59 protein-coding genes, 2 tRNA genes and 1 other RNA gene (1 of these 62 running past the window's edge) are annotated in these 54,923 nt (G+C 70.4%); 31 read left to right on the top strand and 31 right to left on the bottom strand.

The window, feature by feature from the left end; genetic code table 11:
- The 4 genes from AB0F81_RS00310 to AB0F81_RS00295 form a co-directional block, all read left to right on the top strand.
- On the top strand, positions 1-299 hold the 3' end of the coding sequence (locus tag AB0F81_RS00310; RefSeq protein WP_360188599.1) for a dihydrodipicolinate synthase family protein. Its footprint begins 844 nt before the window's first position; 299 of the gene's 1,143 nt are visible here — the last part of the coding sequence; its start codon lies off the left edge, out of view; the stop codon is at positions 297-299.
- Positions 296-1,087: a sugar phosphate isomerase/epimerase family protein gene (locus AB0F81_RS00305; protein WP_360188596.1), complete on the top strand. Its 792-nt coding sequence runs from the start codon at positions 296-298 to the stop codon at positions 1,085-1,087. Before AB0F81_RS00310 ends, AB0F81_RS00305 begins: the two co-directional genes overlap by 4 nt.
- Before the next feature lie 142 nt (positions 1,088-1,229).
- Positions 1,230-2,111, top strand: a complete 882-nt coding sequence (locus AB0F81_RS00300) for a hypothetical protein (RefSeq protein WP_360188593.1) — start codon at positions 1,230-1,232, stop codon at positions 2,109-2,111.
- A 61-nt stretch (positions 2,112-2,172) separates the two neighbouring features.
- Complete coding sequence (locus tag AB0F81_RS00295) at positions 2,173-3,465, top strand: calcium-binding protein (protein WP_360188590.1); 1,293 nt, start codon at positions 2,173-2,175, stop codon at positions 3,463-3,465.
- Here the strand turns inward: AB0F81_RS00295 and AB0F81_RS00290 are convergent.
- Entirely contained in the window at positions 3,462-3,794 is a 333-nt protein-coding gene (locus AB0F81_RS00290) for a metalloregulator ArsR/SmtB family transcription factor (protein WP_360188587.1), read from the bottom strand. The genes AB0F81_RS00295 and AB0F81_RS00290 overlap by 4 nt on opposite strands.
- A 221-nt stretch (positions 3,795-4,015) precedes the next feature.
- On the opposite strand from AB0F81_RS00290, the gene AB0F81_RS00285 reads away from it, so the two are divergent.
- Positions 4,016-4,387 (top strand): hypothetical protein, encoded by a 372-nt coding sequence (locus AB0F81_RS00285; RefSeq protein WP_360188584.1) that lies wholly within the window; start codon positions 4,016-4,018, stop codon positions 4,385-4,387.
- Between the two features lie 41 nt (positions 4,388-4,428).
- A complete protein-coding gene (locus AB0F81_RS00280) occupies positions 4,429-5,148 on the top strand; it encodes a DUF2071 domain-containing protein (RefSeq protein WP_360188582.1) in 720 nt (239 codons plus the stop codon).
- Positions 5,149-5,488: 340 nt separating this feature from the next.
- Here the strand turns inward: AB0F81_RS00280 and AB0F81_RS00275 are convergent, their stop codons facing one another.
- Positions 5,489-6,127, bottom strand: a complete 639-nt coding sequence (locus AB0F81_RS00275; protein ID WP_360188579.1) for a maleylpyruvate isomerase family mycothiol-dependent enzyme — start codon at positions 6,125-6,127, stop codon at positions 5,489-5,491.
- 75 nt (positions 6,128-6,202) lie between these two features.
- On the opposite strand from AB0F81_RS00275, the gene AB0F81_RS00270 reads away from it, so the two are divergent.
- Positions 6,203-6,640 carry a MarR family transcriptional regulator gene (locus tag AB0F81_RS00270; protein WP_360188576.1) on the top strand — a complete coding sequence of 146 codons (438 nt, stop codon included), beginning with the start codon at positions 6,203-6,205 and terminating at the stop codon, positions 6,638-6,640.
- On the opposite strand, the gene AB0F81_RS00265 is transcribed toward AB0F81_RS00270, so the two are convergent.
- On the bottom strand, positions 6,621-7,208 hold the full coding sequence (locus tag AB0F81_RS00265; RefSeq protein ID WP_360189053.1) for a biotin transporter BioY: 588 nt from the start codon (positions 7,206-7,208) through the stop codon (positions 6,621-6,623). The genes AB0F81_RS00270 and AB0F81_RS00265 overlap by 20 nt on opposite strands.
- Before the next feature lie 130 nt (positions 7,209-7,338).
- The gene (locus AB0F81_RS00260) at positions 7,339-7,959 is read right to left on the bottom strand and encodes a DNA mismatch repair protein MutL (RefSeq protein ID WP_360188573.1); all 621 of its coding nucleotides are present in this window, start codon (positions 7,957-7,959) and stop codon (positions 7,339-7,341) included.
- A 36-nt stretch (positions 7,960-7,995) separates the two neighbouring features.
- Between AB0F81_RS00260 and AB0F81_RS00255 the strand changes: the two genes are divergently transcribed.
- The 8 genes from AB0F81_RS00255 (at position 7,996) to AB0F81_RS00220 (ending at position 15,387) form a co-directional block, all read left to right on the top strand.
- Positions 7,996-8,682, top strand: coding sequence for a response regulator transcription factor (locus AB0F81_RS00255; protein ID WP_360188570.1), 687 nt, complete (start codon positions 7,996-7,998; stop codon positions 8,680-8,682).
- Positions 8,679-9,998 carry a HAMP domain-containing sensor histidine kinase gene (locus tag AB0F81_RS00250; protein ID WP_360188567.1) on the top strand — a complete coding sequence of 440 codons (1,320 nt, stop codon included), beginning with the start codon at positions 8,679-8,681 and terminating at the stop codon, positions 9,996-9,998. The genes AB0F81_RS00255 and AB0F81_RS00250 overlap by 4 nt, the downstream gene beginning before the upstream one ends.
- A gap of 90 nt (positions 9,999-10,088) precedes the next feature.
- Positions 10,089-10,913, top strand: a complete 825-nt coding sequence (locus tag AB0F81_RS00245; protein ID WP_360188564.1) for a lytic polysaccharide monooxygenase — start codon at positions 10,089-10,091, stop codon at positions 10,911-10,913.
- Positions 10,910-11,524 (top strand): DUF305 domain-containing protein, encoded by a 615-nt coding sequence (locus AB0F81_RS00240; protein ID WP_360188561.1) that lies wholly within the window; start codon positions 10,910-10,912, stop codon positions 11,522-11,524. The genes AB0F81_RS00245 and AB0F81_RS00240 overlap by 4 nt, the downstream gene beginning before the upstream one ends.
- Before the next feature lie 64 nt (positions 11,525-11,588).
- The gene (locus AB0F81_RS00235; protein ID WP_360188558.1) at positions 11,589-12,689 is read left to right on the top strand and encodes a PQQ-binding-like beta-propeller repeat protein; all 1,101 of its coding nucleotides are present in this window, start codon (positions 11,589-11,591) and stop codon (positions 12,687-12,689) included.
- A 190-nt stretch (positions 12,690-12,879) separates the two neighbouring features.
- Positions 12,880-14,103 (top strand): MFS transporter, encoded by a 1,224-nt coding sequence (locus AB0F81_RS00230; protein WP_360188555.1) that lies wholly within the window; start codon positions 12,880-12,882, stop codon positions 14,101-14,103.
- Between the two features lie 112 nt (positions 14,104-14,215).
- Complete coding sequence (locus tag AB0F81_RS00225) at positions 14,216-14,449, top strand: hypothetical protein (RefSeq protein WP_360188552.1); 234 nt, start codon at positions 14,216-14,218, stop codon at positions 14,447-14,449.
- Positions 14,450-14,550: 101 nt separating this feature from the next.
- The gene (locus AB0F81_RS00220; protein WP_360188549.1) at positions 14,551-15,387 is read left to right on the top strand and encodes a phosphoribosylaminoimidazolesuccinocarboxamide synthase; all 837 of its coding nucleotides are present in this window, start codon (positions 14,551-14,553) and stop codon (positions 15,385-15,387) included.
- On the opposite strand, the gene AB0F81_RS00215 is transcribed toward AB0F81_RS00220, so the two are convergent.
- The gene (locus tag AB0F81_RS00215; protein ID WP_360188546.1) at positions 15,365-15,649 is read right to left on the bottom strand and encodes a hypothetical protein; all 285 of its coding nucleotides are present in this window, start codon (positions 15,647-15,649) and stop codon (positions 15,365-15,367) included. The genes AB0F81_RS00220 and AB0F81_RS00215 overlap by 23 nt on opposite strands.
- A 99-nt stretch (positions 15,650-15,748) precedes the next feature.
- Between AB0F81_RS00215 and AB0F81_RS00210 the strand changes: the two genes are divergently transcribed.
- On the top strand, positions 15,749-16,825 hold the full coding sequence (locus AB0F81_RS00210) for an LLM class flavin-dependent oxidoreductase (RefSeq protein WP_360188543.1): 1,077 nt from the start codon (positions 15,749-15,751) through the stop codon (positions 16,823-16,825).
- Complete coding sequence (locus AB0F81_RS00205) at positions 16,783-17,970, top strand: FAD-binding oxidoreductase (protein ID WP_360188540.1); 1,188 nt, start codon at positions 16,783-16,785, stop codon at positions 17,968-17,970. The genes AB0F81_RS00210 and AB0F81_RS00205 overlap by 43 nt, the downstream gene beginning before the upstream one ends.
- Positions 17,971-18,949: 979 nt before the next feature.
- Here the strand turns inward: AB0F81_RS00205 and AB0F81_RS00200 are convergent.
- Both AB0F81_RS00200 and AB0F81_RS00195 read right to left on the bottom strand, forming a co-directional pair.
- Positions 18,950-19,135, bottom strand: a complete 186-nt coding sequence (locus AB0F81_RS00200; RefSeq protein WP_360188537.1) for a hypothetical protein — start codon at positions 19,133-19,135, stop codon at positions 18,950-18,952.
- The gene (locus AB0F81_RS00195; protein ID WP_360188534.1) at positions 19,132-19,431 is read right to left on the bottom strand and encodes a hypothetical protein; all 300 of its coding nucleotides are present in this window, start codon (positions 19,429-19,431) and stop codon (positions 19,132-19,134) included. Before AB0F81_RS00195 ends, AB0F81_RS00200 begins: the two co-directional genes overlap by 4 nt.
- Positions 19,432-19,717: 286 nt before the next feature.
- Here AB0F81_RS00195 and AB0F81_RS00190 point away from each other — a divergent pair, with 286 nt between their 5' ends.
- Positions 19,718-20,608, top strand: a complete 891-nt coding sequence (locus AB0F81_RS00190; RefSeq protein WP_360188531.1) for a helix-turn-helix transcriptional regulator — start codon at positions 19,718-19,720, stop codon at positions 20,606-20,608.
- Between the two features lie 593 nt (positions 20,609-21,201).
- Here AB0F81_RS00190 and AB0F81_RS00185 read toward each other — a convergent pair.
- Positions 21,202-21,438, bottom strand: a complete 237-nt coding sequence (locus tag AB0F81_RS00185) for a DUF397 domain-containing protein (RefSeq protein WP_360188528.1) — start codon at positions 21,436-21,438, stop codon at positions 21,202-21,204.
- 628 nt (positions 21,439-22,066) lie between these two features.
- On the opposite strand from AB0F81_RS00185, the gene AB0F81_RS00180 reads away from it, so the two are divergent.
- Complete coding sequence (locus tag AB0F81_RS00180) at positions 22,067-22,315, top strand: hypothetical protein (RefSeq protein WP_360188525.1); 249 nt, start codon at positions 22,067-22,069, stop codon at positions 22,313-22,315.
- A gap of 508 nt (positions 22,316-22,823) precedes the next feature.
- On the opposite strand, the gene AB0F81_RS00175 is transcribed toward AB0F81_RS00180, so the two are convergent.
- The 4 genes from AB0F81_RS00175 to AB0F81_RS00160 form a co-directional block, all read right to left on the bottom strand.
- The gene (locus tag AB0F81_RS00175; protein WP_360188522.1) at positions 22,824-23,651 is read right to left on the bottom strand and encodes an SAM-dependent methyltransferase; all 828 of its coding nucleotides are present in this window, start codon (positions 23,649-23,651) and stop codon (positions 22,824-22,826) included.
- 115 nt (positions 23,652-23,766) lie between these two features.
- Positions 23,767-25,368 carry a diguanylate cyclase gene (locus AB0F81_RS00170; protein WP_360188519.1) on the bottom strand — a complete coding sequence of 534 codons (1,602 nt, stop codon included), beginning with the start codon at positions 25,366-25,368 and terminating at the stop codon, positions 23,767-23,769.
- 529 nt (positions 25,369-25,897) lie between these two features.
- Entirely contained in the window at positions 25,898-27,463 is a 1,566-nt protein-coding gene (locus AB0F81_RS00165) for an MDR family MFS transporter (RefSeq protein WP_360188516.1), read from the bottom strand.
- Positions 27,460-27,906: a MarR family transcriptional regulator gene (locus AB0F81_RS00160; protein WP_360188513.1), complete on the bottom strand. Its 447-nt coding sequence runs from the start codon at positions 27,904-27,906 to the stop codon at positions 27,460-27,462. The genes AB0F81_RS00165 and AB0F81_RS00160 overlap by 4 nt, the downstream gene beginning before the upstream one ends.
- Positions 27,907-28,010: 104 nt before the next feature.
- On the opposite strand from AB0F81_RS00160, the gene AB0F81_RS00155 reads away from it, so the two are divergent.
- Positions 28,011-28,613, top strand: coding sequence for a TetR family transcriptional regulator (locus tag AB0F81_RS00155; RefSeq protein WP_360188510.1), 603 nt, complete (start codon positions 28,011-28,013; stop codon positions 28,611-28,613).
- Positions 28,614-28,753: 140 nt separating this feature from the next.
- On the opposite strand, the gene AB0F81_RS00150 is transcribed toward AB0F81_RS00155, so the two are convergent.
- On the bottom strand, positions 28,754-29,311 hold the full coding sequence (locus AB0F81_RS00150; protein WP_360188507.1) for a helix-turn-helix domain-containing protein: 558 nt from the start codon (positions 29,309-29,311) through the stop codon (positions 28,754-28,756).
- 89 nt (positions 29,312-29,400) lie between these two features.
- Here AB0F81_RS00150 and AB0F81_RS00145 point away from each other — a divergent pair, with 89 nt between their 5' ends.
- The gene (locus AB0F81_RS00145) at positions 29,401-30,159 is read left to right on the top strand and encodes a dienelactone hydrolase family protein (RefSeq protein ID WP_360188504.1); all 759 of its coding nucleotides are present in this window, start codon (positions 29,401-29,403) and stop codon (positions 30,157-30,159) included.
- Here AB0F81_RS00145 and AB0F81_RS00140 read toward each other — a convergent pair.
- From AB0F81_RS00140 to AB0F81_RS00080, 13 genes are all read right to left on the bottom strand, one after another.
- Positions 30,152-30,583, bottom strand: a complete 432-nt coding sequence (locus AB0F81_RS00140; RefSeq protein ID WP_360188501.1) for a VOC family protein — start codon at positions 30,581-30,583, stop codon at positions 30,152-30,154. The genes AB0F81_RS00145 and AB0F81_RS00140 overlap by 8 nt on opposite strands.
- A gap of 37 nt (positions 30,584-30,620) precedes the next feature.
- Positions 30,621-30,971, bottom strand: coding sequence for a hypothetical protein (locus tag AB0F81_RS00135; protein WP_360188498.1), 351 nt, complete (start codon positions 30,969-30,971; stop codon positions 30,621-30,623).
- 5 nt (positions 30,972-30,976) lie between these two features.
- A complete protein-coding gene (locus tag AB0F81_RS00130; RefSeq protein WP_360188495.1) occupies positions 30,977-32,575 on the bottom strand; it encodes a polysaccharide deacetylase family protein in 1,599 nt (532 codons plus the stop codon).
- The gene (wecB, locus tag AB0F81_RS00125) at positions 32,575-33,756 is read right to left on the bottom strand and encodes a UDP-N-acetylglucosamine 2-epimerase (non-hydrolyzing) (RefSeq protein WP_360188492.1); all 1,182 of its coding nucleotides are present in this window, start codon (positions 33,754-33,756) and stop codon (positions 32,575-32,577) included. The genes AB0F81_RS00130 and wecB overlap by 1 nt, the downstream gene beginning before the upstream one ends.
- Before the next feature lie 41 nt (positions 33,757-33,797).
- On the bottom strand, positions 33,798-35,129 hold the full coding sequence (locus AB0F81_RS00120) for a glycosyltransferase family 2 protein (protein WP_360188489.1): 1,332 nt from the start codon (positions 35,127-35,129) through the stop codon (positions 33,798-33,800).
- Positions 35,130-35,481: 352 nt separating this feature from the next.
- Positions 35,482-36,459 (bottom strand): hypothetical protein, encoded by a 978-nt coding sequence (locus AB0F81_RS00115; RefSeq protein WP_360188486.1) that lies wholly within the window; start codon positions 36,457-36,459, stop codon positions 35,482-35,484.
- Between the two features lie 96 nt (positions 36,460-36,555).
- Complete coding sequence (locus tag AB0F81_RS00110; protein ID WP_360188483.1) at positions 36,556-37,182, bottom strand: ATP/GTP-binding protein; 627 nt, start codon at positions 37,180-37,182, stop codon at positions 36,556-36,558.
- Complete coding sequence (locus tag AB0F81_RS00105) at positions 37,160-37,621, bottom strand: DUF742 domain-containing protein (protein WP_360188480.1); 462 nt, start codon at positions 37,619-37,621, stop codon at positions 37,160-37,162. The genes AB0F81_RS00110 and AB0F81_RS00105 overlap by 23 nt, the downstream gene beginning before the upstream one ends.
- Positions 37,618-38,064 carry a roadblock/LC7 domain-containing protein gene (locus AB0F81_RS00100; RefSeq protein WP_014695083.1) on the bottom strand — a complete coding sequence of 149 codons (447 nt, stop codon included), beginning with the start codon at positions 38,062-38,064 and terminating at the stop codon, positions 37,618-37,620. Before AB0F81_RS00100 ends, AB0F81_RS00105 begins: the two co-directional genes overlap by 4 nt.
- Entirely contained in the window at positions 38,061-41,222 is a 3,162-nt protein-coding gene (locus tag AB0F81_RS00095; protein ID WP_360188475.1) for a nitrate- and nitrite sensing domain-containing protein, read from the bottom strand. The genes AB0F81_RS00100 and AB0F81_RS00095 overlap by 4 nt, the downstream gene beginning before the upstream one ends.
- Positions 41,209-42,318: a hypothetical protein gene (locus AB0F81_RS00090; RefSeq protein WP_360188472.1), complete on the bottom strand. Its 1,110-nt coding sequence runs from the start codon at positions 42,316-42,318 to the stop codon at positions 41,209-41,211. Before AB0F81_RS00090 ends, AB0F81_RS00095 begins: the two co-directional genes overlap by 14 nt.
- Positions 42,319-42,822: 504 nt before the next feature.
- A complete protein-coding gene (locus AB0F81_RS00085; RefSeq protein ID WP_360188469.1) occupies positions 42,823-44,493 on the bottom strand; it encodes a DUF885 domain-containing protein in 1,671 nt (556 codons plus the stop codon).
- A gap of 10 nt (positions 44,494-44,503) precedes the next feature.
- Entirely contained in the window at positions 44,504-45,571 is a 1,068-nt protein-coding gene (locus AB0F81_RS00080) for a PHP domain-containing protein (RefSeq protein ID WP_360188466.1), read from the bottom strand.
- A 31-nt stretch (positions 45,572-45,602) separates the two neighbouring features.
- Between AB0F81_RS00080 and mtnA the strand changes: the two genes are divergently transcribed.
- Positions 45,603-46,565, top strand: a complete 963-nt coding sequence (mtnA, locus tag AB0F81_RS00075) for an S-methyl-5-thioribose-1-phosphate isomerase (protein WP_360188463.1) — start codon at positions 45,603-45,605, stop codon at positions 46,563-46,565.
- Here mtnA and AB0F81_RS00070 read toward each other — a convergent pair.
- From AB0F81_RS00070 to AB0F81_RS00060, 3 genes are read right to left on the bottom strand one after another with little or no spacing between them, the layout of a single operon-like run.
- Positions 46,562-47,134 carry a DinB family protein gene (locus AB0F81_RS00070; protein ID WP_360188460.1) on the bottom strand — a complete coding sequence of 191 codons (573 nt, stop codon included), beginning with the start codon at positions 47,132-47,134 and terminating at the stop codon, positions 46,562-46,564. The two genes, mtnA and AB0F81_RS00070, sit on opposite strands and share 4 nt — an antisense overlap.
- Positions 47,135-47,173: 39 nt before the next feature.
- Positions 47,174-48,118: a prephenate dehydrogenase/arogenate dehydrogenase family protein gene (locus AB0F81_RS00065; protein ID WP_360188457.1), complete on the bottom strand. Its 945-nt coding sequence runs from the start codon at positions 48,116-48,118 to the stop codon at positions 47,174-47,176.
- Positions 48,115-48,855 (bottom strand): M23 family metallopeptidase, encoded by a 741-nt coding sequence (locus tag AB0F81_RS00060; RefSeq protein WP_360188454.1) that lies wholly within the window; start codon positions 48,853-48,855, stop codon positions 48,115-48,117. Before AB0F81_RS00060 ends, AB0F81_RS00065 begins: the two co-directional genes overlap by 4 nt.
- Positions 48,856-48,964: 109 nt before the next feature.
- On the opposite strand from AB0F81_RS00060, the gene AB0F81_RS00055 reads away from it, so the two are divergent.
- The 4 genes from AB0F81_RS00055 (at position 48,965) to AB0F81_RS00040 (ending at position 50,715) form a co-directional block, all read left to right on the top strand.
- Positions 48,965-49,366 (top strand): hypothetical protein, encoded by a 402-nt coding sequence (locus AB0F81_RS00055; protein ID WP_360188451.1) that lies wholly within the window; start codon positions 48,965-48,967, stop codon positions 49,364-49,366.
- Positions 49,367-49,454: 88 nt separating this feature from the next.
- Positions 49,455-49,658, top strand: a complete 204-nt coding sequence (locus AB0F81_RS00050; protein ID WP_360188448.1) for a hypothetical protein — start codon at positions 49,455-49,457, stop codon at positions 49,656-49,658.
- A gap of 107 nt (positions 49,659-49,765) precedes the next feature.
- On the top strand, positions 49,766-50,272 hold the full coding sequence (locus AB0F81_RS00045; protein ID WP_360188445.1) for a tRNA adenosine deaminase-associated protein: 507 nt from the start codon (positions 49,766-49,768) through the stop codon (positions 50,270-50,272).
- Positions 50,269-50,715, top strand: a complete 447-nt coding sequence (locus tag AB0F81_RS00040; RefSeq protein WP_360188442.1) for a nucleoside deaminase — start codon at positions 50,269-50,271, stop codon at positions 50,713-50,715. The genes AB0F81_RS00045 and AB0F81_RS00040 overlap by 4 nt, the downstream gene beginning before the upstream one ends.
- Before the next feature lie 156 nt (positions 50,716-50,871).
- Here AB0F81_RS00040 and deoD read toward each other — a convergent pair whose 3' ends face one another.
- On the bottom strand, positions 50,872-51,579 hold the full coding sequence (deoD, locus tag AB0F81_RS00035; protein ID WP_360188439.1) for a purine-nucleoside phosphorylase: 708 nt from the start codon (positions 51,577-51,579) through the stop codon (positions 50,872-50,874).
- A 115-nt stretch (positions 51,580-51,694) separates the two neighbouring features.
- Between deoD and AB0F81_RS00030 the strand changes: the two genes are divergently transcribed.
- From AB0F81_RS00030 to AB0F81_RS00020, 3 genes are all read left to right on the top strand, one after another.
- Positions 51,695-51,784: transfer RNA gene (locus AB0F81_RS00030), tRNA-Ser, on the top strand.
- Positions 51,785-52,136: 352 nt separating this feature from the next.
- A complete protein-coding gene (locus AB0F81_RS00025; protein ID WP_360188436.1) occupies positions 52,137-52,346 on the top strand; it encodes a hypothetical protein in 210 nt (69 codons plus the stop codon).
- A 207-nt stretch (positions 52,347-52,553) separates the two neighbouring features.
- Positions 52,554-52,895: an STAS domain-containing protein gene (locus AB0F81_RS00020; protein WP_360188433.1), complete on the top strand. Its 342-nt coding sequence runs from the start codon at positions 52,554-52,556 to the stop codon at positions 52,893-52,895.
- Between the two features lie 299 nt (positions 52,896-53,194).
- On the opposite strand, the gene AB0F81_RS00015 is transcribed toward AB0F81_RS00020, so the two are convergent.
- A tRNA-Ser gene (locus tag AB0F81_RS00015) sits at positions 53,195-53,282 on the bottom strand.
- A gap of 84 nt (positions 53,283-53,366) precedes the next feature.
- On the opposite strand from AB0F81_RS00015, the gene ffs reads away from it, so the two are divergent.
- Together ffs and AB0F81_RS00005 are read left to right on the top strand one after the other, a co-directional pair.
- Positions 53,367-53,463, top strand: an RNA gene (gene ffs, locus AB0F81_RS00010) — signal recognition particle sRNA small type.
- Positions 53,464-53,558: 95 nt separating this feature from the next.
- Positions 53,559-54,923 (top strand): DNA polymerase III subunit gamma and tau (locus tag AB0F81_RS00005; protein WP_360188430.1); only part of this gene is annotated, 1,365 nt, incomplete at its 3' end.

The raw sequence follows: 54,923 nt of genomic DNA, 5'->3' as shown, positions 1-54,923 counted from the left end.
CGTTCGCGGCGCTGGACCGCGGTGACCTGGCGGAGTACGACCGGATCTTCGAGCCGACCGTGCCGCTGTCCCGGCACATCTTCACGGCGCCGACCTTCTACTACAAGACCGGCATCGTGTTCCTGGCCTGGCTCGCCGGCCACCAGGAGCACTTCACCATGGTCGGCGGCCTGCAGTCCGGCCGGTCGGTGCCGCACTTCGCCAAACTGATCGAGCTGGCCGACGCCGCCGGCCTGCTGCCCGACCCCTCCCTTGCCGCGCACCGCGCCAACAGGTTCTTCGAGGTGATGGCCGGATGAATCGCTTCTCCTTCAACCAGATCACCGCGAAGCACTGGGCGCTCACCGACCTGGTGAAGGGCTGTGTCGAGGCGGAGGTCGACAAGGTCGCGCTCTGGCGGGAACCGGTCGCCGAGTACGGCCTGGAGCGCTCCGCCGCCCTGGTCCGCGATGCCGGCCTGTCGGTGACCACGCTCTGCCGCTCCGGCTTCTTCCAGGCGCCGGACTGGTTCGACGACAACCGCCGGGCCATCGACGAGGCCGCCGCGCTGGGCACCGGCGTGCTGGTCCTGGTCTCCGGCGGGCTGCCCGAGGGGTCGAAGGACATCGCCGGCGCCCGCGCGCACGTCGCCGACGCGATCGCCCAGCTGGTGCCGCACGCGGCCGCCGCCGGGGTGACGCTGGCGATCGAGCCGCTGCACCCGATGTACGCGGCCGACCGCTGCGTGATCAGCACCTGGGACCAGGCCATGGCGATCGCCGAGCAGCACCCGGTCGGCCAGGTCGGCGTCACGGTGGACACCTACCACCTGTGGTGGGACGACACCGTGCTGCCGAAGATCGAGCAGGCCGGCCCGCGGATCGCGATCTACCAGCTGGCCGACTGGATCACCCCGCTGCCGGCCGGGGTGCTCACCGGTCGCGGGCTGCCCGGCGACGGCTGCGTCGACATGCGCGCGTTCCACGACGCGGTGGCGAAGGCGGGCTACACCGGCCCGATCGAGGTCGAGGTGATGAACGAGGAACTCTGGCAGCGGCCGGGTCCGGAGATCCTGGCCGCGACGATCGCCGGTTACCGGTCGATCTGACGCCCGCGGGTGCGAAAGACTCCGGGACCGGGCGGGTCAACGGCGACCACGCAGCCCGGTCCCGGTTCGGCCCTTCGGATGATCTTGAGGAAGACACCGGGTCGTAGTCTCACTGCCGGGATCTTCTCCAGGGGGCTGATAGGTGGACGCGGCGCGCGGTCCGGGAATCGACACTCCGGCCGGCTATACCCGGCTGCAACGGACGGGGACCGGCACCGAGGCCGACACCTACCGGGCGTGGGACGAGCGTGCCGGGCGCTGGGCCGTGCTCAAGCTCTTCCACCGCTATCTGGGCGGGCGTGCCGAGGAGGCCGCCTTCGCCGCCTACTGCGCCGCCACGGTGGGACTCGGCCGCCACCCGTCGATCGTGCCGGTCCGGTGCGGCGGGATCACCGCCACCGGGCGACCCTGGCTCGTCCTCGACGAGGTCGACGGCCGTACCCTCGCCGAGGCGATGGCCGGCGACCGGCCGCCGTCGCCGGCCGAGGCGCTGCAGATCGTGATCGCGCTGGCTGACGCGCTGGCCTGGGCGCACTCGATGCGCCCGCCGATGGCGCACGGCCGGCTGCGGCCGGCGGACATCCGGCTCGACGCGTCCGGCGTCCCGCTGCTCACCGAGTTCGCCGCGCCGGTGGTCGCCGCCACCCCGACGCCCGGCGGCGACGTGGTGAGCCTGACCCTCCTGCTGTTCCAGCTGGTCACCGGCAGTCCCTGGCCCGGCGACAGCGTGGACGACGGCCGGATCCTCGCGGTCTGGCCCGGCCTGACCGTGCTCATCGACCAGGCGCTGGCGCCGATTCCGCAGGTGGACACCATGGCCGAGCTCGCCGACCGGCTGCGCCTGGTGTGCCTGGCCGCCGGCCCGATGATCCCGCTGCCCGCGGCGCCCCCGGCACCCCTGCCGGTGGTCGCCGAGCCCGTCGAGCCGCCGGCGCGCCGGTCCGCGCGGTACGGCCGGGCGCTCGCCCTGCTCGCCCTCCTGCCGGCCGGGCGGGTATTTCGGGGCAGCGCAAAGAATCGGTGAACCTTTACGATCTTCAGCACCGTGCGGCACTTCGCCGCCGGAGCCACCAGGAGTGTCCATAATGGTTCGTTCCGTCTGGCTGCCCCGGGTCGCTCTGACCCTCATCACCACTGTCTCCGCCGGAGCGCTCGCCGCACCCGCGCAGGCCGCGACCACCGCCGGTGTGGCGTCGGTCGTCGGGACGACGGTGCAGTACAAGGCAGCGAAGAAGAAGAAGAACAAAGTCGTGGTGACCCGCTCGGGCAACACCATCACCATTGACGACAAGGTCGCGGTCAAGGCCGGCAGCGGCTGCAAGGCGGTCAAGCGCGACAAGACCAAGGTCAAGTGCAAGCCGGCGACGGCGCCGGCCCGGGTGGTCGTCTACACGTACGACCGGGTCGACTCGATCCGGAACTCGACGAACCTGCCGATGACCGCGTCCGGCGGCAGCGCCGGCGATTCGATCATCGGCGGCCCGGCCGGCGACAAGCTGAACGGCGACACCGGCTCCGACAAGATCTGGGGCGGCGCGGGCAACGACGACATCCAGGCCTGGACCGGCGCGAACCAGGTGTGGGGTGGCTCCGGCGAGGACCACATCCGGGTGTGGACCGGCGCGAACGTGATCTACGGCGGCGCGGCGAAGGACACCATCTGGGGCGGCCCGAACGCGGACCGGATCTACGGCGAGGACGGCCTGGACGAGATGTTCGGCCAGGGCGGCAACGACTTCCTCGACGGCGGCAACGACCGGGACTGGATGCTCGGCGAGGACGGCAACGACGTTCTCTACGGCCGCGCCGGCGACGACTACCTGCGCGGTGACTACGACAACGACGTCCTCTACGGCGGCGCCGGCGTCGACGAGCTGCACGGCGACAACGGCAACGACCGGGTCTACGGCGAGGCCGGCGGCGACCGGATCTACACCGACGCGATCCAGAACGACGGTGACAGGGAGGGGCAGGGCGCCGACTACTACTCCGGTGGCGCCGGTTATGACTGGGTGACGTACGGCTCGTACTTCACCTCGTCGGTCACCGCGGACGCGGACGGGGTCAAGGGCGACGACGGCGCCGACCGCGAGGGCGACACCATCGCCACCGACGTCGAGCAGATCACCGGCGGCAGCGGCAACGACACCCTCCTCGGCCGGCCCGGCGACGACGACCTGCACGGCGGGCCCGGCAACGACGCGATTTTCGGCCTCGGCGGCTCGGACGTGGTGGTCGGCGAGGAAGGCAACGACTACCTCGTCGGCGACTGGCGGGACAACGCGGTCGACCAGATCGAGGGCGGGGTCGGCACCGACGTGTGCGTCGTCGGCGGCCAGGACCGCAACGCCGACTGCGAGGAAGTCCGGATCCGTTAGGACCGATGAGCGCGGAGCTCCACGAGGAGCCCGTCGCGATCGGTGAGCACCGCTCCGAGGATGCGCCGGCCTGCCGCGAGCAGGTCGGCGACATCCGGGGTGCTCAGCGCGTACATCACCAGCGGGCCCTCGCGGAACGACACCACTATCCCGGCCCGGCGCAGCACGGCGAGCTGCTGCGACAGGTTCGACGCCTCCACGTCGATCTCGGCGAGCAGGTCGCGGACCGGCTTCGGACCGTCCTGGAGCAGCTCCAGCACGCGGATGCGGACCGGATGGCCGAGGGTCCGGAACATCTCGGCCTTCGCCTGGTACAGCGGCACTGACACGGCGCGTCCTCCTGGCTCTACCCACCGCTCAACTGCGAGGGCGCCGGCCCGGTAACGGCATGTACGGATTTTCGGAGTTGCAGAAGTCTTCAACTCACCGATCGGACATGTAATCAATCCCACGGTCCGCAGCGGCCGAGCCGGACATCGTGTGCGACCCGATCCGGCCGGGGTCCGACACGCTCGGCGCAGACCCGAGCAAGCCAGTGGGAGGACCCGAGATGCCGGACATGGACGTAGCCCTCAAGGACGCGATGCAGATCGACGGCGCCATCGGCGCCGCGCTCGTCGACCGATCGAGCGGGATGGCGCTCGGCATCGCCGGCGGCGACAAGAACTTCGACCTGACGGTGGCGGCCGCCGCCAACACCGAGGTGATCCGGGCGAAACTGCGCACCATGGAGATGCTCGGTCTGCGCGAGAATATCGAGGACATCCTGGTCACATTGGACTCGCAGTACCACCTGGTCCGACCGTTGACCGGGCGCTCCGGGCAGGGGCTCTTCCTCTACCTGGCGCTCTACAAGGAGCGGGCCAACCTGGCGCTGGCCCGGCACCAGTTGAAGCGGATCGAGGGAAACCTGGACATCTGACCGCCGCTCCTGGCGCAGACTTGTGCCGGGAGGTGATCGTCTTGTTCGCTCCGCCGATGGCCGAGGTCGGCACCGCGATGATGATCCAGCAGTGGCGGCAGTTGACGTTCCTGCACTGGCGCTACCCGGCGGACGCGGTGCGCCGGCTGCTGCCGGCGGAGCTCACGCCGCACACCATCGACGGCGACGTGTGGGTGGGGCTCATCCCGTTCCTCATGTGCGAGGTGCGCCCGCCCTGGATCCCCGAGCTGCCGTGGTTGTCGCGTTTCCCGGAGACCAATCTGCGCACCTACGTCCAGGGGCCGGACGGCGGCACCGGGATCTGGTTCTTCTCCCTCGACGCGTCCCGGCTGCCGGCCGTGGCGCTGGCCCGGGCCGGCTTCGGCCTGCCCTACCGCTGGGCCCGGATGTCCCTGCGCACGCAGGGCGACCTGACCACCTACGAGGGCACCCGGCGGTACGAGCCGCGCGGTGCCGCCTACCGGATCGGCGTCCGCTCCGGCGCCGAGATCCCGGAGCCGGAGCTCGGCGAACTCGATCATTTCCTGACCAGCCGGCACCGCCTCTACACCGTGAAGATGGGCCGCCTCGTCACCGTGGACGTGTGGCACCCGCCCTGGGTGCTGCACCGGGCCGAGGTCGTCGAGCTGCGGCAGAACCTCACTGAGGCGGCCGGCCTGCCGCAGCCGCACGGCGCGCCGCTGGTGCACGCCGCTCCCGGCGTGCGAACCCGGATCGGACTTCCACGGATCATCCGCTGACCGGATTCGCACACCAGTTCGAGTTATCCACAGCCTGTGTACCCAGCCTGTGTACTAATTCAGCGGCGCGCGTCCGCGTAGCGCAGCAGCGCCGCCACCCGCCGGACAGTGGCGGTCACGCCCCGTAGCGGTTCGACGCGGCTGACCCGCGCGCAGCGGTCGGTGGGCGCGACGGCGCAGGAGGGCGGTTGTCCGGCCGGCGCCGATCGGATTTCCGCCGGCGATGCCGTGATCCGGCAGCCGGCTCGTTCGTGATCATTACGACGCGGATGCTCTCGTGACCCACGCGAATCACCTCCTGCCGGTGACTGCCTACCCGCTCCCGGGCGAGGAAACCGGATCATTCGGTTGCGGTTGCCGACCGGTGGGCCAGGCCCGCGCCGGTGAGCCGGGGCAGCGCGGCGGCGCGCCCGGTCAGCAGCAGCAACAGGGCCTCGATCGGGCCGGTGATCTCCGGTCCGGCGCCCACCGACCAGTCCGTGTCGGTGGCGGTGAGGCGAACGCCGCGGAAGCGGCGGCGGGCCCAGAACGGCCAGCCCATGGTCCACACCCGGGTGGCCCCGGCGGCCGCGGCGCGGGTCGGCATCGGCAGCCGCCGGCCGAGCGGCACGGCGATGTCCTGGCTGTGCACCAGGACGTCGAACAGGGCGTTGCTGACGGTGGTGACCGCGGGCAGCCGGCGGGAACCGGCATGCTCGCGCAGCTCGGCGACCAGCTCGGTGGTGGGCCGCTGAGCGTGGCGCACGGCCATCACGTGGTTGAACCGGTGGAACCGCCCACCGGCCCGGATCGCCTCGGCCGCCATGATCAGCGGGCCCGGTGGCAGCGGTGTCATCGCCAGGTGGGCGGCGACGTCACGCACCCGCCACCCCGCGCAGAGCGACGGCGTCTCCCACTCCGCGGTGGCCAGCCCGGCCAGCAGCTCGGCGACCGCGCGGCGCTGCCCGGCGATGGCGGTCCAGCACTCCTGAGGCTCCATGACGGGCTCCCTTGAAAGTCAGAATCTCTGACTAATATGGTCAGGCTGTCTGACCAGTCGTCAAGGAGTTGTCACATGCCGCAAGACGACCTGAACGTGGGTGTGCTGATGTTCGTCGCCTATCGGGCGATGGAGAAGCGGGTCCTCGACGCGGTCGTCGCGGCCGGCTTCGACGACATCACCCTCGCCCAGGCACGGGTCTTCCAGCGGATCGGGCCGGGCGGCACCCGGCTCGTCGAGCTCGCCGAGCAGGCACAGGTGACCAAGCAGACCGCGGGTTTCCTGGTCGACCAGCTGGAGCGGGCCGGTTATGTCGAGCGGGTCGCCGATCCCGGCGACGCCCGCGCGAAACTGGTCCGGATCGCTGCTCGTGGCCGGGCCGCCGCGCGGATCGCCGCCGGTGCGGTCGCCGAGGTGGAGGCCGAGTGGGCCGCGCATCTGGGCGCGCGCCGGATGGCTCAGCTGGGCGAGGCGCTCACCCGGTTACGGCAGATCACCGATCCGTTCGCGTGACCCGCCGGCCCACCAGCGACCAGATGGCCGGCAGCAGGGCGGCCGCGAGCGCGGTCTTCAGCAGGTCACCGAGTAGGTGCGGGGTGAGCCCCTTGCTGATCGCGGTGGTCAGGTCCATGCCGGTGGCGAAGGCGAGCCAGGGCACCCCGATGAGATAGATCAACGCGTTGCCGGCGGCCATCAGCGCGATCGTGTAGCCAGGCCGGCGGTCCGCACCCAGCGCCGCGAGCTGACCGGCCAGCGCCGCGGCCACGATGAAGCCGAGAAGGTACCCAGCGGTCGCGGCGGGCCAGCCGGCGGTGCCGTCGGCGAACCACGGGACACCGAGCGCGCCGGCCACCGCGTAGAGCAGCATGCCCGCCGCACCGCGGTAGGCGCCGAGCGTGGCACCGACCAGCAGCACGGCGAAGGTCTGCCCGGTGATCGGCACCGGCGAACCAGGAACCGGGATCGCGATCTGAGCGGCGGCGCCCACGGTGGCCGCGGCACCCACGACGAGGATCACGTCCCGCACCGCGGACCGGCCCCACACGTCAGCCAGGACACCGGTCGGGCGCCCGGGAACCATCGTGCTGAACACGCCGTCGGTCACGCTAGACCCCTCCTGTACACCTTGGAGGGAACCCTAGATCGCGAGCCGCCGGAAAGGCAGAGGTGCGGGACGAATGTGATGTTGTGGTGATGGCCACAGACCGGCGTCAGCCGCCTATCTCGCTGACCTCGACCAGGGGCGCGCCGTTCCACCATTGGGCGTGGATGACGAAGCTGCGGCCGGTCGAGGTGAAGTAGACCGCGAGGTTCGTGTCGGAGCCGGTCTTCTGCACCGTGAACCCGTCCGCCGGGGTGGCGGTGACCAGCGCGACCGTGCCCCGGCTGGTCATCTTGATGACGGCCGTGCCGCCGTCGCAGCGGAACGAGCGCACATACGTCTTCACGCCGTCGTCACCCGTGGTGACCGTCCACCCGTTCTCCGTGCTCGTCGACGGCTTCGTGGTGGCGGGCGTGGTGGGCGCGGTGGTGGGTGCCGCGGTGGTCGGTTTCGTGGTGGGTTTCCGGCTCGTCCGGGACGGCACCGCGCGGACCGGCTTGGACGACGAGGCGGACGGCTCGGGACGCTCGGGCACGGCCGGCGGTGGGGTCGGTGAGACCGTCGCGGTGACCGCCACCTCGGCGGGCGGCAGCTGATCGAGATCCGGCAGCGCCTCCTCGTCGGCGCGTGCCGCGTTCAGCACCGGGGACAGCGCGAACGACGAGAGCACGATGCTGGTCGCCGTGGCCACGCACCACCCGGCTACCGGCAACCACCTGGAAGATCGCACGAGGGCATCCTCTCACCTGGCCCTATGGTTTACGCCATGGCAATGATCCTGTTGGTCGAGGACGACCGCATCATCACGGCCGCACTGACCCGTGCGCTGACCGACGCCGGGCATGTCGTACGCCCGGTGGGGCAGGCCGCCCAGGCGCTGCGGATCGTCACCCAGGAGCGGCCGGACCTGGTCATTCTCGATCTCGGGCTGCCCGACATCGACGGCACCGACGCGCTGCGGATGATGCGGACCGTCTCCGACGTACCGGTGATCGTCGCCACTGCCCGGCGCTCCGAGGCGGACATCATCGCCCTGCTGCAGGCCGGCGCCGACGACTACGTGACGAAGCCGTTCAGCGGCGGGCACATCCTGGCGCGGATCTCGGCGGTGCTGCGCCGGGCGCGGACCATCCAGGAGCAGCAGCCGAACACCATCACTGTGGGTGAGCTGGTGATCATGCCGAGGCAGCGCCGGGTGGAGTTGCGGGGTGAGCCGTTGCAGCTGACCCGGCGCGAGTTCGACGTGCTGGCGTACCTCGCCGAGCGGGTGGGCCAGGTGATCAGCCGGCGTGAGCTGATGAACCAGGTCTGGCAGCAGGCCCGGATCGGCGAGGAGCAGACCATCGACGTCCACATCTCCTGGCTGCGCCGCAAACTCGGCGAGACCGCCGCGAAGCCCCGTTTCCTGCACACCGTCCGAGGAGTCGGCGTCATGATGGTCGATCCGCAATGAGGTGGGCGCTGAACCGCCTGGCGCTGGCCATCACCTCGATGGTCGCGCTGGCGTTCCTGGTGCCGCTGGCGGTGGCGGTCCGGCAGATCGCCTACGACCGGGCGATCTCCGAGGCCCGGCAGCAGGCCACCGCGATGGTGACGGTGCTCGGCGTCGACAACGACCTGGTCGCGCTCACCAACGCGGTCGCCAGCACGGCGGCGGGCAGCGCCGGGCAACTCGCCATCCACCTGCCCGGCCTGGAACCGATCGGCACGTCGCACCTGAGCAGGCCGACGGTGCAGCGGGCCGTGCAGGAGCGGCGTTCGGCGACCGCCGAGGCGACCGGGGGCATCGCCTATCTGCAACCCACGGTGCTCACCGACGGCCGTACCGTCGTGGTCGAGGTCTTCGTGCCGGCGGAGGAGACCCGGCGCGGGGTCTGGTCGGCCTGGCTCGCCCTCGGCGGGCTGGCGGTCGTGCTGGTCGGCGGCTCGGTGCTGCTCGCCGACCGCCTCGGCAGTCAGCTGGTCAAGGCCACCCGCCAGCTCGCGGCGGCGACCCGCCGCCTCGGCGGCGGCGAGCTGAACGAGCGGATCACCCCGACCGGCCCGCGCGAGCTGCGCGACGCGGCCCACGACTTCAACACCATGGCCGACGACCTGCGCCGGCTGCTGGACCGCGAGCGCGAGCTGGCCGCGGACCTCTCCCACCGCTTGCGTACGCCGCTGACCGGCCTGCGCCTCGACGTCGAGGCGATGCCCCCCGGCCCGATCGCGGAACGCATGCGGCAGGCCTGTGACCTGCTCGACGAGGAACTCGAAGCGATCATCACGGGCGCGCGGCTGGGCAGTATCGAGAAGCGCGGCACCGAGCAGTGCGACCTGGTCGAGGTGCTCGCCGACCGGCTGGCCTTCTGGTCGGTGCTGGCCGAGGACCAGGAACGGCCGTGGGAGGTGGTCGGCGGCAACGAGCCGGTCCTGGTGCCGATGCCGCCGAGCGAGGTGATCCTGGTGGTGGACGCGCTGCTGGGCAACGTCTTCTCGCACACCCCGGACGGGACCGCCTTCCGGGTCATCGTCTCCGCCAGCGGGCTGCTCGTCGACGACGCCGGCCCCGGCATCCCGGACCCGGAGAACGCGGTGAAGCGCGGCTTCAGCGGCGCCGGGTCGACCGGTCTGGGTCTGGACATCGTCCGGCGGGCTGCCGAAACTGTGCGTGGGCAAATGGTGCTCGACCGTAGTCCTCTGGGCGGTGCCCGGATCGGATTTCTCCTGCACGCCGCCCCCATCGAGCCCGCTGACCAGCCACGACGCCGGCGCCGAGCGGTTTCATAAGGGTTTTCGGTCTCTTTAAGGCTCCGTTATGGCAGCTCCCCATAACGTTCCGGCTCGTAACTGCCAGGACGACATGTTCGGAGAGCTGACATGCGCAGGAAGATCGCCTACCCGCTGGCTACCCTCGGGATGGTCGCTTCGACCGTGGTTGTCGCGTCACCCGCCCTGGCACACGGATACGTCTCCTCGCCGCCGAGCCGTCAGGCGCAGTGCGCCGCGGGCACGGTCACGAACTGTGGTGCCATCCAGTTCGAGCCGCAGAGCGTCGAGGCTCCGAAGGGCTCAACACAGTGCAACGGTGGAAACGCCAACTTCGCGGTGCTCAACGACAACTCGAAGGCCTGGCGCGTGACCAACGTCGGCAGCTCGGTGACGTTCAACTGGGTGCTGACCGCCCGGCACCGGACCGCCACCTGGGAATACTTCGTCGGCGGTACCAAGGTCGCCACGTTCAACGACAACAACGCGATCCCCAACGCTTCCGTCTCGCACAAGGTCGACCTCAGCAAGTTCCCCGGCCGGCAGACGGTGCGCGCCGTGTGGAACATCGGCGACACCGCGGCGGCCTTCTACAGCTGCGTGGACTTGAACGTTGGTGGCGGCGGCTCCTCGACGCCGACCACCGCGCCGACCACGGCCGCCCCGACCACGGCTCCTACCAAGGCGCCCACCACCGCGCCGACGACGGCCCCGACCACGACCGCACCGACGAAGGCGCCGACCACCGCGCCGACGACGGCCCCGACCAGCACCACGGCGCCGGCGACCGGCAGCGAGTGGGCGCCGGGAGTGGCGTACAGGACCGGTGACGTGGTGACCTACAACGGCGTCTCCTACCAGTGCCGCCAGTCGCACAAGTCGATCAACAGCTGGGAGCCGTCGATCTTCACGCTCGCCCTCTGGCTGCCGCTGTGAAGCGCCGGCTCGTAGTCCTCGCGCTGGCCGCGCCGCTGCTGCTGGGAGCCTGCGGCACCGACACCAGCAAGGACGCCGCAGCGCCCGCGAGCGCGGTCGCGCAGACCCAGAACGTCAAGAACGTCTCCGAGATCACCGCCGGTGCCACCTTCAACGACACCGACGTGATGTTCCTGCAGATGCTGGTCGACAACCAGGAGCAGGGGCTGGAGATGGTGGAGATCGCCGCGAAGCGGGCCCAGCGCCCGGAGATCGTCGAACTGGCGCAGGCCGTCCAGGCCACCCAGAAGGACGAGATCACCATGATGAAGAACTGGCTCACCGAGTGGGGCAAGCCGACCACGGTCGACAAGCGGGTCAGCCTGCACGCCGACCACGGCGGCCTGCCCAGCACCGGTGAGGAGGAGATCGAGTCGCTGCGGACGATCAAGGACAAGAAGTTCGAGACGGCGTTCCTGAACCTCTTCCTGGCGCACCAGCACAACGCCATCGAGGTGGCCGACCTGGAGATCGACAAGGGCGGCAACGAGCTGGCCAAGCAGTTCGCGGAGCGGGTCAAGCAGTCCCGCGCCGACCAGGTGCAGCAGATGCTGAAGCTGCTCGCCGGCTGACATTCGCCAATCAGTGTGTTGAGTTCGGGCGCGAATCGCCCCCGAACTCAACACACTGATTTTTGTGATTCGTACCCTTGCTCTAGTTTTGTCGCTGACGGCAGCGCCCCTCTGGGACCACCCCGGATATGACGCCGAGGACAGCCACTTCAACCCCGCCGAGACCGTGATCAACGCCGGCAGCGTGGGCCGACTAGCCACCAAGTGGCAGGTCAAGCTGCGTACGGCGGACGCCAGCTGCTCCGGCCCGTCGGCACCGGTGCTCTCCGGCGACCGGCTCGTCACCACCGACATGCTCGGCATCTCGGCCTACTCGCCCGCCGACGGTTCGGTGCGCTGGCGATACGACTGGGACGACCGCCTCGACAACGACACCCCGGCCCTGGCCGTCGCCGACGGGCTGGTGATCGCCGCCAACGGCGGCTGCAACTCGCAGAGCGACCCGGACGGCAAACTCACCGCCCTCGACCTGGCGAACGGCCAGCCACGATGGACGCTGCCGATGGACATGCCCATCGGCTCGGTGGTCGTGGACAAGGGCATCGTGGCGATCTCCGGCTCCTCGCCGTCGGACGAGGACGCGGTCGTCGCCCACCGGGTCCGCGACGGCAAACTGCTCTGGCGCAAACCGAACCACGGCACCACCGGCGTCTCCGCCGACGGCGTCCTGCTGATCCACGCGACCGACGGGTTCGGTGTGCCCACCGGGCCGACCACGGCCGTCGACATCAGCACCGGCGTCACCCGCTGGTCCCGCGACGGCATCTGGAAGGCGCAGGCCGCGAGCCCGCGAGCCGACCGGTTCTACGCCACCGACACCGGCAGCAACCTGGGCGCGCTCGACGCGGCCACCGGCGCGATCCGGTGGATCGCGAACGGGAAGTCGAGCGAGCTGATCGCGGCCGACGGGCAGCGCGTCTATCGCGCCGACGGGCGGGACGTCGAGGCGTTGCACGCCGGCACCGGGGCGTCGCTGTGGAAAACCCGGCTGACCGGTGACGCTGGGCAGCCGGTCCGGGCCGCCGATCTTCTGTACGCCGGGAGCACCGTTCTGCGGGCGGCCGACGGGGGACGGGTGGGCCGTTCCTACCCGGGCCGGGTGATCGTTGCCGGCGGACGGCTCTACCAGGTGAACGGTGGTGTGCTCGGGGCCCACGCCCGGTAGTGGCCACGGGACCGGCTCGGTTGTTTTCGGGGAGCCGCTTCCGTACGTCTGAGGCAGCGCAACCATCTGGGTTGCGTTTGCGGTGTGCCGGGTCGAATGGGCGAAGCGGAACGCGAGCCCGGCCCGATGGGAAGGCGACGCCGAAAGCCGGCGTCGCTTTCCTGTTGGAGGTGCCGCCACCTTGGCTCCGATGTTCGCGCCGCTTCGAGAGCGCAACTACCGTCTGTGGGCGGCCGCTGACCTGGTCTCGGTCGGCGGAACGTGGATGCAGGTGCTGGCCCTCAACTGGCTGATCCTGTCGGCGACCGGCTCGGCCACGGCCATGGGCGCCGTGGTGATGCTGCAGTCCCTGCCCGTGCTGCTGCTCGGCAGCTGGGGCGGCGCGCTCGCCGACAAGCTCCCGGCCCGGCCGGTGCTGATCGCCTGCCAGGCCATCCGTGCCCTGCTCGCGCTCGCCCTGGTGCTGCCCGCCGGCAACTGGGCGATCTACGGGGTGGCCCTGGCCTCCGGCGTGATCAGCTCCTTCGAGGGCCCGGTGCTCGGCCGTTTCGGCTCGTCGCTGGTCCCGCGTGAGGCGCTCGGCTCGGCACTGGCGCTCGGCTCGGTGCTCAGCTCGGCCGGCCGGATCGGCGGCATGGCCCTCGGCGGCGTGCTGATCGGCATCACCGGCCCGACCATGCTGTTCCTGATCAACGCGGTCTCCTATCTCGCGGTGATCGCCTCGCTGCTGATGATGCGCAGCAGCGAGATGCGCGACCTGGCCCGCGCGTCGTCCTCCGACGGTGGCGTGATCGCCGGCCTGCGCTACCTGATCCGCCAGCCGGTCGTGCTGATCGTGCTCGCGCTGTCGTTCGTGCTGGGTTCGCTGGGCCGCAACTACCAGGTGTCGATGGCCGCGATGGTCTCCGGCCCGCTGGGCGGTTCGTCCGGCTCGTATGGTCTGCTGTCGACGGTCTTCGCCGTCGGCGCGGTGGCCGGCGGTCTGCTGCTGGCCGGCACCGGCAAGTCCACGCTGCGGGTCCTGCTGGGCACCGGCTTCCTGATCAGCGCCTTGCAGTTCTGCTCCGGCCTGGCCCCGAACGTTCTCGGCTTCGCCGCCCTGATCCTCCCGATCGCGGCGGGTGCGGTGGTCTTCGACACGGTCGTCTCGACCCGCATCCAGCTGGACACGAAGGAGGAGATGCGCGGTCGTGTCCTGGCCACGGTGGGCATCGTGTCGTCGCTGTCCGGCATCGTGGGCGCCCCGGCAATCGGCTGGCTGTGCGACTCCCTGGGCGCCCGAGGCGCCCTAACCCTGGCCGGCGCGGTAACCACGGCGGCGGCGGTGGCGGGCGGGATCGCCCTGGCCCGGGTGAAGGGCCGCAAGCTAAACCTGTCCTTCGTCATGGGGCGGCCGGTCGAGCAGCCCGCCTAACGCCGAAAATGAAGCATCTACTGCCTCCCTACCTGACAGGTGGGGAGGCAGTAGGCTTTCTGGACTTCACGGAGCGGCGGGCTCGTGGGTCACCTAGTGGAGGTCCGAAGACGTGGCAGTCATCGGTTCGTTCTTCCCGAGCAAGGATGGCAAGGGCCGTCACAAGACAGAGGTCGAATGCGGCTGGCAGGTGCTCAGCCATGGCGGCGAGACCTATCTTCAACTAAGCACCTATGGCTCAGATCAGCGGAAATCGGAGAAGAAGGTAAGCCAGACCATCCAGATCGACCGCGCTCGGGCCAAGGAGCTAGTGGAGATCTTGGAGCAAGCATTCCCTGATCTCTAAAGCGGTCATCCCTGGACCCAGCTGCGACGTCGGCGCGAGTCGTCGGCTACGAGGTCGTTACGGTGAACGCGGATAGGCCGCCACACCACCGAGGGGAACACGTGGAGCTCCTGCACTCCGGCAAGGTCCGGGACGTCTACGCCGACGGCGACGACCTCCTCCTGGTCACCTCCGACCGGATTTCGATCTACGACGTCATCCTGCCCACGCCGATCCCGGACAAGGGCAAGATCCTCACCCAGCTCTCCCTCTGGTGGTTCGACCAGCTCTCCGACGTGATCCCGAACCACGTCATCTCCGCCACCGACGTGCCCGCCGAGTGGTCCGGCCGGGCCATCCGGTGTGAGCGCCTGGAGATGGTGATGGTCGAGTGCATCGCGCGCGGCTATCTCGCCGGCTCCGGCCTCAAGGACTACGAGCGGGACCGGACGATCTCCGGTAACCGGCTGCCGGAAGGCCTGGTCGAGTCCTCCCAGCTGCCCGAGCCGATCTTCACGCCGAGCACGAAGGAGCCGGTCGGCGGTGGTCACGACCGGCCGATAACTTTCGACGAGGTGGTCGAGAGCCAGGGCAAGGAGCTGGCCGAGGAGCTGCGCCGGGTCACGCTCGAGGTTTACCGGCGGGGTTCGGAGATCGCGGCGACCAAGGGCATCATCATCGCCGACACGAAGATCGAGGTCGGGCACGCGAGCGGTGTGCTGAAGCTCGGCGACGAGGTGCTGACGCCGGATTCGTCGCGGTTCTGGGCGGCCGACGAGTGGCGGCCGGGCAGTGTGCCGCGTTACCTGGACAAGCAGTTCCTGCGGGACTGGTCGGCGGGGCTCACCGACTGGGACCGGACCGCGCCGGGGCCGGAGATTCCGGACGAGGTGGTCGAGGCCACCCGAAACCGGTACGTCGAGGTCTACGAACGTCTCACCGGCGATCGCTGGCGCTGAATCGGGCCGCCGCGGCCGCCCAGCGCTGCCGTTTGCGCAGCAGGTAGGACCCGTAACCGGCGGCCAGCACGGCTTCGATCAGGCCGGTCCATCCGCCGAAGATGATGCAGATCGGCGCGATCGTCCACAGCAGAACCGCGAGGACGCCCCACCACCGCGGTGGGCGTCCTGCGCGGTCGATCCGCCGGGCGAACTGCGCGTCGTCGATGAGCAGGTGCGCCACCACGCCGCGGTAGGTCTGGTCTTCTGTCGGTTCGAGCACGGCGAGCCCCGTACCCATGAATCGGCAGAAATAACGGACCTCCTGTTGCACGGCCGGCACCAGGCGGATCATCCCGATAAACCGGCCTACGATCAACGGGTGGATTACGGTCACCCGCTGCAGTTCGGGACCTTCCTGACCCCGGCCAACGCGGACCCGGAGGCGGTCGTCGCCCGGGCCCGGCTCAGCGAGGAACTCGGCTATGACCTGGTCACCTTCCAGGACCATCCGTACCAGCCGGGGTTCCTCGACACCTGGACCCTGCTGAGCTGGGTGGCCGCCCGGACCGAGCGGATCGGTCTGGCCGGCAACGTGCTCAACGTGCCGATGCGTCCCGCCCCGGTGCTGGCCCGGGCCGCGGCGAGCCTGGACCTGCTGTCCGGTGGGCGGCTGGCCTTCGGGCTCGGCGCCGGCGGGTTCTGGGACGCGATGGAGGCGATGGGCGTCACCCGGCGTACTCCCGGTGAGTCGGTGGATCAGCTCGGCGAGGCGATCGACGTGATCCGCGAGCTGTGGCGCACCGACGAGCGCGCCCAACTGCGCTACGGCGGCACGTACTTCCGTCTGACCGGTGCCAAACGCGGCCCGGCGCCGGCGCACGACCTGCCCATCTGGGTCGGTGCGTACGGTCCGCGCATGCTCCGCCTGGTCGGCGCGAAAGCCGATGGCTGGCTGCCGTCGCTCCCGTACCTGAAGCCGGGCGCGCTGGCGGCCGGCAACGAGACCATCGACGCGGCCGCCCGCAAGGCCGGCCGGGATCCTCGCGAGATCCGGCGGCTGCTCAACGTCTTCGGCGACCCGGCGAAATCCGCCGCGCAGTGGCTGGACGAGCTGCTGCCGCTCGCCGTGCAGGACGGCGTCGGCACGTTCATCCTCGGCTCCGACGACCCGGACGAGCTGGAACGTTTCGCGACCGAGGTGGTCCCCGCGCTGCGGGCCGCGGTCGCCCGCGAGCGCGCCGCCGGCGGCGTCTCCACCGACCTGGTGCGCCCCGCGGCCGCGCTGGCGAAACGTCGTGACGGCATCGACTACGACGGCCTCCCCGAGCAGCTCACCGCGGTCGCCATCGAACCCGGCGACTTCGAGTACGCCGGGTCCGCTCCACCTATCTGCGCGGCGGCGCGCCCGGCCTGGTGCTGCGCCCCCGCAACGTCGACGAGGTCGCGGCGGCGCTGACCTTCGCCCGCGATCAGGACGTCCCCCTGGCGGTCCGCAGCGGCGGCCACGGCATCAGCGGCCGCTCGACCAACGACGGCGGCATCGTCATCGACGTCTCCCAGCTCAGCGCGATCGAGGTGCTCTCCGAGGAGAAACGCCTGGTCCGCGTCGAAGCCGGCGCCCGCTGGAAGGACGTGGCGGCCGCGCTCGCCCCGCACGGCTGGGCGTTGAGCAGCGGCGACTACGGCGGCGTCGGTGTCGGCGGCCTCGCCACCGCCGGCGGCATCGGCTGGCTGGCCCGCGAGCACGGCCTCACCATCGACCGGATGCGCGCCGCCGAACTGGTCCTCGCCGACGGCAGCCGGATCCGCGCCGACGCCGAGGAGAACGCCGACCTCTTCTGGGCGGTCCGCGGCGCCGGCGCGAACTTCGGCGTCGTCACCGCGTTCGAGTTCGAAGTCGATCAGGTAGGCATGGTCGGTTTCGGACAGTTCGTGCTCGACGCCTCCGACGGCGCCACCCTGCTGGAACGCTGGGGCGCTGCCATGGAGGCGGCGCCGCGAGACGTCACCACCAACCTGATCATGGGTCCGCCGCGGCGTGGCCGGGCCCTGGCACAGATCTATGGCGTGGTCGATTCCGCCGAACCGGACACCATCATCGAGCGGTTCACCCCCATCGCCGGCGTCGCCCCGCTGCTGGACCAGCAGGTACAGCTGGTGCCCTACGAAGGCGTGATGAACGTCCCCGACGCCCCGCACGACGGCCAGGGCGAGCCAGCCGTGCGCTCCGGCCTCATCGATCATCTGACCCCGGAGTTCGCCGCCGCGGCCGCTCGCCTGATCTCTTCCGGCACCGTCTACTTCTTCCAGGTCCGCTCGGTCGGCGGCGCCGTCTCCGACGTGCCGCCCGACGCGACCGCCTACTCCCACCGCGCCGCCAGCTTCTCGGTGGTCGCCTTCGGCGGCTCCAAAGCCCTGCTGGACCGCGCCTGGGACGAGCTGGCACCCCACTTCCGCGGCCTTTACCTGTCCTTCGAGACCGACCAGCGCCCCGAGCGCCTCGGCGAGGCGTGGCCGCCGGCCACCCTCGCTCGCTTGCGCGAGCTCAAACGCCGCTACGACCCCGACAACGTCTTCCGCGACAACTTCAACATCATTTAAACCCTTTGTCGTACGGGCTACACCGCCCGCCGAACTACACCACCCGCCGTCACACGCGATCACCTGCCGGGTCCTTCCCGGTCAGCGCGACCGCCGGCGGCGGTCAGTGGTCACGGTGGGCGGGTTGCCGTCTTCTCAAAACGCCCCAATCCGTCCGCTGTCCCAGGTGTCGCTGCCTGTCCGGAGCCCACTAACCCTCATTGGCGCTGCCCGATACACCCGATTGAGTGCTGCCGCTTTTCGCGCCATCTGACGGCCGACGTCCGCCCACTGTGGACCGCTCCCGCGCCGTCATCGCTCTTGGTCGCGCTCCCACCTCCGACTTCCAGCCCTGATTCCCGCCGTCCGCCTCTCCCGTTGCTCACGCCGCGTGTCGCTCGCACCCGGCCCTCCGCTCACCCGTCCCCAGCACCCGCCTCCTTGCTCGGTGCGGCGCTCGATTTCAAGACGGTGAGCATGAGCAGGGCGGCATGTTCCGCACGCCCGCGGGATGGGGCCTTCAGCGGCGTCTCGGCGCGGGCGGCTACCAGCGTTGACCTGGCACAAGTGCGGAATCGGCATGCACAGAGCGGCAGTCCTGGCCGTGCGGGCGCGATCGTTGCCAGCGGCGCTAGGACCCTGTACCGCAGCGGAACGCGGCCAGCTTGCTCTCTTCTGAGCATCAGCACAAGAAAGCCGGACGAACCACCAGCGCAGGAGCCGGACGAACCATCAGCGCAGGAGCCGGACGGATTACCAGCGCAGCGAGCCGGACGGATTTATCAGCGTGGGAAGCCGGACGAATCATCAGCGCAGAGGAAGCTGGACGGTTCGATCCCGGGCTGACCGCGTTTCTTGCCTCGAGCGATGCGCGGTCTGTGCGCCCGCGAGGCTTGGTTCCTTCGCGCCGGTCACGGCTGCGTGCAGGAGACGACCTCGGGCCGGCTTCAGAGCCACATCGCAGGGCCATCCCACGAGGGTGGCCGCGTCGAAACGAGCGTCAGTTATGGCCGGCGGCCGCGGGCTGCTCCTGCCAGTGGACGCCGACCGGGCAGGCGCCGCAGGTGAGCTGCTCACCGCAGGTGGGGCACCAGTCGTTGGTGCGCCGCAGGTACCACCCCAGGGCAACGCCGGAGAACAGGCTCAATAGACCGACGACGGCTGAGATGGTGACCGCGCCCGTCATGCGAGCGGGCTCCGTCGAACCAGGTGCAGGCCCCGGTGGTCGAGCGCCGGGTCCATGTCGGCGCGGGACGTCACATAGGGCGCGGTGAAGGTGTCGACACCGGTGCCTGGGTGGCTGCCCGGACGGTAGGTCACCGTGACCGCCCGCGGGGAGGCCGCCTCGATCACACCGGCACGCCAGCCGTCCCGGTAGACCCACACCGGATCGGCCGGCCGGTAGCTCTCGGCCGGTGCCACGTCCGCAGGGTCGCGCTGCGGCGGTGTGACGGTCGGCGTGGACGCCTTCCAATTCGACATGTGGTGCCTCCTAGAACGTCACGAGGCGGGGTGTCGGGGGGCGACAGGCATCGAGAACTGACGCATCGGCCGGCCAAGCCAACAATCGGCACGCTGTGTTAGCAGTCGGTACGTGTCTGTCAGCTATCATGCTCGTCATCAAGTGCGTTCGCAAGGCCGGATGCACGTGCATCCGGCGCGCGCAAACGCGCGGGGCTACTCTTGAGCTGGTTTCGCAGTGGACGATCTCGGCTCTAGGATGCGTAAGACTGCATCGGGCAGTCACAAGGCAGCGACGAGGAGTCAGGTGAGCGCGGGTTCGCAGGAGGAGGCGCCGAGCGGCGGCCCAACCGTGCTGCGCATCCTGCTCGGCTCCCAGCTCCGCAGGCTGCGGGAGACGCGCGGGATCACCCGGGAGGCCGCCGGTTACGAGATCCGGGCCTCCGGATCCAAGATCAGCCGGATGGAGCTCGGCCGCGTCAGCTTCAAGGAACGCGACGTCGCGGACCTGTTGACCATGTATGGCGTGAGCGACCCCGAGGAGCGCGAGGCACTGATCGGGTTGGCCCGGCAGGCCAACAACCCGGGCTGGTGGCATCACTTCAGCGATGTCCTTCCCGGCTGGTTCCAGTCGTACCTGGGGCTTGAGGCCGCCGCCTCGCTCATCCGGACGTACGAGATCCAGTTCGTTCCCGGTCTGCTGCAGACGCCGGAGTATGCGCGGGCAGTGATCATGCTCGGACATGCCGGCGCCAGCTCCGAGGAGATCGACCGGCGCGTCGAGGTGCGCAAGCACCGGCAGCAGATTCTTACCCGTCCGGGTGGCCCCCAGTTGTGGGCGGTCATCGACGAGGCCGTGCTGCGCCGCCCGATCGGTGGCGTCGAGGTGATGCGCCAGCAGATCGAGTCGCTGATCGAGGCGTCGAAACTGCCGAGCGTGCGGCTCCAGATCATCCCCTTCCACGCCGGTGGTCACGCCGCGGCCGGCGGCCCGTTTGCGATCCTGCGCTTCCCCGAGCCGGAACTGCCCGACGTGGTCTACGTCGAGCAGCTGACCAGCGCGATCTACCTGGACAAGCGCGAGGACGTCGACCACTACGCGATGGCGATGGAGCGCGTCTGCATCGACGCCGAGCCGCCGAACCACACACCGGAGATCCTCGGCAAGCTCCTGCACGAGGTCGGCCGCCCCGCCTGACCACGTGCCCGACACGCACTGTGTCCGCACCGCGCCACCCGAGCCGTTCCCCTCCCAGCCCCAACCCGGTTCCCGTCCGAAACCGATACAGCGCGCCCAGCCATTCCGCCCCAACGCCGCGCGGCCGCATCCGAATGCCGCAACGCCCCGCGGCCGCCGGAGCAGAGCCCCTTGCGCCGCCGGTAGCGGCTTTCGAACCTTTGCGGCGAGGCAGGCCCTCCTGCGCGCCTGGCGCCTCGACTGTGGCGGCCCTGGGGCACCCCCGCGGGGCGCCCTCACGCGCGCCTGGGTGGTGCCGATCTCCAACGTGACCTGTCGAGCCTGGGGCCGTTGGCCGTCAGGGACGGTGCGTCAGTGACCTTGCTGGGGTGCTCTTCGAGCGGTGCCGACTGTGCTGCGGCCGGGATGTGACGTCAAAGCCGCTGTCAGGATGCCGCTGCGGTGTTGCGGCCGGTGTTCGGTTGTTGCGCCGGAGCTGGTCGACCGTGATGCGGCGGAGCCGCTTCGGGAGCGGCCCCTGGCGGAGCTGACCGAACTTGGCCGGATGTGAAAGGACGGTCCGGCCGCAGCCGGACCGTCGCGCTTCGTAACTATCAGGCGATCAGGTTGTCGAAGTCTCCATCGCGGACGCCGCCCAGGAACGCCTCGATCTCAGCCCGGGTGTAGATCAGTGCCGCACCCTCGGGGTCCCGGGAGTTGCGCACGGCGACGTCGCCGCTGGGCAGGACGGCGCACTCCACGCAGTTGCCACTCGGGTTGCTGCGACCGCTCTTCTGCCAGGTCACTCCCTGCAGCTGGCCGGCGGGCATGCCGTTGACCACGTAGGTCATTCCAAGCTCCCTTGGTGATGCCCCGGATCGCCGATCGATCCGGGATCGATGTCTCCGCGTGCCTAAATGGGCGGCGATGCAAATGCACGTGCATCTGGCCTTGCGTAGTCACGGGATTCTGAGCATGATAACGCACGTGAGCTCCCAAAGAGGGTCACTTAGGGTGACATCTTTGGGTGATGGGTCGGTCGCGGAGCGACGTCTGCGGCCTCGGCGCGAGGCTCCCTGGCGGGGGCGTCTGAGCGAGAGGTGACGAGTATGTCGATACCCAACATCGGCCCGGAACATCCCGATCCGGGAGACCCCGGCGCGGCCGAGAGTGCGCGCCGGGGAAACCCGTCTCCGGTTTACCGGGACGAGCCGATCACCGACGAGGTGGTCGCGGCTTCGGCCCGGGCCAGTGCGGTGACGCACCGGTTCGGAGGGGTGAGGTATGCACTGAGCCGGCCTGAGGGGCCTCCCGCCCCCGAGCCACCTGCCGAGGAAGGTGAGTCCGACGCGAGTGAGTGAGCTCGTTCGTTGCCGCGGGCAGCGCTCCGCGGGGCATCCTCTGGCTCGCTCCAGGTGGATGACTTCCGCGCCACGGGTTCGTGACCATGTGTTACGACCAAGTGGACCGCGCTGGCCGGTGCACGAGTTCGCCGAGTCGGACTATTGCTACGGCGTCGGCCCCATCCGGCTGCGCCTGGTGCGTGTCGACTGGACCAAGCCCATCCCGCACGACGGCGACATCTGGATCGGTGTTCGCGGCGTCGTGATCGACCGTGCGGGACGTGAGGGCGCGCTGCGCGAAATGCTGATCCGAGCGGGCCGCCTGCCCGTGCCCCCGGTCAGCAAGCGACCGCGCTTGCGGGTGTTGCGAAGCACGCCCGTCTGACGCCGGGCGGGCGGTTCGGTTCCCCGTGCCAAGCCGCCCGCCCGGTCCAAACCCCAAGCTTCAGCCACCGCAGCCATCCACTCAGCTGGCACTCACGCACGCTAAGTCCGTAGTTGGACGCCCGTAGTCAGCGCTCCCTCGACGATCTTGTTCGGCAGTGGGCAGCCTCAGCGGTCACATGGCAGTCCCCGCCAGTCCGGCCGGCTTCCGGTTGGCGACGGGCCAGCCTCAGTAGTCGTAAGGCAGCCCGGGACAAACCGAACCGCTTGCGGTTGGCAGCGCGGCAGTCTCACCGGCCGCAAGGTGCCCAGACCGATTCGCAGGCGGGGGCGGCTGAGGGTTCCGGATTGCAGGGTCGGTGGCGGTGTTCGAAGGGCAGGAGCCGACCATCTACGCGCTGCCGGGGAGTACGGCGGGCGCGGCGCCGGCGGTTACCAGCAAAAACCTGGCAGGCGGGACCGAGCAGGCGAAGGCCCGCCGGGTGGGTGGCGGGCCTTCCGGGTGAGGCTCAGGGCTTGCGGGCTACGCCGGCCCAGTAGTAGGCCGCCTTCGGATCCACGTCCGGGTCGTCCGGGCGCCAGCTGGAGACCGGGACCAGGCCCGGCTCGAGCATCTCCCAATCGCCGAAGAAGCGGGACACGGCTTCCTGCGTGCGGGCCACCAGGGTCATGCCCGCACCCGTGGCGGCAGCGACCGCGGCGTCGACCTCGGTGGGGTTGAAGTCGGCGGTGGGGTGGGTGATCGCCAGGCAGCTGCCGGACGGCAGGGCGTCGCGCAGCTCGGCCACCTTGGCCCACGGGTCGTCCTCGTCGGCGAGCAGCATCAGGATCGCGATGAGGGTCAGGCCGACCGGTTCACTCACGTTGAACGTGTCGAGCAGGGCCTGGTCGCTGAGGATCGAGGCGGGGTCGCGCAGGTCGGCGGAAATGTACTCACTGCGGCCGGCGGGGTGGCTCAGCATCAGGGCGCGGGCGTGGACCAGCACGATCGGGTCGTTGTCCACATAGACCACCCGGGTTTCGGGGGCGATCGCCTGGGCGACCTCGTGCAGGTTGGGCCGGGTGGGTATGCCGGTGCCGATGTCGAGGAATTGGCGGATGCCCTGCTCGCGGACCAGGTCACGGGCCACCCGGTGGACGAACTTGCGGTTCTCCCCGGCCATGTAACGCAGGCTGGGAATGGCCTGGATCATGGCGTCGCCGACGCCGCGGTCGACGGCGAAGTTGTCCTTGCCGCCGAGCCAGTAGTCGTAGATGCGGGCTGAGTGCGGCACGTTGATGTTGACCCCGGGTGGTGCGACCTCACGCGATGGGGAACTGCCTTTGCCCTGCTCCACAGCCGCCTCCTTGCGCTTCGACCCCGCTGCCGATCTTCACCGGTCCGTCCAGCGTAGCCGCAACGATTGACCGACTTAAGCCCCGGCGACCGGATCCGATTACTCAGCGGAAGCGTCAGGCAGCCGAAGCGTGCTCGGCATAGCCCCGGCGGTCGCCACGACGGTCCGTGGCCGACACGACGCGGTCACGTCCGGCGTGCTTGGCAGCGTACAGGCGACTGTCCGCAGTGGACAGTAGGGCGGGCTGGGTGAGGGCGGTGGCCTCTGACGCTGCGGCTACACCGATACTCACCGTGACCGGCAGGCCGCGGGTGACCGGGGTCCAGTCGTGTCCGCGGACCACCCGGCGGACATCGTCGAGCAGGCGCGCGGCCTGCGGAATCGTGGTGTCGGGCAGCACGATCAGGAACTCCTCACCACCCATTCGGGCGACGAACCCGTCGGGACAGGTCATCGCGATCTCCCGGGCCAGCAGGTCGGCGACGAGCGCCAGGACCTGGTCGCCGACGTTGTGCGAGAGCCGGTCGTTGACCTGCTTGAAGTGGTCGAGGTCGACGAGGGCGACGGTGAGGGCCGGGTCCGACTCGATCAGGCCGGGGAGCCGCTCGTCCACGTACCGGCGGTTGTGCAAGCCGGTCAGCGGGTCACGGCGGGCCTGCTCGCGGAAGCGGTCGGCCTCCTGCCGGGCCTCGGCGGTCTCGAACATCGCCTGCCGGGTCCGGGTGCGCGCTTCCCGCTGCACCGAGTGCCGCGCCTGATAGGCGCTGAAGAAGATCTTGTGCACGGCGAACGCTTCGGCGAATTCGCCGCGCGCGGCATGCAGTTCGGCCTGCTCCTGATGTACGCGTACCAGAAGGTCACCGAGGTCGCGTTCCAGGCACTGGCGCCGTGACTCGTCGAGGGTCGACTGCGCCCGCTCGCACGCGCCCAGCCCACGCTGCGCCCGGGCCAGGGTGAGCAGGTACATCGCCATCGCGTCGGCACCATCGTAACGGCCTTCGGCGTGCCGTTCGATGCACTGCCGCATGGTCGCTTCGGCGTCGGCGTACCGCTCGTTGCCGATCTGGATCCAGCCGATGGTGTCGAGATATGCCGGTTCCAGGAGTTCGCCGCGTTCGGCGGCGAGTCGCAGGAGGCGATCCGCGACCTCCTGCGCGCGCTCCTGATGGCCGGTGTCGAACTCGGTGAACGCGTAGTTGTTCAGCAGACACAGCAGGGCCGGCGACCCGGTTTCGACGGCGAGCTGTTCGGCCTGCCGGTAGCGGATGCGGGCGGCGTCCATGGAGCCGGCCGCGTACAGCGCGTCGGCCAGCTTGGTGCGGTGCCAGACGTGCATGTGCTGCGTCGAGTCGTCGTCGAGCAGCTCGACCGCCAGCACCGCGTGTTCGAGGGCCTGCTCGGCGTCGCTCAGGTGCTGGTGGATGCTCGACCAGACCAGGTGGGTACGGGCCAGCAGCTGCCGCGCGTCGTGGCTGACCGCCCACTGGTGCACCCGCCAGATCTGCGCCGCGGCGCCGGACACGTCGCCCGAGCGCAGGCGCATGTTGGCCTGGCAGAGCTGGGCGCGGGCGACCAGCAGTTCGTCGCCGAGGGCCAGCGCCGCCTGCTCGATCTCCAGAGAACGCGCCAGCTCGGCGTGCGCGTCCCAGGACCGCTCGTCCTCGATCGCGAGGAGTGCGGCCGAGAGCGTCTCGGCATCAGTCGCGAGCCCATCCACCGCGGTTCTCCTCTCCCCGTGCCGGCCGCAGCCGATCAATGCCGGCCGCAGCCGATCCGACGCCGGCCGCAGCCGGGCATTGCCAGCCGCAGCCGGGCATCGCCGGCCGCAGCCGATCCGACGCCGGCCGCAGCCGGGCATTGCCGGCCCTAGCCGGCACTTGCCTGGCCGAAGCCGATCCGACGCCGGCCACAAGCCGGCACTTGCCGGCCGAAGCCGGGCAGACGCCGGCTGCAAGCCGATCCGACGCCGGCCGCAGCCGGGGTAGGTGCCCAGCCGCGGCCGGATAGCGCAGACCGAAGCCGGGCAGCGCCGCCCGGCCCACAGCAGCGCCGACCCGAGTCGCGCCGCAGCGCCGCTCGGCCGAAGCATCGACTCTGCCTGCTCAGGGATGAGGAATTCCTCTCCGCTTCCCGAGCGTAGCTCTGCGTAAACGGGCGAATCCGGCACGCCGATGGTGATCCCGGACATGGTGCGGCGCCCGGATCCACCAGGGGATCCGGGCGCCGCGAGGAGGAGGGGTAAGGCTTCAGTCGGCGAAGGCCGGTTCCTTCTCGACGCTCAGGTCGACCGTGCTGCGCAGCTTGGTCGGCTTCATCGCGATCGCCGCGATCACGCCGATCACCGCGACACCCGCCGAGATCAGGAAGATGTGGCCGGTGGCGTCGCCGTACGCCGCCCGGACGACGTGCTGGATCGCCTCCGGCATGCCGCTCAGGTCGAGCGTGCTGCCCCCGCTGCTGCTCCCGGCCGGCACACCCATCGCGGTGAGCTGCGAGGTGATCGAGTCGGAGACCTGCCGGGCGAGGACCGCGCCGAGGACCGAGACGCCGATGGTGCCGCCGAGGGACCGGAAGAAGGCGACCGTCGAGCTGGCCGCGCCGATGTCCTTGAGCGAGACGGTGTTCTGCACCGCGAGCACCAGGTTCTGCATGGAGAGGCCGACGCCGGTGCCGACCACGGCCATCGCGGTGCCGATGTACCACAACGGGGTGTCGTGGTCCAGGACGGAGAGCGCGGCGAACCCGGCGACCAGGACGATCGTGCCGGTCACCACGTACGGCTTGATCCGCCCGCTCTTGGTGATCATCTTGCCGGCGACGGTGGAGGAGATCAGGATGCCGAACATCATCGGGATCATCAGCAGGCCGGCCTCGGTCGGGCTGTAGCCGCGCCCGATCTGGAAGTACTGCCCGAGGAAGACCGCGCCGCCGAACATCGCCATGCCGACCGCGAGGCTGCCGATGATCGCCAGGGCGGTGGTGCGCTCACGGACGATCGGCAGCGGCACCACCGGCTCGGCGACCCGCGACTCCACCCAGGTGGCCAGGGCCAGCAGGACCACACCGGCGCCGACCATGGCGAAGGTCTGCCAGGAGAGCCAGCCGAACGCGTCGTCGACGAAGGAGATCCAGATCAGGATGACGCTGACGCCGGCGGCGATCAGGGTGGCGCCGAGGTAGTCGACCTTCACGTTGTCGCGGCGCATCACCGGCAGGTGCAGGGTCTTCTGCAGCACGGCCAGCGCGATCACCGCGAACGGCGCGCCGATGAAGAAGCACCAGCGCCAGCCGAGCCAGGAGGTGTCGACGATCAGGCCGCCGAGCAGCGGGCCGGCGACGGTGGAGAGGGCGAGCACACCACCGAGGTAACCGTTGTACCGACCGCGCTCCCGCGGCGGGATCATCGCGGCGATGGCGACCTGGACCAGCGCCTGCACGCCGCCCATGCCGAGGCCCTGGAACGCCCGGGCGGCGATCAGCTGCTCGGTGTTCTGCGTGAAGCCGGCCGCCAGGGAACCGATCACGAACAGCACGATGGAGACCTGGACCAGCATTTTCTTGCTGTAGAGGTCGGAGAGCTTGCCCCAGATCGGGGTGGTGGCGGTGGCGGTGAGCAGGGTCGCCGTGACCACCCACGTGTACTGCGTCTGGCTGCCGTGCAGGTCGCCAATGATTTTCGGCAGCGCGGTGGAGACGATGGTGGAGCTGGCCATGGCGACGAAGAGCACGAGCAGGAGGCCGGAGAGGGCTTCCATGATCTCGCGGTGCGTCATCTGGCCGCCCTCGGCGCGGGTTGCGGTTGCTGCGCTCATTGCGCGGCCTCCAGAGTGGAAGAGTTGATCAAGTCGTTGGCGAAGCGGCGCAGGGCCGCGCTGAAGTCAGCGATCTCCTGCGGGGTCCAGTCCCGGAGCGCGGTGGTGAGCCGGGACTCGTACTGCTGTTGGGCGTTGTCGAGCACGTTGCCGCCCTTGTCGGTGAGGTGCAGGGTGCTGGCGCGCCCGTCGGCCGGATCGGCGACCCGGGCGACCAGACCGCTGCGGACCAGCATGGCGACGGCCCGGCTGATCGTGGAGGGGTCGAGGGCGTGCTCGGTGGCCAGGTCTTTCATGTGCACGGGGCCGGCCCGCTCGTGGTTGCGGATGGCGGCGAGGACGCCGAGGGCGCCGACCGGAACCGACGTCGTGGGCCGCTGCTTGAGCATGCGGACCGCTTTGAGCACGTCGTGCATGGCCTGCACCAGCGTCTCGTCGCGCATGGCCGCCTCCCTGAAATGCTTGATGCATACAACTATCCGCTCAGCTTGCCCAGTGCGCAACTTTTCTCATTGGGAACTGAATCACACGCCGGTAGGCTCAGGTCATGAGTGCTCCGACCACCGAGCCGGGCCTTCGCGAGCGCAAGAAGGCAGCCACCCGCCAGGCCCTGCACGAGGCGGCCATGCGGCTGGCGCTGGAGCACGGTCCGGAGCGGGTCACGGTCGAGGCGATCGCGGACGAGGCGGGCGTCTCCCGGCGTACCTTCTCGAACTATTTCGCGAACAAGGAGGAAGCTCTCCTGCACGGCCACGCCGTGCGTACCCGGATGTTGCTTGATCAGGTCCGCCGGCGGCCGGCCGCGGAGCCGGCCTGGGCCGCGCTCACCGCGGCCGTCGCGGAGTTCTACGGCGAGCTCGGCGATCTCGATCCGGAGTGGGTCACGCAGAGCCGGCTGGTGCGCCGCCATCCCTCGCTGGCGGCTGCGCAAGCGCAGACCTTCGCCGCGATGGAGCGCGAGCTGGCAGCGGAGGTCGCGGTCCGCCTGGGTCAGGCCGACCCCGTCGGGGTACGAGCACAGCTGATCGCCGCGGTCTTCCTCGCCACGCTCCGGGTGTCGTTGAACGTCTGGCTCGAGCGGCCCACCGAGCGCGCCTACCGTGACCTGGTCCGTGACGCCCTGGCCGAGTCCGGCCGCGGCTTCGCCTGACCCCCTCGACCGTGGGGATCCCGGGTGCGCATCCGCACGATGACGATGGTGAAAGCGCGGCCCCGGGCGGGGGTGTCCCGAAGCCGCGCTTCGCCGGACGCTGTTCTACCCACTGACGCTCGCTGATATGCGCGGCGGTCTCAGCGGGTGGCCAGACCACCCAGGATCAGGACGAGCTGCCGGCGCCACGCGTGCGGGTCGGCCGAGTGCTGAGCCACCCCGGCGTTCGCCATCATCAGCAGCGCGAGGTCGTGCCGGGTGAAGTCGGAGCGGAGCCGGCCGGCCCGCTGGGCCCGGATGAGCACGTCCACGGCCCGCCGCTGGGCGGTGTCGCGCAGCGCGGCGAGCCGCTCGTCGTCGTCGAAAGCGGTCGTCACCAGCAGTTCGGCGAGGCCGCGGTCGGTGGCCTGCAACTCGCAGACCCGGGTGAGATAACCGACGAACGCGGCCCAGGGGTCCGGATGCTCCAGGGCCTGTTCGGCGAGGCGTACGGCAGAGGTCATGTGGCTGGCGAAGACCTCGGCGATCAGATGCCGCCGACTGGGGAACCGCCGGTAGAGGGTGGCGTTGCCGACCCCGGCCCGGCGGGCGATCTCGTCCAGCGACGCGTCCAGCCCCTGCTCCGCGAAGACTTCGCGGGCGGCGTCGAGCAGTGCGGCGCGGTTTCGCCGGGCATCCGCGCGTAGCCGGGTGGCCATGCGCCACAGGATACGACTTTCTGGCGGAGATCCAATATGCCGATGTTACGGTCGCCCCGATCATGTCCCAGGGCACAGGAGGTGCGGGAATGCAGCGGATCGAGATCGACGTCCCGGCGGCTGACGGCGTCGCGGACGCGTACTTCGTCAAGCCGGACGGGCCGGGCCCGTACCCTGGCCTGCTGATGTTCATGGATGTCTTCGGCCTGCGGCCGCGGCTGCGGGAGATGGCCGACCGGGTGGCCGCGCGGGGTTACGCCGTCCTGGCGCCCAACCTCTTCTACCGGGGAGCGCGCAGCCCGCTGGTCGAGCCCGCCGAGTTGCGGGACGGCGAGCGGCGGACGGCGGCGTACCAGAGGCTGGCGCCGATGATGCCGGCGCTGGCCGCCGGGGTCGCCGCGGACACCGCTGCCTACCTGGACTTCCTGACCGCGCAGGAGGGTGTCGCGCCGGGCCCGGCCGGGCTGTTCGGTTACTGCATGGGCGGCCGCAACGCGCTGATCGCGGCGACCGCGCACCCGGAGCGGATCGCCCTGCTGGCCAGCTTCCACGCCGGCGGGGTGGTCACCGACGCGCCGGACAGCCCGCACCTGGGCATCGGCGCGCTCACCGGCGAGGTCTACTTCGGACACGCGGACAACGACGGCTCGATGACACCGGATCAGATCAAGGTCCTGGAGTCGGCCCTCGACGCGGCCGGTGTCACCTACACCTCGGAGCTGTACGAGGGCGCACCGCACGGGTTCACCATGTCGGACACCGCGATGTACCACCCGGGCGGCGAGCAGCGGCACTGGGAAGCCCTCTTCGCCCTGCTGGACCGGGCCCTGCCGGCGCCGGTCAGCTGATGCAGAACTCGTTGCCCTCCGGGTCGGCCATCGTCAGCCAGGTCTGCGGCCCCTGGTTGCCCGACCAGAGATAGGTGGCGCCCCGGGCGACCAGCCGGTCGCGGACCGCGGCCTGGTCCTCGCCGCCGAGCCGCAGGTCCAGGTGCAGCCGGTTCTTCACGGTCTTCGCCTCGGGCACGTACTGGAACAGCACGCGCGGCGCGCCGGGCAGATCATCCGGATGACGGATGGCCTGCCCGGCGCGCCACACCAGGGCACCGTTGTGCCGCAGGGTGTCGTCGTCGGACGCGAAGCCCTTGGCGATCATCTCCTTGATGAAGCCCTCGTCCTGCGGCTCCAGCCGCCAGCCCAGGGTCTCCGCCCACCAGTCGGCGAGCTTGTGCGGTTCGGGGGAATCGACAGCGATCTGAAACTCGTAGGCCATGCCCGCACGCTACCGAGGATTGCGGACAGAAATCGGCCTAGTTCGCGTAGAGGCCGGGGAAGTAGCGGTCGATCGCGGTCACGTCGTACACGTGCCGTACCTCGGTGATCTTCTGGTCCTCGACCGCGAGGAACTCGACCAGGCGGGCCGTGCCGAACGGCGCGGCCAGGTCGTAGATCAGCGCGGCGCCGTCGACCGCATCGGTACGCGCGACCACGCTGACCCCGTCGGCGAAAGCGGCGACCCGGTGCAGCACCTGCAGCAGCTCCTCGTCGTCGACCGGAGCGTCGAGGTTCCACTCCGTCTCGACGTCCGGGGTAAGCAGCTGCCGGGCCGCGGTCAGGTCGTCCGCGGTCCACGACCGGACCCAGAAATCAACTACGTCCATGGTGGTCAGCCGTTCAACATCGAGTCGGCGCTGACGAACGTGTAGCCGGCCTTCTTGATCCCGGTGACCAGGTCCTTCAGGTGGTCGGTGCCGAGGTACGGGTGGTAGAAGCAGCTCGCCACACCGTCGCGGACCACCAGGTTGCGCTCGGCCGAGGCGACCAGGTCGGCGGGAAGCCGGACCGGGTGGTTGTTGAACGCCTCCGGCTCGACGTTGCCGATGTTCTCCGGGACCACCACCGAGCCGTAGACGTCGCGGACGGTGTAGGGGAAGAACTGCCCGAACTGGCGGGCGTAGTCGTACTTCGCGCCGGTCAGCACGCCCGGGAAGTAGAGGCCGCGGTCGTAACGCTTGCCGAACAGGGCGTGCGCCGCCTGGTAGTCCGCCGGGCTGGCCGCGTAGTGCGGGAACTCGAAGATCTTCGGGGCGCCCAGGCCGGTGGCGAGGAAGACCGCGCCGGAGGCGACCATCCGGCCGGTGGCCCAGGCGACCGAGTCGCCGGCCACCGGACCGTCGTAGATCACGTAGTCCTTCTCGTTGACGTGCGCGGAGTAGAACTCGAAGTCGTTGGCGCTCTTGCCGTCGTACGGGTTCGCCACCGAGCCGTACTGGTGGGTGTACCCGTGCATGATCAGCGTGCCGCCCCGGGACTTCATGTACTTCAGCGCGGCCACCACCTCGGGCCGCTTGGCCAGGGTGTAGTCCTCGCCGTTCTGCGGGTCCCGGAACCGGGGGTAGACGGCGACGCTGAACGGCACCTTCTGGGAGTACAGGTAGTCGGCGACCGCGCGCAGGTCGGCCGGGTCGGCGTCCGGGCCGACGTCCTCGAGCCGGATCAGGGCACGGTGCCGCTCGCCGGCCGTGCTGCCCAGCGCGTCGAAGAGCAGGTCGGCGAAGACCAGGTAGCGGTCGTCGTGGCCGACGTACGAGAACGGGATCTCACCGATGTAGGTGAGGTTGCCCGACTTGACCGCCCACGGGAACGTGGTGCCGTCCGCCCGGACCGCGGTGGCCAGCGTGCTGACCTTGGCGGTGTCGCTGATCGGCAGGTTCATGATGCCGGCCTTGTTGTCGGCGCTGCGGGCCAGTGTGCGGCCCTTGTACCCGACCTCGGCGACCTCGGCCAGGTCGAAGGTGCCGCTGGCGAACCCGTACTTCGCGGCGAAGCCGTCGCGGGCCGCGAGCTGCCAGATGTTGTTGTAGACCCAGGTCACCGACTTCGTGGTGGCCATCACGTCGGTCAGGAACGCGGCCGGCAGCGGCTCGTCGTAGGTGGAACCGAGGTAGATCACCGCGGTGTAGGCGTTCAGGTCGCCGGCCCGGTAGGTGGCGACCGGCGCGGCCGTCCAGGAGCCGAAGTGCGAGGCCAGGTTGGCGGTCTGGGCGGCGTAGACCTCGCCGAGCCAGCCGTACTCGCTGGTGGTGTCGTACAGAACGAGGGTCTTGGCGGTGCCGCCGCCGGGGGCGGCCTTGCCGGTCTTGACCTTGGCGGCGGTGGTGCCGGCGGCGTCGGCCTCGACGGTGGTCAGGCCCACGGCCGCCACCGCGGCGGCCGACACGCCGGCGGCGAGCACGGTACGGCGGGAAAGCTTCGCGGTACGCATCAGGCAACGGCTCCAGACGTGAGGGCGGAATTCTGCGGGACGGGCATGGCGTCGGGGAACGGGGCGAGGCCGAGCAGCGCCGCGGTGGCCTGTGCGGTCCGGTGGGCGGCGAGACCGTCGCCGTACGGGTTGCCGCCCGCGGTCATCGCGTCCCGGCGGACCCGGCTGTCGAGCAGGGCGGACGCCTCCTTGACGATCGTCGCGGTGTCCGAGCCGACCAGCTTCGCGCAGCCGGCGTGCAGCGACTCGACCCGCTCGGTGACGTCGCGCAGCACCAGGGCGGGCACCCCGAAGCTCGGCGCCTCCTCCTGGATGCCGCCCGAGTCGGTGAGCACCAGGTAGGCCTCGGAGAGCAGCCGGGACAGGTCCGGGTAGGGCAGCGGGTCGGTGACGGTCACCCGCTCGACCCCGGCGAGGGCCATCTCCACCTGCGTGCGGACCGCCGGGTTGGGGTGAGTCGGCAGCACCACTTCGATGTCCGGGTAACGCGCGATCAGCTCCTTGACCGCGGTGAGGATCCGGTCGAGCGGCTCACCCCACGACTCGCGCCGGTGAGCGGTCACGAGAACGAGCCGGCCGGCCTCACCCCGATCGGCCAGCAGCGGGTTCTCGAACGGCAGCTTCCGGCCGGCCACCGCCAACGTGGCGTCCACCACGGTGTTCCCGGTGATCAGCACGTCGGCCGCGTTGATCTTCTCGTCCAGCAGGTTCATCGCGGCCAGCGGCGTCGGCGCCAGGTGCAGCGACGCGACCTGGGCCACCAGGCGGCGGTTGCCCTCCTCCGGGAACGGCGACTCCAGGTCGCCGGAGCGCAGGCCGGCCTCCAGGTGTACGACGGGGATGCGGCGCCAGAACGCGGCCAGCGCACCGGCCAGGCTGGTGGTGGTGTCGCCCTGCACGATCACGGCGGCCGGGGTGCGTACCGACCAGAGCTCGTCCAGCTCGCGGACCATCGCGGTGAGCAGTTCGGCCTGGCTGCCGGTGCTGCGCTCGACCTGGAGGGTGATGTCCGGCTCCAGGCCGAAAGCGGCGAGCGCCTGGGTGACCATCGTCGGGTGCTGGCCGCTGGCCAGCAGGATCGGCCGGAGCAGTCCGGCCTCACGCATGGCGAGGGCGACCGGGGCGAGCTTGACGGCCTCCGGGCGGGTGCCGCCGATCAGGTGAACTTCGCGAAGCGACATGGGGGAGCCTTCTCTTCGGGGGGAGGGGGTTCGCAGAGGGGTCAGGCGGCGACGGGCACGAGCGGCTCTTCGGCGAGCCGTTCGGTCTTGGCCCAGGACTGGCGGCCGCTGGCCTGCCGGCCCAGCGCCCGATAGGTGGCGGCGAGACCGAGGATCAAGAACGCGGGGTACGCGAGAGCGGCGATCAGCATCCGGGGCATGCCCTCGTCGCCCCTCTTGTGCCTGTGCACCAGGGCCCAGAGCAGCCCGGGGAACGTGGTGACCGTGATCCACACGGCGCCGCTCTCGGCGAGGGCGGCCCAGGTGGGCAGGAACGGCACCGGGTGGCCGATCAGCAGGCCGGTCGCCCCGGTCACGGCCATCGCGACGAGCAGCACCGTGACCATCGCGTTCGCCCACGGGGAGAGCAGGTAGTGCAGCATCTCGACCAGGGCGGTGCGGGCGATCCGCGGTGAGGAGAAGAGCCGGCCCAGGTAACGGGCGCACTGCATGTTGCCCTGCGCCCAGCGGGTCCGCTGCCGGGTGAGCCGGCGTACGTCGACCACCGCCTGCTGGGTGACCGAGCTGCGGGAGGTGTAGCGGATGGACACCCCGCTGAGGTGCATCCGCAGGCCCAGCTCCAGGTCCTCGACCAGGCAGCTGGACCACGGCGCGGAGCCGAGCGCCAGCAGCGTGGAGAGGCGGCTGAACTGGCCGTTGCCGCCCAGCCCGACGGTGTCCAGGACGTCGCGCATGTTCTGGCAGGCGTCGACGATCGCGCCGAACTCCAGGTCCTGCACCGCGCCGAGGAGCTTGTTGCGGTTGCGGATGCGGACCTGCACCTGGACCGCGCCGACCCGGGTGTCGCGCATCAGCCGGGAGACCTCGACCAGGATGTTCTCGCTGCCCTGGCCGTCGCCGTCGATGATGCCGAGCACCACCCGCTCCGGGCTGACGCCGGCCTCGGCGGTGCGCTCGGCGATGTAGCGGTACGCGGCGTTCAGCGCCTCGCCCTTGCCCTGCCGGGCCTCGGGGAGTTCCCGGCGCATCACGTGCAGGCGGGGGTGGTCGATGGCGGCGAGCACCTCGGGGGTGCGGTCGTCGGAGCCGTCGTCGACGACGAGGACCCGGGCCAGGGTGCCGGCCGGTCCGCGCAGGCTCAGGGCCGCGGTGACCGTGTTGGCGACGACGGCCTCCTCGTTCAGGGCCGGAACGATGATCCAGAAGTGCTCGGGGCGGGCGTCGCCGCCGGCCACCGCCCGGTTGACGACCGAGGCGCGGTGCGTGCCGACGTAGCGGACCGCGAACCACACCAGGATCACCGTGGAGATCGGCCAGGCCAGCAGGATCGCGTAGCCGGCGACCGCGACGAGCCAGCTTTCGGATGCAGTCACCGGTATCCCTCCCCTGCCCTGATCACTGTTCGTGATATCCGTTGAGCGCGGTGGGCCGCGCTCTTGGACGTAATAGGACATTAAGGAACTACCGAGGGTGACTCAAGGGGTGCGAGCGGAATGGGGGCGGAGATCGGCCAAAAGGTCTAACCCAGACATCTCAGACGTCGCTGAGCTGGCGAAACCGGGCAGGATTTGCCCGATTCGAGGGGGTTTCATGGTGTGCTTGGGTGACTGCGGAGGGTGATATCCGGGATGTGCGATGGGCGGAGCCAACCGTGCACTCTGCGTAGTCGAGTGACCGCGAAGAAAGGCCGCTCGCGTCAGCGGGCGGCCTTCCGGGCGGGGCTGATCAAGCAGGTGGGTTGTCGAGCAGGGTGGGATCGTCACGCAGCATCGCGGCCAGCCGGCGGGCCGCCATCTCGGTCTCCTCCGGGCGCTCGACCTGCAGCGGGATCGGCTGCGCCAGCGGCTCCGGAAAACCGGACTGCGGCTCGGCGTGCTGCGCGACGAAGGGCGGCGCGGCCGGTTCGGGATGCTGTGCGGCGAAGAGCGGCGCGGGCGCGGCCGGTTCGGGATGCTGCGCGACGAAGGACGGCGCGGATGTGGCCGGTTCGGGATGCTGCGCGACGAAGGGCGGCGCGGGTGCGGCCGGTTCGGCGCGCTGGGCTGGGAAAGACGGCGCGGCGGGCTCCGGCGGCGCCTGATGGCGGGGCGGCTCGGCGTAGGGCGGTGCGACCGGGGATGGCGACACCGGCGCGTACGGATGCTGCTGCTGCGCGGACGCGTACGGATGCGGGGTGTGGGGTGGCACCGCAGGTGGCGGCGGAGCCGCGAAGGGATGCGGGGCGTGCCGCGCCGCATCGGCGCCGGGCCGCTCCTCGGTCGCGCCCGGCTGGTTGTACGCCGCAGCCGGGGAGACGAAGGGGCGCTCGGCGGTGGGCGGTTCCGAGAACTCGAAGTCGGTGGGGCCGAACCGGTCCTGATCGTCGTGGCTGCCGCGCGGCGGAGCGGCCGGCTCCTCCTCCTCGACCTCGATCTCGAAGTCGGCGTGCCGCGGCGGCGCCTCGGCGGCGCGGGCCGCGACCGTGTGGTCGGCACTCACCTGCACCACGCCGTCGGCGAAGGCGAAGTGCAGCAACGTCGGATCGCCGGCGCCCTCGACACCGACCGTGACGTTCAGGTTCGGATGGCGGGAGACCACGCCGGCGATCGCCTCGACCAGCTCGGTCACCGCCGGCGGGGTGCCGGGGGACTCTCCGGCGGCGCGGCGCCTCAGCTCATCCCGCCTGGCGAGCTTGTCGAGCGCGTCGTCCAATCCGCCTCGCACGTCACCGTCCTCTTTCTCACGCGGTCGCCCGGTACTCCCACTCTGCCCTCAGCGGGGCAGGTTTGGAAACTCCGACCGGGCGACCAGCACGACACCCTACGACGACTTCATCCGGATCGCCTTGTCGAGTGCCTGGTCCAGCACCACCAGCAACGCGTCCCGCACGGATCCCCGGAACCGGGCGTCGAAGGAGATGACCGGAACATCCTCACGAACGGCGAGCGCCCACCGCACCTCGTCGATGCTGTAGCTCATCTGGCCGTTGAAGGTGTTGATGCCGACCACGAACGGCAGGCCGGCCCGCTCGAAGTAGTCGACCGCCGGGTAGCAGTCGTCGATCCGGTTGGTGTCCACCACGACCAGCGCGCCCAGGGCGCCCTTGACCAGGTCGTCCCACATGAACGCGAACCGGGTCTGGCCCGGCGTGCCGAAGATGTAGAGCTTCAGCGTCTGGTCGATGGTGAGGACACCGAAGTCCATCGCGACGGTGGTGCCGGTCTTCATGGTCGCCTGACCGGGGTTGTCGATGCCCACGGACTCCGAGGTCATCTCGGCCTCGGTGGTGAGCGGCGAGATCTCGGAGATGGCGCCGACCGTGGTGGTCTTACCGACGCCGAATCCGCCGGCCACGATGATCTTTACCGGGACCGGCGCCTTCTTGGGGGCACTGCCCGATACCCGCGCCGTGCCGACGACGCGGTTAGCTGATGGATCGAAGTCCACGGATCACTCGCATGATGGTCTCGGGGTCAGGTGTGTCGTTGTCCAGCACGTGGACGTCCAGTTGGCCGGCGGCCCGAAGGTCACCGACGAGGATTCGGCAGACGCCCAGATGGAGGCGCAACCGAGCGGAGATCTCAGCCACCGAGATCGGGCTCTCCTCGCAGAGAGACACGATCGCCCTGGTTTCCGGAGACAACCGCGACGGCGGGGCGCCAGGCACCACCGTCACCTGAGTTTCCATACCGATGTCGGGGTCTCCTCCATCGGTTCGCCCGTGCGTGATGACGAACGGGCGCAGACTGTTGGTCGACTGCTCGACCGGCGGGTGCTCCCCGGTGGGGGTGTAGCCGCCGGTCGAGTGCTGCGGACCGGATTGCAGGAAGGGCCGGACTCCGGGTCGCGCCGGAGGCACCGGTTCGTCGGGGTCCGGGTAGGTCATTGCTGGACGGCGTTCTTCAGCTCGGCGATCAGGCGCGGGCTCAGGGCGCCGCCGGCCCGGGTGGCGAAGAGCGTCATCTCGTAGGCCAGCGTGCCCAGGTTGGCGCTGCGGTCGGCGATCACGCCGAGCACCGAGCCGGCGCTGATCGCGGTGACCAGCAGGTACCCGTCAGCCATGTCGATGATGACCCGGTTCAGGGCGCCCAGCCGGTACCAGCTGGCGGCGCCGCCGGCGAGGCTGGTCAGGCCGGACACGACCGCCGCGAGGCGCTCGGCGTTCGGCCGGTCCTTGATCGCCGACATGGCCATCAGCAGACCGTCGGAGGACACCGCAATGGCTTCGATCACGCCCGCTGTACCGGAGGTGAACGAGTCCAGCAGCCAGTTGAAGGTCTTGGCTTCGGCGCTGAGCTGACTTTGCGCGGTGGGGTAGGGGGAAGTCATCGCGGTTGTCCCTCGTGTTGTGGCTGACTTTCATTCAGCGCGAGTGCTACTCCGTACTCGAACTGATCCATCAGAGCTCGCGCGGCTTCCGGGTCCAGCTGGGCCGGGGCCGGCGGTGGTGTCGGGCGGTGCGGTTCGTCGCGCGGGAGGGTCGCTCCGGGTACGCGACGGGTCAGCGGGGAGCCGCCGGAGGACGCCGGCGGAGCGGGCGGGGCCGCTGCCGGTGCCGGAGCCGGGGTGCTCCACTGCGGGGTGTTCCATTCGGCCTGGGCCGGAGCCGGCACGTTCCACTCGGCCTGAGCGGGAGCCGGAGCCTGGGCCGGAGCCGGAGCCGGCGTGTTCCACTCCGGGTTCACGACCGGGGCCGGCATGGACACGCTGGTGTCCGAGACGGCCCGGCTGACACCGGCCTCGAAGGCGTCGAACGCGGCCCGGGCGGCCAGCGCGTCGTCCTGCGACGGCGCGGCGGCGTGCTGCTGCCGGGCGGTCTCGGCCGGCAGCTGGCTGCCGGGCACCCGGCGGCGCAGCGGAGCGGCGCTGCCACTGCGCTGCTGCGGGATCTGCGCCTCCGGCGGGGTGGCTGACGCCATCGGGGCCTCCACGGCGGGAGCCGGCGCGTCCCAGGACGCCTGGGCCGGCTCGTTGTTCCAGGCCGCTTGAACCGGCTCGTTGTTCCAGGCCGCCGGGGCGGGCTCGCTGTTCCAGGCCGCCGGGGCAGGCTCACCGTTCCAGGAAGGCTGGGCCGGCTCGTTGCTCCAGGAAGGCTGGGCGGGCTCGTTGCTCCAGGACGCCTGCACGGGCTCGCTGTTCCAGGCGGAGCCGGCCGACGGGGCGGACGGCAGTTCCGGCAGCGCGGCCGGGACCCGGCCGGCGACCGGGGTGCCCATGTCGTAGGCGATCGCCGGCTCCTGCGGGTAGATCGGCGCGGCCGGCTCCTGGTACGCCCGTCCCGGCGAGTAGACCGGCTCGGCGTCGTAGACCGGCTGGTCCGCGTACGGGTCGGCAACCGGCTCCGGTGCGGTCGGCGCCGAGCCCCCGAACGCGTTCCAGGAGTGGCTCGACTCCAGCGTCTGGGTGGCCCGGCTCAGCATGTTCGGGTCGAACGGCTGCTGGCTGCCCGGCACCGAACGGACCCCGGCACTGGCGATCGCGACCTCGGAGGTGTTGCCGCGCAGCGCACCGGAGTACGCCGGCGCGACCGGCTCCGGGGCCTGGATCTGCGGCGGGGCCACCGGCGCCGGAACGGCCGGCGGGAAGCCCGGGGCGGGCGCCGCCGCCAGGTTCTCCACCCGCGCGATGAGGTGCGACGGGTTGAGGTCGATCCAGGCGGTCAGACCACCGTCGGGGGTGTCGGTCAGGGTCACCTCGATGCCGTGCCGGCGGGCGAGCCGGCCGACCACGAAGAGACCGAGCACCTCGGTGGGGGCCAGGTCCAGACGCTCACGGCGGGTCAGACGGGCGTTCTCCTCGGCCAGACGCTCGGGTGCGAGACCCAGGCCGTGGTCGATGATCGCCAGACGGGCGCCGCCGCGCAGCTCGTCCGCGGAGACCGTGACGGTGGTGTGCGGCGGGGAGAACGACGTGGCGTTCTCCAGCAGCTCGGCGAGGAGCAGCGTCAGGTCGGCCAGGATGGCCGGCACCACGACGATGTCCTCCGGCACGTCGACCTCGACACGGGTGTAGTCCTCGATCTCACCGAGGGCGAGACGGACGACGTCGGAGAGCGGCAGCGGCGCCATGTGCTCGTTCGCACCGGCCCCACCGGAGAGCACGACCAGCGCGGACGCGTTCCGGCGCAGACGGCTGGACATGTGGTCCAGACGGTAGAGCTCGCGCAGGCGGTCGCTGTCGGTCTCCCGGCGCTCCAGGGAGTCGATCAGGGAGAGCTGACGGCCGACCAGGTTCTGCGTACGCCGGCCGACGTGGCCGAACATCTGCGCGACGTTACGGCGGCCGAGCACCTGCCGTTCCACCAGCCGGGCGGCGGTGGTCTGCACGCGGTCGAACGCGCGGGCCAGGTCACCGATCTCGTCCTGGGCCTCGACGTCGACCGGGTCCAGCCGGATCGGGCGGACCGCGGCCTCCTGCTCGTCGTCGGCCACGCGCTCCAGCTCGGCCTCGGCGGCCCGGGCGATCCGGTCGGCCGAGACGGTCAGACGGCGCAGCGGCCGGGCGACCGCGCGGGCCATGAGGATGCTCAGCGTGATAACCAGGATGAGCAGCAGGAACGCGCCACCACCGATGAGGAACGCCTGACGCAGCGCGCTCTCCCGGTTGTTGTTGACCGTGATGTCCACGTCCTTGGCCACGCGCTTCTCGACGAAGCTACCGAGGATCGTCACCGACTCCAGCGACGGGAACAGCGTCTTGATCTGCAGGTTCCGCAGCGCCAGGGTCGGGTTCTTGGCCACCGTGGTCTGGAACTCCGGGCCCACGCGGAAGACGAACGCGTCCTGGGTGTTGATGTAGAGCCGGTACTGCGCGTCGGTGAAGTAGACCTCCGACGTCGTAATGATCGACTGAATCTGGCTGAACGTCGCGTTGAAGGCGCCGAGCAGCGCGGCCGCGGCCGGCGGGTTCTTCTGGGCGACCACCGCGGCAGCCAGGTAACAGGTCGCCTGGCTGATCAGGTCGTCGGAACGCATGGCGCGGTCGAGCGCGTAGACCTGGCGGCCGACACCGGTGGTCAGGTCGGCGCTGGTGGACAGGCCGAGACCGTCGATCAACGGGGTGATCGCGGTGGTGAAGTCGTTGACGATCGCGGTCGGGTCGGTGACCGCCCGGTTCAGCACGTTCTGCCGGGTGTTGTTGAGGGTGGCCGCCCGGGAGATGGCCCGGCTCAGCTCCTCGGGAACGTCCACGTCCATGTCGGCCAGCTCGGCGACCGCGCTGGCGGCCTCGGCGCTCTGCACCACCAGGGCAGGCCGTTCCACCAGGCCGAGGAGGAAGCCGACCGAGAGCAGCCGCTCCTCCTGGAGCTCGATCAGGGCCGAGCTCACCTCGGTGGCCATCCGGACGGTGTCGGAGGTCTCCTGGGCGACGCGGGCCGCGTCGATGCGCTCGAAGATGACCGGCACGCTCAGGCCCACGACCCCGAGCAGTGGCACGAGCACCAACAGGGCCAGCTTGCCCAGGATGCGGAACTTACCGAAGAGCACCGGAACGCTCCTGCCGCGCGCTGCCGCCGTAGTTGGGGACGTCGCCGTAGTTCGGAACCGGGTCGTACGGGCTGCCGCCGTAACCGCCGGCCGGGCTGCTGGGGCCGCTGTCGCCCTGGACCGAGACCTCGCGGCTGCTGTCGCCGCTGTCGGCCGCCGGCTCGCGGGACTGACGGCCGCGGGTACGGGTCCAGAACGTGGCGACCGCGATCAGGGCGACCGCGACACCGAGCAGGATCCAGGCCTCGATCTGGCGGTAGTTCAGCGAGTCGGTCCGCTCCTCGAGCAGGCTGTTCATCTCCTGCAGAACGACACCGGACAGCGCGGTCAGCGCGGTGGTCAGCGTGCTCTGCGCGGTCACCATGGCCGAGACGTTCGGCGGGCCGCCGAAGTTGGCGCCACGGTTGGCGGCCTCGATACCCCGCCGGAACCGGTCCAGGTTGTTCACCAGGTTGCCGCTCAGGGTGGCGCTGGTCGTGACGTTCGCGGCTTCCTGCAGGTTGTCGGTCAGCTCGGCGGCGACGTCCTGCACGGCGAGGACCTCGTAGCCGAACTCGATCTGCAGCGGCGGCTTCTGCCGGGTCTTGGCGGCGGCCACCCGGTTCGCCATGTCGCCCATCCGGCTCACGTGGGTGACGGCTTCCGGCATGTTGACCGCGACGGCCTCCTGCAGGTACCAGATGTCGCTGTCCGGGTCCCGGTTGAGCAGCGAGCTGTCCCGGACCTCCGCGTAGAGCTCCAGCGCCAGGTCGGAGACCTCGACGTGGGCTTCGTAGATGGTCGCCGAGTCGCCGGTGACGCCGGGGAGGCGACCGATCTTCTCCTTCAGGCCGGACCAGCGCTGCGTGGTGCCGAGGTCCTCACCGAGGCGCTCGTCGACGCCCTGCACACGCGCGACGGCGGCGGTCAGTGAGGCCGGCTCCGCGTGGACGTTCTGGAGGGCGGACGACTGCGACTCGGCCAGCGAGGTGACCAGGCCACCGAGGGCGCCGAGGTACTCCACGCCCTGCTTCGCGAGATTCGTCTCGTTCTTCTGTTCCGAGGTCTCATCCAGGACACGCAGGAACAGGGCTGCGGTCGGCAAAACGACGAGCACCGTGAGCACGACCGCGAGGGCGGAACGTAAACGGCTTCGCCGGCTGTTCACCGAGACTGACATTGCTTTCGTCCTCCGCCATGCACACGCGATGGGCCATTGGGGGGCTACGGAGAGTAGCCATGCGGGCGCACCGATCCGGGTCAATCTAGCCGAGAAATCCTCAGAAAACCCCTTTCCAAGGGGCAGACTTGGCTCGGCTGATCGGGGGATACGCGGCACTGCCGACTCGGCTGTACGAGTGCGCGGACGCGGGCTGCTGCGGTGAAGGCCCAGTCCACGCGGGTGTCGGAACTAAGTGACGAGCGCCGCGCAGATCGTAGCCGGACCGTAGGCGGGACGTGAATATGAGTTCTACTTCGGATTTGTTACATCTGGCCGGGCTCTCAATGACGGAATGTGATTGTGCCGTTGCGCAGCGAAGCGCCACTACCTTGAGTAGTGGCCTGAATACAAAAAAGACGGCCTCTCCGTCCCGTTTTCGGTACGGAGAGGCCGAATGACTTAAATCCTGGACAGTGCTTTTCGGAGCGGATCGAGCCCCAGCGAACCCAGGTTCAGGGCGTCGCGGTGAAAGGACTTGAGGTCGAAATCACTGCCTTTACGGAGCTTTGCCTCGTCTCGGGCCTGCAACCAGATCCGCTCGCCGACCTTGTACGACGGAGCCTGCCCCGGCCATCCCAGGTACCGCTTCCACTCGAACCGCAGCACCTCCTCTGCCATCCGGGTATGCGCCCGCAGGAACTCCCAGCCCAGCTCCGGTGTCCACCGCTCGCCCGGGTGGAAGCCGAACGGGTTGTCCCGGGGGATCTCCAGCTCCAGATGCATGCCGATGTCGACGATCACCCGCGCCGCCCGCAGCGCCTGACCGTCCAGCATGCCGAGCCGGTCGCCCGGATCGGTCAGGTAGCCGAGGTCATCCATCAGGCGTTCCGCGTAGAGGGCCCAGCCCTCACCGTGCCCGGAGCACCAGCAGAGCAGCCGCTGCCAGCGGTTGAGCGCGTCGGCGCGCAGCAGGGTCTGGCTGACCTGCAGGTGATGGCCGGGCACGCCCTCGTGGTAGACGGTGGTGACCTCACGCCAGGTGGAGAAGGTCTCCTGGCCCTCGGGCACCGCCCACCACATCCGGCCGGGGCGGGAGAAGTCCTCGCTCGGGCCGGTGTAGTAGATGCCGCCGTCACTGGTCGGGGTGAGGCAGCACTCCAGCTTCTGCGCCGGCGGCTCGATGTCGAAGTGGGTGCCGTTCAGCTCGGAGATCGCCCGGTCGGAGAGCGCCTGCATCCAGTCGCGGAACTCCTCCTTGCTGCCGATGTTGCGGGCCGGGTCGGCGTCGAGGGCGGCGACCGCCTCGTCGATGGTGGCGCCACGGCCCGCGATCACACCGGAGACCGCGCGCATCTCGCGCTCCAGCCGGTCCAGCTCCTCGAAACCCCAGAGGTACGTCTCCGTCAGGTCCACCTTCGCGCCGAGGAAGTACTGCGACGCCAGTGCGTACCGCTCCTCGCCGGCGGCCTCCTTGTCCCGGCCGCGCGGGGCCAGCTCCTCCCGGAGGAAGGTGCCGAAGGCGCTGGTGGCGGCGGTCGCGGCGGCCGCGCCCCGGCGCAGTTCCTCGGCGAGCGCGCCGGGTGCGTCGAGCCGGCCGGCGAGGGAGACGAAGAAGTCGTCGCGCTCCGGGTCGGTCCAGGCGTCGCACTGCTCGGCCACCGCCAGCAGCTGTGCGCGGGCGCTGATCAGGCCGGCGTCGGCGCCCTCGAGCAGGGTCCGGCGGTACTGCTCCAGGGCGGCCGGGAACGCCTTCAGCCGGGCCGCGATGTTGGCGACCGCCTCGTCACCCTCGGTGTGCATCACGTCGAACGCCATCCGCAGCCCGTGCAGGCCGCTGGAGATCACACTGACGTCGGTGGCGGCGTAGCCGGCGTCGAACCGGGCCAGCTCCAGACCCAGCCGCTCCAGCATGGCGTCCTTGGCGACCTGCTCGGACTCGTGCTCCGGCTCGGTGACGTCGAGGTCGTTGATGGTGCGACGGAGCAGCTCCGCCTGCGCGGTGAAGCCCTCCGGGGAGAGATCGTCGGTCTTGTCGTCGTAGCCGGAGATGCCGACCGCGGTCGCGCCGGTCGGGTTGAGCTCGGCCCACTCGTCGACGTAGCGGTTGGCGAGTTCGTCAATTCGTCCCACCTCGCCGACCCTACGGGACAGCGGTGTGCGATCGGGTCCACTCGAGCAGGCGGTCGGCCGGCCAGGTGTTGACCACCCGATCGGCGGGGACACCGCAGAGCGCGGCCCGCCCGCATCCGAAGTCGAGCCAGTCCAGCTGGCCCGGCGCGTGCGCGTCGGTGTCGATGCTGAACAGGCAGCCGGCCTCCACCGCGACGGTGAGCATCCGCTTCGGCGGGTCGAGCCGGTCCGGCCGCGAGTTGATCTCGATGGCCTTGTTGTGCTCCAGAGCGGCCGCCAGCACCTTGTCCAGGTCGAACGTGCTGGGCGGGCGGGTGCGCGCCCGGGAGTGCGCGGCGTCGCCCTCGCCGGCCGCGGAGACCTTGCGCCCGGTCATGTGGCCGAGGATGTCCAGGTGCGGGTTGGCCAGCGCGGTCACCATCCGCCGGGTCATCCGCGCCGACTCGTCGCGCAGCTTGCTGTGCACCGAGCCGACCACCACGTCGAGCCGGGCCAGCAGCTCGTCCTCCTGGTCGAGCGAGCCGTCCTCCAGGATGTCCACCTCGATGCCGGTGAGGATGCGGAAGCCGTCCGGCAGCGCCTCGTTCAGCCGGGCCACGTGGTCGAGCTGGCGGCGCAGCCGGGCCGGGGTGAGCCCGCGCGCCACGGTCAGGCGGGGCGAGTGGTCGGTCAGCGCGAAGTACTCATGGCCGAGGTCGGCCGCGGCCAGCGCCATCTCCTCGATCGGGGAGCCGCCGTCCGACCAGTCGGAGTGCACGTGACAGTCACCACGCAGCGCGGCGCGCAGGGCGGCGGCCGCGGCCGGCTGGTCGGTGCCCTCGGTGGCGGCCATCCGGCGCAGGTAGACCGGCTCCTCACCGGCCAGCGACTCGGCCACGCAGCGCGCGGTGACCTCGCCGATGCCGGGAAGTTTCGCCAGCGTGCCGGCCTCGGCGCGGGCGAGCAGCTCGTCCTGCGGGGTCTTCGCGACGGTCGCCGCCGCCGACCGGAAGGCCTTCACCCGGTAGGTCGCCTCGTTCGCCCGCTCCAGCAGGAACGCGATGCGCCTCAGGTCGGCGACCGGATCACGGGATGACATGTCCACAGACTATGCGCCTAGGCTGCACGGAATGCGGACGATCGATTGGGTGGACGACGCGGTCGAGATCATCGATCAGACGGCGCTCCCCGGTGAGCTGCGGATTCTGCGGCTGCACACGGTGGGCGAGCTGATCGCGGCGATTCAGTCGCTGGCGGTGCGCGGCGCCCCGGCGCTCGGTGTGGCCGGCGCCTTCGGGGTGGCCCTGGCGGCCCGGGTCCACGCCGACGACCCGAGCGCCCTCGCGGTGGCGATCCGCAAGATCGAGAACGCCCGGCCGACCGCGGTGAACCTGGCCCGCGGCGCGCGACGGGCCGCGGCCCGGATCCCGCTCGGGCCGGAGGCGGTGCTCGCCGAGGCGTACGCGATCCGCGACGAGGAGATCGCCGCCTCGAGAGCGATGGCGTTCCGCGGCGCCGACCTGATCACCGCGCTGTGCGGCGCCCGGCCCCGGCTGCTCACCCACTGCAACACCGGCGGCCTGGCCGCGGTGACCGTCGGCACCGCGCTGGGCGTGGTCGGCGAGTTGCACCGCCGCGACCGGCTGGCCGGGGTGATCGCCAGCGAGACCCGGCCGCTGCTGCAGGGCGCCCGGCTCACCTCCTGGGAGCTGACCCGCTGGGGGATCGAGCACCGGGTCGCGGTCGACTCGGCCGGGCCGTTCCTGATGGCCCGCGGCGAGGTGGACGCGGTGATCCTGGGCGCCGACCGGATCTGCGCCAACGGCGACGTGATCAACAAGGTGGGCACCTACTCGCACGCCCTCGGCGCGCACCGCGCCGGCATCCCGTTCGTGGTGGTCGCCCCGGAGTCCACCGTGGATCTCGACACCCCGAGCGGGGCACAGGTGGAGATCGAGGACCGCGGCGCGGCCGAGGTCACCGCGTTCAGCGACGCGGTGAACCCGGCCTTCGACATCACCCCGCACGACCTGGTCACCGCGATCGTCACGGACCGCCGGGTGATCCGGGTCGATCAGGGCGAACAGCCCTAGGCCTGCGGCTTCCAGGGCTTGAGCCAGTCGGTCTCCGGCCAGCCCTCGGCGGCGGCCATCAACGGGTACGCCGTGGCGCCGTCGATCGACTCGCGAACGATGTCGGCGTGGCCGGCGTGCCGGGTCGTCTCCTGGATCAGGTGCAGCAGCACCCAGCGCAGCGACCAGAAGTCCCGGTCGGCCGGGTTCCACGGCACCGAGTGGTCGATCGGCACCGGGTGCTCCAGGTCGGCGAGGTCCAGCACGGTCTTCTCGGTCGACGCGGCGATCCGGTCGTAGCGGGCGAACACGTCGTCGATGCTCTCGTCGTCGGCCAGCCGGAAGTTGGTCTCGTAAGCCTGGTAGTCCACCGTCTGCGGCTCGCCCCGCACGATGGTCATCCAGCTCTCCTCGGTGGTGGCGACGTGCTTGATCAGCCCACCGACGCTGAGCGAACTGGCGCTGGGCGTGGCCCGGAGCTGCTCCTCGGTCAGCCCGAACGCGGTCAGCCTGAGCACGTACCGGCTCTGGGCGAGGTAGGCGAGCAGGCCCTCCTGCTCGTTGGCGATCGGACCGACCTGACCGGGCATCGGGACTCCTTCGGTTGGCTTGCTCCGTCAGCGTCCACGTTAGAGCAGCTTGCGGTCACTTTCTGGCCGCAAAGCGACAACTTCGCCGTCGCCCACCGAGGTCACCCAGCCGCCGGACCGTCCCAGGTCCAGCAGCGCCCCGACCGACGCGGGCAGCCGCTCCGGCGCACCGGGCACGGCCGGCCAGGCCCGCCGGGCCCGCGCACCGGGCTCCAGGTGCGGGATCAGCGCCGCCACCGGATCGGCCTGCTCCAGAGCCGTCGCCATCCGTTCCAGATCGCCGATGAGCTGCCGCAGCTCGCCGCGCACCGCGGTCACGTTGCCGCCGCACATCGCCGCGGTCAGCTCGGCCCGCGTCGCGGCCACCCGGGTGCCGTCCCGGAACGAGCCCGCCGCCAACGCCCCGGCCAGCGGATTTCCGGCGATCTGCTCGGCCAGCACGGCCGCGAACAGATGCGGCACGTGGCTGATCTGCGCGACCGCGACGTCGTGCTCGGCGGCGGTCACCGGCACCACCCGCGCGCCCATCGAGGTGACGAGACGGGCCAGCGACAGCCAGTCGGCCAGGTCCGTCTCGTGCGGCTCCAGGCAGAGCACCCACGCGCAGCCGGCGAACAGATCCGCCTCGGACACCGCGAACCCCGAGGTCTCCTTGCCGGCCATCGGGTGGCCGCCGACGAACCGGCGCGCACCCATCAGGTCCCGCACGGGACCTTTCACCGAGGTCACATCGGTCACCAGGCCGTCGTGCCCGGCCAGCTCGGCAGCCACTCGCGGCAACACCGTCAGTGGTACGGCCAGAGCGGTCACCTCGGAGTGTCGCACCGCATCGGTCACCGAGCCGGCGATGGAGAACCCGCTCTCCCGGGCGAGTTCCCGGGTGGCCGGATCAGCGTCGAAGCCGGTGACCTCGTGCCCGCCGGCCGCGAGTGCCCGCAGCAGAGAACCGCCGATGAGTCCCAGACCGATGACCGCTGTCCTCATGCTTGGCAGTCGTTCTCTTTCTCCCACGCGGCCACCTCGGCGACCGGGCTCTTCTGCCCACCGTCACGCCAGGACCGCAGATATTTCGCCGGCCAGATCACGCCGCGCCGCACCTTCCAGTCGCCGGTCTCGGCGCACGGCGGGGAGATGCCGTAGTGCAGGTGACAGACGTTGTTCGCGTTGCCGGTCTTGCCCACCTCGCCGAGCAGCTGCCCGGCCCTGACCCGAACCCCGGCGTCGATGCCGTCCGCCACCTCGCTCAGGTGCGAGCCGTAGTAGCGCACCCCGTCGTCGCCGCGGAGCGACACGGACAGCCCGCCGTTGAGCGGCCCGTCCGGCCGGCCTTTCACATACGCATCGGTGCGGCTGACCTCCAGCACGACGCCGCTGGTGGTGGCGACGAACCGCTCACCGCAGTCGGCGAACAGGTCGGTCGCCGGGTATTTCCCATGAGTGCCGTGGAAGTCCACGTTCGAGGCGTCGACCGGGAACGCGTACTTCACCTCGGCCGGCTCGGCGCTGCTCCGCTTCGCCTCCGGGGAGGGCGTCCCGGCCTTGGCGGCCGGGGCCGGCGCTGCCGCCGCCGACTCGGTGACCTCCGGCTGGGCCGCCGCGCTCGTCGCGGGCTCGACGAACCGCGGCGTCGCCGCCGGCGAGCTCGGCGCGCCCGCTGACCCGCAGCCGGCCAGCACGGCCGCCGCCAGAGTCAAACCCGAGAGAGTACGGAGGAAACGCACCGGGTCATCCTGACAGAAGTGGGTGAACATCGCCGACTCACAGTGGCTACGCTGAAACCCTTGCCGGTGGATTCCGGGTGCTGTCCGGCGGCGCGGAAAGGGGACCGAGATGGCTGATCGGCCGGCTCCGTGGCCCGCGGCCGCCCCGCCGCCGCCCGGTTACCTTCCGCCGCAGCGCGACCAGCAGCTGCCGTCGTCCTACCCCGGCCTGCCGCCGCGGCCGGTCTATCGGGAACCGCACCCGGTGAGCGCGCTGGCGGTGGTCAGCGGGCTCGCCGCGACCACGGTGTGGTTCGCCCTCTTCGGCAGCCTCGGCCGCGACCTCGCGTCGTACGCGTGGTGGACGATCGGCGCGGCCGTCAGCGCCTGGCTGGTGTCCCTGCTGCTGGCCGTCCTCGGTGACCGCGGCATGGCGGTCGGCGTGGCCGTGGCGAGCGGCGCCGGCCTGTCCCTCGCGATGGGATTCGTGGCCGCCCGCTGGATCGGCACGCAGGACTGGCCGCTGTGGTAGTTGTCCGACTTCGACCAGCCTGAGCGGACACCTGGCGTGCCGTTTCCGTCGCCCTCGGGAGTGGGTCTGCCGAAGTGGCCATCGACCCTTGACGAACGTCGTACGGCTGGGCACTCTCGGCACCATGGCCCCCTCGCCACAACGGCTCGACCCGGATCGCTGCCGTCGTCGTCTGGAGTTGCTGGCGGCTCTCGCCCATGCCAAATCGGCGCGAGAGTCCGATCCGACGCAGCGGCTGCGCGGCATACGGCTGCGTGAGCTGATCGCCACCCGGCGCCGTCCGGGCAACTGAGGCTTCTCCGCGACCCGGCCGCAACCTCGTTGAGCGTGGCGCAGTGCGCCCGCCGCTGTACCCGCTACCGTCAGGCGCTGAGAGATAAGAGTCGCGTTGGGGGAATCGTGTCGATTTTCGCTGCCGCTGTCGCCCGGGGCAAGAACGGATGGACGGCGTCGGAGCTTGACCTTTCGGGACTGGCCGACATCGACGAGGTGGCAGACGCCCTTCGTGATGCCGAGCCGGACACCGACCTGGCGCTGTTGTTCGTCGAGAGCGACGACGAGTATTTGGCGATCCTGCGCCTCGACGAGGGCGAGGACCTGCGGGTCTTCGGCTCCGACTCGGCCTTCGCGGAGGAGTCGCGGATCGGATCGGTGCTGCTCGGCGAGGTGGAGACCCCGGCCCTCGGGATCGACGACCTGGCCGCCACGGACGACGAGGAGACCCCGGCCGGCGAGCCCGACGCGGACCCGGTCGGCGACGCCGAACTCCTCAACGACCTGGGCGTGAACGCGCAGCGGCTGCTCACGCTCTGCGGCATGGAGGGGATGCTGCCCTCCGACGTCACCGCCGAGATCTGCCAGCGGATCGGGTGCGGCGACGAGATGGAGGAGCTGCGCGAGGCGTGAACCGTCGCGACCGGCACGAGGCATGGATGCGGCGGGCGCTCGGTGTCGCGTCCGCCTCGCCCGAGGACGTACCGGTCGGTGCGGTCCTGATCGGCCCGGACGGCGCCGAGCTGGCGGCCGCCGGCAACGAGCGGGAACTCAGCGGCGACCCGACCGCCCACGCCGAGGTGCTGGTGCTGCGCCGGGCCGCCGCCGAACTCGGCACCTGGCGCCTCGACGGCTGCACCCTGGTGGTGACGCTGGAACCGTGCACCATGTGCGCCGGAGCGCTGGTGCTCGCCCGCGTCTCGACCGTGGTCTTCGGGGCGTGGGAGCCGAAGACCGGCGCGGTGGGCTCGCTCTGGGACGTGGTGCGGGACCGGCGGCTCAACCACCGGCCCGAGGTGTACAGCGGGGTGCTGGAAGCCGAGTGTGCCGCGCTGATGCGGGACTTCTTCCGCTAGCGGGTCCTCGGTGTGGTGATCTCGGGCCGCGTATGCGGGCCGAAATCACCACACCGGCTGGGGTGATGCTTAAGCCCGGCGCGGGCGCTACGGCCTGGAGTGGCACTCAGGTCGCTGGTAGCCACGGGGCCTTTCGTAGCCCGTACCGTGAAGGGTCTAAGCGATCGCCGTGTCCAGGCCGATCCGCACCATGTTGCTGAAGCCCTGCTCACGTTGCGCTGAATCCATCGCCTCGCCGCGCTTGATGTGGTCGCTGACGGTGAGGATGGTCAGCGCCTTGGCGCCGTAGCGGGCGGCGATCGTGTAGATCGCGGCGGACTCCATCTCGACCGCCAGCACGCCGTAGTCGGCGAGCGAGTCGTAGAGGTCCGGGCGGTCGGTGTAGAAGGCGTCCGCGGCCAGGATCGGGCCGACCCGCATCGGGACGCCCTGCGCCTCGGCGGTCTCGACCGCGGTGCGCAGCAACCCGAAGTCGGCGACCGGCGCGTAGTCGACCAGCCCGTCGAAGCGGGTCCGGTTCATGTTGGAGTCGGTGGCCGAACCGATCGCGGCGATCACGTCGCCCAGGTTCAGGTCCATCGCGAGGGCGCCGCAGGAGCCGATCCGGATGACCGACTTCACGCCGTACTCGTTGATCAGTTCGTGGGTGTAGATCGAGGCCGACGGCATGCCCATGCCGGAGCCCTGCACCGAGACCCGCTCGCCCTTCCAGGTGCCGGTGAAGCCCAGCATCCCGCGGACCTGGGTGTAGCAGACCGCGTCCTCCAGGAACGTCTCGGCGATCCACTTCGCCCGCATCGGGTCACCGGGCAGCAGCACCCGCTCGGCGATGTCGCCCGGCTTGCCACCGATGTGCACGCTCATGCCAGCTCTCCGTCTCGCTCGTCCATGTCGAAGATCTTGCCAGGTCAGCAGCGTCGCGCGGGGTTATGGGTGACCCGGCGGCAGGAGCGTCCGAGCGTCCGGTAACGTACTTCCCGGTGGTGTGTCCGAGTGGCCTAAGGAGCACGCCTCGAAAGCGTGTGAGGGTTTACGCCCTCCGCGGGTTCAAATCCCGCCGCCACCGCCAGCAGAGCCCGGTCCCACGGACCGGGCTCTCTTGTTTTCTCTCTTGCTTTCCTCCGTCACACCAGTCACGCTGTGTGCCCTCCGTTGAGGGGGCCGCGCGTCGGATCGGAGGCTCCTCCGTTCGGTTGTTCGCCATGATCAGCGCGCATTGTGTAACGGCGGCGTTTCGTCGCAGGTCAGAGCATGTGGCTACGTTCTGTAGTGAATCATGGACCGCCCAAAGACATAGGGTGTTGCGCAAGTCACGCAGCCGAAATACACCGGATCAGACAATGCGGTTCCGACCGGGCGGCGAGAAACTTTCACAGAATCGCCCCACCCAGATCTGTCGATGCCTGTCCTAGATTTGACACGTGAGAGTTCAGCATCACTGGTGGAATGGGGACGTCCGACTTCAGCGCCGTGACGTCTACGTCCGCACCGACGGCGAGATCTGGGAGGTCGAAGCCCAGATGGGCGGCCCCGAGGGCAAGTCGAAGGTGCAGCAGTGTCCCGGTCGGGCATCCGCGATGATCCTGGCCGACGCGTGGCGTGGTCCACGCTGGCGGTGGCGCGAGCTGTAAAAGCGCGCCAGGAGCCCCCCCCCCCCCTCCAGGCTGCGCCGCTAACTGCTCGACTTTCTCGGCCAGCCTTCACGACGAGCCGGATCCGCGAGGATCCGGCTCGTTCGTGTCTGTGCCATCCGCTTTGCGACGCACGTAGTGTCCGATGTGCGCGAAAATTAGTGATCTAGCCTGGAATGCCCATCGGCCGGGTAGGAGGCGATCACCATGGAAGCCACAGTTACCGATCATCGCAGCGACGTCGCGGTGCTCCATCTCTGTGGTGAGCTCGACGCGGACACCGCGAGCGAGCTGCACTCCCGACTCGCCGACCTGCTCGAACGGCCGGTGCCGCGGATCGTCGTCGACCTGACCGAGCTGAAGTTCTGCGACTCGGTGGGGTTGAGCGCGTTCATCACCAGCAAACAGGTGATCGCGGCACGCGGCGGGTGGCTGAGCTTCGCCGGCGCCAACCCGTTCCTCACCCAGCTGATGGAGACGGTGGGGCTGGGGAGGTACTTCGCGATCTTCCCTGAGGTGGATGACGCGATAGCGGCCGCGCAGCTGTGATCAGCTTCTGGTGAAGAGGCGAGGGCCGGCTCCGATCGGGAGCCGGCCCTCGCCCGCACTGTTTTCAAGCCCGACGATAGACCGGCTCCACTGACCGCCCGACAGCGGGGGCAGCCTAGGATGTGCGAACTTCAATATCCCGGAGGTCGTTCCACGCTCGGGGCCGCAGCCGTCCCCGCCCAGGCGGCCGGGACGTCGTGGTCGGCTGCGAGAAGCAGGCGGAGACGTACTGAATTGTTCGGCGTAGTCGAAAGGCCGGACCCGCCGGGTCCGGCCTTCAACGTCTGCCCTGCTCGGGCTGGCGGAGGATACGAGATTCGAACTCGTGAGGGTGTTAACCCAACACGCTTTCCAAGCGTGCGCCCTAGGCCTCTAGGCGAATCCTCCGTGCGCCAGGATACATAGCCGGGCCCTGGCAGGTGACGCGGGGAGGGGGCGCACACGGACCGCGGCGGGTTGGGTAGGCTTCAGGGCAGCCCCTCGTGCGGCGTGTATCTCGTGAACCTCCCCAGGGCCGGAAGGCAGCAAGGATAAGCGGGCTCTGACGGGTGCACGAGGGGTCCTTTCGTTGGTGGCGCGGATGCGCATCACTTCCGGGGCACGGCGTTTTGTTCTTGTCAGACCCTCGACGGAGAATGGCGCGGTCGTCAGGAGGTGGCAGGAGTGGCGCTCGCCCTCTATCGGAAGTACCGGCCTCGCACCTTCGCCGAGGTCATCGGTCAGGAGCATGTCACCGAGCCGCTGTCGCAGGCCTTGCGCAGCGGGCGGCTCAACCATGCCTACCTGTTCTCCGGCCCACGGGGCTGTGGCAAGACCTCCAGTGCCCGCATCCTGGCCCGCTCGCTCAACTGTGAGCAGGGCCCCACACCCGACCCGTGCGGCGTCTGTGGCTCCTGCAAGTCGCTGGCCAACGACGGCGTCGGCTCGATCGACGTCATCGAGATCGACGCGGCCAGCCACGGTGGCGTCGACGATGCCCGTGAGCTGCGGGAGAAGGCGTTCTTCGCGCCGGCCAACAGCCGTTACAAGATCTATGTGATCGACGAGGCGCACATGGTCTCGTCGGCCGGCTTCAACGCGCTGCTCAAGCTCGTCGAGGAGCCGCCCGAGTTCGTCAAGTTCATCTTCGCCACCACCGAGCCCGACAAGGTGCTCGGGACGATCCGCTCGCGGACCCATCACTACCCGTTCCGGCTCATCCCGCCGGCGGTGCTCCGGCCGTACCTTCAGCAGCTCACCGACGCGGAAGGCGTCCACGTCGACCCGGCGGTCTTCCCGCTGGTCGTGCGCGCCGGCGGCGGCAGCGCGCGGGACACGCTCTCGGTCCTCGACCAGCTGATCGCCGGCGCCGGGCCCGACGGGGTCAGCTATTCGCGGGCGGTCGCCCTGCTCGGCGTCACCGACGTGGCGCTGATCGACGAGATGTGCGACGCCCTGGCCGCCGGTGACGGCGCCGCGGCGTATGCGGCGATCGACCGTGTCGCCGAGGCCGGCCACGACCCCCGCCGCTTCGCCTCCGACCTGCTGGAGCGGCTGCGCGACCTGATCGTGCTCCAGCAGGTGCCCGACGCGGTGGCGAAAGGCCTGATCGACGGCCCCGCCGACCAGCTGGAGGCGATGGCCGGCCAGGCCGCCCGGCTCGGCCCGGCGACCCTCTCCCGCTGCGCCGACATCGTGCACAACGGTCTGGTCGAGATGCGCGGCACCACCGCGCCTCGGCTCCTGCTGGAGCTGATCACGGCCCGCATGCTGCTGCCCGGGGCCGAGGACTCCACCGGCGCGCTGCTCCAGCGCCTGGAGCGCTTGGAGCGCGGCGTTCCCCTCTCTTCGGTACGGAGTGAGCACGCCCCTCCGGAAGCTGACGGTCCCCACCCCGCCCCGGCGTCGGTGACCGCTGCCGCCGATCTTCCGGTCAGCGGTGACGTTCCCGCCGGCAGTAGTGCTGCCGGAGCTGCTGCTGGGGCTGCTGGCGGAGCAGGGCTGGCCGCCGCGCGCGCCGCGGCTGCCGCCGCTCGGCGGGGGTCCGCG

Source organism: Actinoplanes sp. NPDC024001, from assembly GCF_040638955.1.
GTDB lineage: Bacteria > Actinomycetota > Actinomycetes > Mycobacteriales > Micromonosporaceae > Actinoplanes.
The sequence above is the reverse complement of the archived record's forward strand: the minus strand, read 5'-3'. Positions and strand labels throughout refer to the sequence as shown.

Bases quoted from the DNA above. Each gene is read 5' to 3' on its own strand.
- AB0F81_RS00185 (WP_360188528.1), bottom strand. From the start codon at position 21,438: ATGACCTACGTGGTCAACGGCATGCCCGCCGGCCAGCTGCAGGGAGTG.
- AB0F81_RS00305 (WP_360188596.1), top strand. From the start codon at position 296: ATGAATCGCTTCTCCTTCAACCAGATCACCGCGAAGCACTGGGCGCTC.
- AB0F81_RS00070 (WP_360188460.1), bottom strand. From the start codon at position 47,134: ATGCCCGGTCAGGTCGGTCCGATCGCCAACGAGCAGGAGGGCCTGCTC.
- AB0F81_RS00195 (WP_360188534.1), bottom strand. From the start codon at position 19,431: ATGTCGAATTGGAAGGCGTCCACGCCGACCGTCACACCGCCGCAGCGC.
- AB0F81_RS00255 (WP_360188570.1), top strand. From the start codon at position 7,996: ATGGCAATGATCCTGTTGGTCGAGGACGACCGCATCATCACGGCCGCA.
- AB0F81_RS00055 (WP_360188451.1), top strand. From the start codon at position 48,965: ATGGCTGATCGGCCGGCTCCGTGGCCCGCGGCCGCCCCGCCGCCGCCC.
- deoD (WP_360188439.1), bottom strand. From the start codon at position 51,579: ATGAGCGTGCACATCGGTGGCAAGCCGGGCGACATCGCCGAGCGGGTG.
- AB0F81_RS00250 (WP_360188567.1), top strand. From the start codon at position 8,679: ATGAGGTGGGCGCTGAACCGCCTGGCGCTGGCCATCACCTCGATGGTC.
- AB0F81_RS00295 (WP_360188590.1), top strand. From the start codon at position 2,173: ATGGTTCGTTCCGTCTGGCTGCCCCGGGTCGCTCTGACCCTCATCACC.
- AB0F81_RS00160 (WP_360188513.1), bottom strand. From the start codon at position 27,906: ATGCGCGACGAGACGCTGGTGCAGGCCATGCACGACGTGCTCAAAGCG.
- AB0F81_RS00135 (WP_360188498.1), bottom strand. From the start codon at position 30,971: ATGGACGTAGTTGATTTCTGGGTCCGGTCGTGGACCGCGGACGACCTG.
- AB0F81_RS00020 (WP_360188433.1), top strand. From the start codon at position 52,554: ATGGAAGCCACAGTTACCGATCATCGCAGCGACGTCGCGGTGCTCCAT.
- AB0F81_RS00245 (WP_360188564.1), top strand. From the start codon at position 10,089: ATGCGCAGGAAGATCGCCTACCCGCTGGCTACCCTCGGGATGGTCGCT.
- AB0F81_RS00080 (WP_360188466.1), bottom strand. From the start codon at position 45,571: ATGTCATCCCGTGATCCGGTCGCCGACCTGAGGCGCATCGCGTTCCTG.
- wecB (WP_360188492.1), bottom strand. From the start codon at position 33,756: ATGTCGCTTCGCGAAGTTCACCTGATCGGCGGCACCCGCCCGGAGGCC.
- AB0F81_RS00155 (WP_360188510.1), top strand. From the start codon at position 28,011: ATGAGTGCTCCGACCACCGAGCCGGGCCTTCGCGAGCGCAAGAAGGCA.
- AB0F81_RS00140 (WP_360188501.1), bottom strand. From the start codon at position 30,583: ATGGCCTACGAGTTTCAGATCGCTGTCGATTCCCCCGAACCGCACAAG.
- AB0F81_RS00150 (WP_360188507.1), bottom strand. From the start codon at position 29,311: ATGGCCACCCGGCTACGCGCGGATGCCCGGCGAAACCGCGCCGCACTG.
- AB0F81_RS00165 (WP_360188516.1), bottom strand. From the start codon at position 27,463: ATGAGCGCAGCAACCGCAACCCGCGCCGAGGGCGGCCAGATGACGCAC.
- mtnA (WP_360188463.1), top strand. From the start codon at position 45,603: ATGCGGACGATCGATTGGGTGGACGACGCGGTCGAGATCATCGATCAG.
- AB0F81_RS00130 (WP_360188495.1), bottom strand. From the start codon at position 32,575: ATGCGTACCGCGAAGCTTTCCCGCCGTACCGTGCTCGCCGCCGGCGTG.
- AB0F81_RS00200 (WP_360188537.1), bottom strand. From the start codon at position 19,135: ATGACGGGCGCGGTCACCATCTCAGCCGTCGTCGGTCTATTGAGCCTG.
- AB0F81_RS00105 (WP_360188480.1), bottom strand. From the start codon at position 37,621: ATGACCTACCCGGACCCCGACGAACCGGTGCCTCCGGCGCGACCCGGA.
- AB0F81_RS00270 (WP_360188576.1), top strand. From the start codon at position 6,203: ATGCCGCAAGACGACCTGAACGTGGGTGTGCTGATGTTCGTCGCCTAT.
- AB0F81_RS00285 (WP_360188584.1), top strand. From the start codon at position 4,016: ATGCCGGACATGGACGTAGCCCTCAAGGACGCGATGCAGATCGACGGC.
- AB0F81_RS00265 (WP_360189053.1), bottom strand. From the start codon at position 7,208: ATGGTTCCCGGGCGCCCGACCGGTGTCCTGGCTGACGTGTGGGGCCGG.
- AB0F81_RS00065 (WP_360188457.1), bottom strand. From the start codon at position 48,118: ATGAGGACAGCGGTCATCGGTCTGGGACTCATCGGCGGTTCTCTGCTG.
- AB0F81_RS00145 (WP_360188504.1), top strand. From the start codon at position 29,401: ATGCAGCGGATCGAGATCGACGTCCCGGCGGCTGACGGCGTCGCGGAC.
- AB0F81_RS00100 (WP_014695083.1), bottom strand. From the start codon at position 38,064: ATGACTTCCCCCTACCCCACCGCGCAAAGTCAGCTCAGCGCCGAAGCC.
- AB0F81_RS00230 (WP_360188555.1), top strand. From the start codon at position 12,880: ATGTTCGCGCCGCTTCGAGAGCGCAACTACCGTCTGTGGGCGGCCGCT.
- AB0F81_RS00275 (WP_360188579.1), bottom strand. From the start codon at position 6,127: ATGGAGCCTCAGGAGTGCTGGACCGCCATCGCCGGGCAGCGCCGCGCG.